Below are 40,970 nucleotides of genomic sequence, written 5' to 3' on the forward strand. Positions count from 1 at the left end.
GTCGGCGTCGAAGAGGACCTCGGTGCGGGCGTCGTTGAACCACTCGCCGCCGAGCTGGGTGTAGAAGGCGACGAAGAACCACCACTGGAAGTTCTGGTCGTTGGTCCACAGACCGATCGTCTGCAGGCCCTTCTTCTGGACCTGCTTGGCCTTCTTCAGGACGTCGAACCACTCGTCGGTGGACGTGACCGGGATCATCCGGCCGTCGTCGTCGAGCAGGTCCGCCTTCTTCAGTACGTCCTTGCGGTAGAAGCAGAGCTGGACGTGGATGTCGAGCGGGAGGGCGTAGAGCTTGCCGTCGATGACACCGCGGCTCCACAGCGCGGGGTTGAAGTCCTCCTGCCGCACGCCGTACTTGGCGAGCAGTGCGACATCCCAGGGGTCGAGGAGGCGGCCCGGCGAGAAGCCCGCCACCCGGCCCACATGCATGACGCCGAGCTCGGGGGCGCGATTGCCCGCGGCGGCCATCGCGAGCTTGGTGTAGAAGGGGTTGCCCCACTGGAGAGTGGAGTCCTTCACCGCGATGTCGGGGTACTCCTTACGGAAGGCGTCCAGCATCGCGATCATGTTGGAGCCGTCGCCGCCGCTGAAGAGGTTCCAGTAGCGCACGCGGGTGCGGGCGTTGGAGGCGAGTGCGTCCGCGCCGGTACCGAGTGCCGCGAAGCCGAAGCTGCCCGCGACCGCCAAGCCGCCGGCCGCGGCCAGAAGTTGCCTGCGGTTCAGGTCAGGTCGTCCCATGCCCTGCCCTAACTGTTCGAGATCATCTATTTCAAGGATGTTCGATATATCGAATTGCGCTCGTAACTTCGAACGGGACCGTAAAATCGAAGCTCCCGCACGTCAATGGGTCGGACAGAATTCAGCCGGGTGAGTAATCTTCGGACGAGCCGTTCGAACGGCGGTGAGAAGGGGGAACGATGGACATCGCGGGCGCGCGCGGGACGGCGGCCCGGATCGCCACGGCGCTGCGCGGCTCCCGGCGCGGCTCGGCGATGCGAAGCCTCGTGGCCGACCTCGCCACCGCCCTGCGCACCAGGCCCCGGCCGCCGGCCGACGTCCGCGAGCTGTGCGGGGCGTTGTGCGAGGAGATGAGCGTCCGCCGCGGCGGACGGCCCGTGGAACTGCGCTTCGAGCGGTTCCCCGACGAGATCGAAGTGACCGGCCTGTGGGTAGAGTTCCAGGACTTCGACCTCGTCATCGTCGAGGAGCGGGCCGAGACCGTGCAGCAACTGGTCATCCTCGGTCACGAGCTGTGGCACATGCACGCCGCGCACACCCACCACCATGTGGCGGGTACGGCGGCCGCGCACGCCCTGGCCCGCCGGCCCGGCTGGAAGGACGTGGCCCTCACCGTGGCGGCCCGCGACGGCTCCCGTGCACGTGACGAGGCCGAGGCCGACGACTTCGGCCACCGTCTCGCCGCCGTCTTCCGGCCCCTGATGTCCGGCGGGGGCACCGAGGCGCCCCTCGACCCGGTGCAGCGCACCCTGGGCTACCGCGGACGCGGAGGGAGAGCGCGGTGACCACCGCCTTCGCAGCGGAGGCCGGCTCCCTGCTCGCCCTGGAGGCGTCCCTCAGCGGGATGTACATCTCCTTCTGGCTGCCGACGGTGGTGCTGGCCGCCGCCCTGGCGATCAAACTGCCCAGCATCGTCAAGCTGTGGCGGGACCCGCTGCTGCGCGCCGTCGGCGGCCTGCTCGTGTTCGCCTGCGCGGTGTTCGTCTTCGCGGCCCCGGGGACCATCGCCTGGACCAACCGGGTCACCGGGGTGCCGAACATCTCGTCGCCCTGGGTGTACTCCCTGCTCTCCACGCTCTGCGCGTCCTGGCTGCTGTTGATCATCGCCTGGCGCAACGGCCTCACCGACCGCGCGGGCGACACACGCCGCGCCACCCGCTGGGTCGTCACCGTCTACGCGGGGGTGATCGTCGCCCTGTGGGTGCTCTTCGCGCTCGCGGACGCCCCCGTGGAGCGGCTGCGGGACCTGGACACGTACTACGCCAACACGCCTTTCATGCGCGAGGAGATCGTGCTCTACCTGACCGGGCACACGGTGGCCTCCACGGTCACGGCCCGGCTCGTCTGGAACTGGATCCGCACCGACGGCCTCGACGCCTGGCTGCGCTGGGGGCTCAGGCTCCTGGGGGCCGGCTTCACGACGAACCTGTTCTTCGCCGTGTTCAAGCTCACCGCCGTCGTCGCCCGCTGGACCGGCCACGACCTGGACTGGCTGTCCACCAACCTGGCGCCGTCGGCCGCCTGCATCGCCGCCACACTGGTCGCGATCGGCTTCATCGTCCCGCACGCCGGCCAGTACCTCCAGGAGCGCTGGCTGGTCCGCCGCCGTCACCGGAGCCTGCAGCCCCTGTCCCGGCTGATGCGGACCGTCACGGGCAGCCGCGAGCCCTTCGCGCTGCGCACCACCGCGGAGCTGCGCCTGATCCGCCGCGAGACGTTCATCCGCGACGGCCTCCTGCAACTGTCCCGGCACCTCGACGAGGACCTGCGCGGGCGGTCGTACGACGCGGCCCTGGCCCTCGGCTTCGAACGCGACCGGGCGCGGGCCGTCGCCGCCGCGGTGATGATCCTGGACGCGGCGGCGCGGGAGCGGTCACCGGAGGCCGATCGCGGGGACTCCGGGCCCGGCCCCGCCCCGTCCGGCGAGTCCGGCCCGTCCAAGCTTTCCGCCCCATCGGCCTCTTCGACCTCTTCTGCCCCTTCGGCCCCTTCCGCCCCGGACACCGCGTTTCTGCTGCGCGAGATCCAGGGCGTGTCCGAAGCCCTGCGCCGTCCCGACGACATCAAGGCGGTACGCGCCCGCGCGGCCGCCCCGGCAGAGAGCGTGTCCGTGCATGAGTGACAGTCCCACCTCCGCCAGAACCGCCGTGGTCCTGGGGGGATCCCATGCGGGCATGCTCGCGGCGCGCGCGCTGGCCGAGTTCGTCGACCGGGTCGTCGTGGTCGAGCGCGACGAGCTGCCCGACGGGCCGGAGCCCCGCAAGGGGCTGCCGCAGGCGCGGCACGCCCACATGCTGTGGTCGGGCGGCGTGCGGGCCATGGAGGAGCTGTTGCCGGGTGTCACCGGCGCGCTCCGGGACGCCGGGGCGCGGCGGCTGCCGGTGACGACGGACATGGTCGCCCTGGGAGCACGGGGCTGGTTCCGGCGGTGGCCCGAGTCCCACCACGTGATCCTGGCCGGGCGGGATCTGCTGGACGCGACGATCCGCGCGCGGGTCCTCGCGGACGAGCGGATCGAGTTGCTCGGGGGCACGGAGGCGGTGGGGCTGGAGGGCGACTCGACGGCCGTCACCGGGGTCCGCGTGCGCGGGCTGCTGGACGGCCGCGAACGGGTCGTCGAGGCGGGCATGGTCGTCGACGCCACCGGCCGCGGCTCCGGTGCGGCCCGGTGGCTGACGGCTCTTGGACTGCCCGAGGTGGAGCGCCGCGAGGTCGACTCCGGCCTGGCGTACGCGAGCCGGCTCTACCTCGCTCCCGAGCAGGCCCGGGACGGCTTCCCGGTCGTCAACGTGCAGCCGGATCCGCGGGACAAGGGGCCGGGCCGGGCGGGCTTCCTGCTGCCCATCGAGGACGGCCGGTGGATCGTCACCCTGAACGGCACCCGTGGCGGCGAACCCTCCGCGGCGAACGACGACTTCGTCCGGTACGCCCGCGAGGAGCTGCGGCATCCGCTCATCGGCGAGCTGCTCGAGTGCGCCGAGCCGCTGTCCGACGTGTCGTTCACCCGCACCACCGTCAACCGACGGCACTTCTACGAGCGGATGCCGGTGTGGCCCGAGAACTTCGCGGTCCTCGGCGACGCGCTCGCCGCGTTCAACCCGGTGTACGGGCACGGGCTGGCGGTCGGCGCGCAAAGTGCGGTGATCCTGCGGGATGTGATACGGAGTCAGGGGTGGGCCGCGCCGGGACTGTCCCGTCGTATCCAGAAGGCGGTGGCCCGGCCGGTCGGGGCGGCCTGGGACCTGGCCATCGGGCAGGACGTGTTCTATCCGGGGGCGACGGAGAACGGGCCGACGCTCAGGGACCGTCTGGTGGCCGCGTATGTCGGCCGCCTGATGTACACGGCCACCGGCAACGGCCGCATCGCCCGCCGCGTGACCGATGTGACGTCGCTGGAGCGGAGGGCGGAGGTGTTGTTGGCACCATCGGTTCTGCTGGCGGCGGCAGTGGGCCCGCTCAAACCGGCGCTTCGCCGACCGCCGCTGACAGCTGAGGAACTCAAGCGAGCGGGGTTGCAGAGCTGAGGGTGGTTGTTGCTCGGCGGGGGTGGGTCGCGCGGCCCGGCGCTGGCGGGGTGCCGCCCGCTGTGGGTCGGGAGCCGCCCCAGCGGCACGACTGCCCGCAGCCTGACGACGGGGCGGGGGCGGCCGCAGCCCGACGGCGGAGCGGGGGCGGGGGATCCGTGGGAAACCACTGCTCGCAATCCGCGGGCATTCGTGCCGCCCAGGGCGGCTCCCGACCCACAGAAGGGCGGCACCCCGTAACGCCGGGTTGCGCGAGCCACCCACCGCCCAGCACCAGCAAGCCTCAGCCAGCGAACGCCGGCTGCGGCAGCCCCTTCCCGACGCCCCGCACCACCAGCAACGACCCCGCCACCGGATGCGGCGCCGAAAGCCCCACCCGAGCAGTAGTGACGTACAGGTCGCTCAGGTCCGCACCGCCGAACGCACACGCCGTAACCCGAGGCACAGGCAGCTCGATCACCCGGTCCAGCTCGCCGCCCGGCGTATAGCGCCGCACCGCTCCCCCGTCCCACAGCGCCACCCACACGCACCCGTCCGCGTCGACGGTCAGCCCGTCGGGAAAGCCCGCGCCCTCCTCGATCTCCACCAGCGGCCGCCGGCCCCGCGCGCGCCCGTCCGCGAAGTCGAAGACGTCGATGCGACGCGTCGGCGAGTCGACGTAGTACATGAGCCGACCGTCGGGGCTCCACCCCGTGCCGTTGCTGACCGCCACGTCGTCGAGGACGACCTCGATCGAGCCGTCACCGGTGATCCGGGACAGCGTGCCGCCACCGGGCGCCTCGTCGTAGCGCATGGTGCCGGCCCACAGGGAGCCGTCGGGTGCGACGGCGGCGTCGTTGGCGCGGCGGCCGGGGACCGGCTCGTGGTGCAGCCAGCGGAAGGTGTCGTCGGGGTCGAGCAGGCCGACACCGTCGCGGAGGTTGAGGACCAGCCCGCCGCCCGCGCGCGGCTTGACCGCGCCGACGTGCTGCTCGGTCGTACGGGACGTACGACGGCCGGAGACGGGGTCGTAGGTGTGGATCCGGGAGCCCAGGATGTCGATCCAGATCAGATGCCCCGCCGCCGCGTCCCAGGTCGGGCCCTCGCCGAGCTCCGCCTCCGCGCGTACCGCCACCTCGTACGAGTACGTCGTCATGCCACGCTCCGGTGGCCGAGGCGCTCCGACAGCTCGGCGGCGCCCTTCGCGGCGAGCTGCTCCAGCTCGACGCGGCGCTCGTCGCTCCAGCGGATCATCGGCACGGAGATGGACAGCGCGGCGACGACCCGGCCGGTGCGGTCGTGGACCGGGGCGGCCACGCAGGAGACGTCCGGGTTGGACTCGCGGTTCTCCACGGCGATGCCGCGCTGCCGGATCTCGGTCAGGGCCTCGCGCAGGGCGCCCGGTTCGGTGATGCTGTTGGGCGTCATCGCGACCAGGTCGGCATCGTCGGGGATGCGCGAGCTGAGCTCGTGATCGGGGAGAGAGGCCAGCAGCATCTTCCCGACGGACGTGCAGTGGGCGGGCAGCCGCCGGCCGGCCGCCGACACCATGCGTACGGCGTGCGTGGAGTCGACCTTGGCGATGTAGATGACGTCGGTACCCTCGAGGATCGCCACGTGCACGGTCTCGTCGCAGGTCTCGGCGACCGAGCGGGCGACCTGCTGGCCCTCGGCGGCGAGGTCGAGCTGCTCGGCGTACCGGCTGCCCAGCTGGTACGGGCGCACCCCGAGCCGGTAGCGTCCCGGCTGGCCGGGCACCTGGACGATGTACGACCGGGCGGCGAGCGTGGTGACCAGCTCGTGCACGGTGGTGCGCGGAAGCTGCAGCTTGCGCACGATGTCGGGGGCGGAGAGCGTCCCGTCCCCGTCGAGGAAGAGCTCGAGAATGTCGAGAGCTCGGGTCACGGCAGGTACAAGGCGTCCCACGACCGGCCCCCTCCCTTTGTGTCTAAGGCGTCCGTGTTCGAAATTTCAACAGACGATCGGCATGACGAACACCAGGCTAGTCATAGAGGTTTGCCCGGGCAATGGGCAGGCGAGTCACTTCGGTTGCATCAGTACAACCTTTTCTCGACTCCATCGTCATTACTCGTGGAGGAAAGTGTGATGATCTTCGGTCATCACCTTCGCGGGCTCCTAGGGGGGAGCTTGTCCCGAGCGATGGAGTGGTTGATGAAGCGGGATTCACTTGAGCTGCGCCGTTTCCGCCTGAGACGCGGCGCGGCGGCGGTCGCTCTTGTGGCACTCGGGGCCGGGGGCGGCTGGGCCGCGGTGCCCGCTGCGGCGGCCGGCAGCGCGGTCGCGGGCAGCGTGTGCGAGCCGACGGCGGGCTTCACCGGCTGCCGGCAGTTCGACGCGACCGGGGCCAAGGAGAACTTTCAGGTCCCGACCGGCGTGACCTCGCTGGACGTGCGGGCCTGGGGAGGGGGCGGGCACGGCACCGCCCTGGCGTTCGGCGGCGCGGGCGGGTACACCGCCGGAACGCTGAAGGTCGCCCCCGGTGAGACGCTGTCCGTGGCAGTGGCCAGCCTCCGCAACTTCGGCGACGCGCTCGGCGGCGCCGGCGGCGGCCACAGCGGCGGCCGCGGCGGCGCCAGCAGCGCCATCCGCACGAGCGGCGGAGAGGCGCTGATCATCGCCGGCGGCGGTGGCGGCGGGGCGTACGACGACTCGTCCAGCAAGGCCTACGGCGGCGCGGCCGGCGGTGAGAAGGGCCAGGACGGATTCGAGGCGGCCGGCGGCAAGGGCGCGGACAAGGGCACCGGCGGCGCGGGCGGCGGCAACGGCGCCGCGGGCGCCGATCAGTCCGCGGGGGGCCGCGGCGGTGCCGGCGGGGCGGACGGCGGTGGTGGCGGCGGCGCCGGCTACGCGGGGGGCGGCGGTGGCGCCGGGGTGGCCGACCGCTTCGGGGACGGCAGCGGCGGTGGCGGCTCCAGCTACGCCGACCCGGACCGGGTGACCGACGTACGGCTGCTGGGCGGCGACAAGACGACGCCGGCCGCGAAGGACGACCCGTTCTGGTCGCCCCACTCCGACCCGGTGACCATGGGGATCGGCGAGGGCGGCATCACCACCACGCCCGGCGGTGACGGCCGCGTGGTGATCCAGTGGAAGGGCGCGGTCGCACCCGCGGAACTGAGCGCGGCCTCCGCCGTGGAGCAGTCCGTCGAGCTGGGCGGAGAGGTCCAGCCGTTCGCCGCGGTGGTCCGGGACAAGGACGGCAACCCGGTCCCGGGCGTCTCGGTGAAGTTCGCGATCGTCGACCCGGCGAAGCTGGGCCTGTACTTCGGCGACTTCGAGGCCGACAAGTCGGTCGTGGTGGAGACCGACGCCCAGGGCCGCGCGCAGACGCCGCCCATCTACACCAGCAGCAGCCAGAAGGGCGACTTCACCGTCCGCGCGACGGCGCCGGGCGGCCTCTCGACGGACTTCACCGTGCACCTGAAGAACCTCGCGAACGAGGTGACGGCGGTCGCGGGCGACAAGCAGCAGGCCGAGCCGGGGCAGCCCTTCGCCGAGGCGCTGCAGGCCGTGGTGACCGACTCGGGCAAGCCGGCCGTCGGCGCGAAGGTGGACTTCCGCGTCGAGGGCAGCGGCTCGGGAGGCCCCGAGTTCGAGGGCAAGTTCGTGGGCGTCCAGGAGACCGCCGACGCCGAGGGCAAGGTCACCGCGCCGGAGCTGGTCGCCGGTGAGGAACTCGGCACGTACACCGTCACCGCGACGGTCGGGGGTGGCGCCTCCGTCGCCTTCACCGTCGAGGTCGTGGCCGAGGACGAGACCGACCCGTCCGCGTCGCCCACCCCCAGCCCGACCGGCTCCGCCGACAACGGCACGGGCGGCACCGGGGACGACAACGGCTCCGGCACGGGCGGCACCGGCAACGACAACTCGGCGCAGCTCACCGATGGCGGCCTCGCCAGCACCGGCGCGGGCGGCATCGGCCTGATGCTGGGCGCGGCGGCTGCCCTCGCCGCGCTGGGTGTGGCAGCGGTCCGTTTCGCGCCCCGCCTGCGGGTGCGTTTCCAGAACCGCCGCTGATCTCCTGACGCCGGGTTGATCTCAGACCGGGGTGCGGGCTGCGATCGCGCCCCGCACCCCGGTCGTTTCGCGTAGGGCCTGTCCGGGGGTTCATGCTGCGGACGCGGGGTCTGGCACGCCCATGCCCGGGGGCACCGCCCCCTGCGAACTGATCCGCCGGACTACACCCTAGGGCCCTTCTGATGGATCTCCCCCAACGTCCCCCGCAACCTCTGCGCCCGCAGCACCAGCTCGAGCTCGAAGCGGCGGTCCGGGTCGTCGATCTCGTCGCCCCACAGCTCGCGGATCTGGCGGAGGCGGTAGCGGACCGTCTGGGGGTGGACGCCGAGGCGGGCCGCCACCTCCGGGGCCCCGCCGCGTGTCTCCAGCCACGCCAGCAGCGTCTCCGCGAGGCGCCGGCCGTGGGCGGGGCCGCAGTGGGTCAGCGGGGCCAGGCAGCGCAGGGCCAGGTCGTCGATCAGTTCCTCCGGCTGGAGCAGGACCAGCGCCTCCGTGTGCTCGGTGCAGTACAGGACCTCGCCCACCGGCAGCAGGTCCCGCTCCATCAGCCGTACCGCCGCCTCGGCCCAGCGCAGCGACTTCGCCGCGTCGGCGAGCGGGACCGGCGGGCCGATCGCCCCGGTCCAGCCCGTCAGGGCCCGGTGCAGCAGCTCGGGCCGGCCCGCGGCGTCCGGCTCGGGGACCACCATCCGCGGCTGCTCGTACTCCATGTCGAGCAGCACACCCTGACCCACCGCGGGCGCCACGGCCTCCCGCGCCGGGCGCAGCAGCACGCCCACCGCGACCTTCTCCGGCAGCGGCCAGCCGATCCGGGCGGCCCGTTCGGTCAGCGCGTCGGCCGGGTCGCCCCGGTGGTGTTCGGCGAGCAGCAGTTCCATCAGGCGGCGCTGGAGACGTAGGCGTTCCCCGGCCTGTCGTGCCGCCGCCTCGGCGTAGCCGCGTACCGACTGGTCGACCAGGCCGTCGAGGTACTCGTAGCCCGTGTCCACCAGCTCGTACATCGCCGGCGGCGGGATGTCGACGCGCTGGCCGATGTCGGCGAAACGGCGCCAGGCCAGCCGTACGCCCATCCGGTAGATCGCCTGCAGGGAATCCAGGCTGCGGCCGTTGAGGCCCTCGCCGCGGCCGAACTCCTGGAAGACGCCCGGCGGGACCGTCGGGCGGCCCTCCGCGGTCTCCAGGTGCTGGACGAAGACCTCGATGGCGCGGCGGATGCCGATCAGTGCCATGGGTTCGCCCGACTCGTCGAGGACGACGGGCAGATGCGGGTACTCGCGGCGGATCTCGCGCAGGATCTCCTCGGCGAGCGCGGGTGCCTCGGCCATCGCGATCGCCGCGAACTGACGCACCTGGAAGCGGGGTACGTCGTGCCAGGCCGAGCGGGTGACGGTTGCCGGACGGCTCGTCACTGGGTCAACTCCCCTGGCCTGCTTGCTCGTATGTGATCAAGGGGGTGTTCGGCTGGTCGGGCCGCGCCTCGAGCAGCGCGACGACGCCGAGCGCGGCGCCGACCGCGAGGACGGCGGCGAGCGCGACGGTGAGTGCGGCGGCAAGCAGTCTGGACATCGCAGGGTCAGCCTCTCTGTCCGGAATCCATCCGGAATCTACGGAATCCGTCCCGAATCGGTCCGGAATCCGTACGGAGTCGTCCGAGTCCGTACGGAGGTCGCCCCACCCGGGCGTCCCACCCTGTCTGTCGGCCCCAGTGTCGACAAGACATTGACACTCCGTCAAGGGGCGCCTACGGTTCCCGGCCCAAGGGCCCTGTCGTCACACTCCCGTCTGCCCCGCGACGCCTGGCACGCGCATCTGCGGCGTTGTCGTCAGCCGCCGACGCTCCGCGTCGCCCGCCGCGCCAGCGGCTGATGTCACAGTCTCCTCCGCCTTGCAGCTGCACGCACCAGACGCCGCGGGCCCGCCCTCCGGGCGGACGACGGGAGTGTGACGACAGGGCCCAGAACGGCCCGAACTCCGCAATCCCACGCCCCAGGAGTGCCCGGATGCGCCGTACAGCCTCACCCCTCTCCCTGATCCTGCTGGGTCTCGGCACGTTTCTGCTGGTCCTGGCGCCTTTGCTCGCCTGGTACGTGGCACCACGGGCCGCCGTGAACCCCATCGACATCGACACCACCGCCGTCTACCGCGGCACGGGCAGCGTCTTCGACACCGACCGGATCGAGACCGTGCCGGACCAGCGGATCACCATCACCCAGCGGGTGCGCGCCAACGTGGCCGACAGCGAACGCAGCGGCAACGCCGTCTGGGACGTGACGACCACGGTCGACACCGACAAGTCGCTGCCGGCCGCCGACCCGCACGACGCGCTGCTCTTCAACCCGCATCGCTGGGTGATGGACCGCAAGACCACCAAGCCTGTGCACTGCTGCGAGGAGACCCCGTACATCGAGGGCGAGGCCTATCTGAAGTTCCCCTTCGACGTGCGGAAACGCTCCTACCAGTGGTGGGACAACACCCTCGGCGGGACGGTCGTCCTGCGCTACCAGGGCACCAAGAAGATCCAGGGCTACACGGGTTACCGGTTCACCGGCACGGTCCCGCCGACGAAGGTCGGCTCCCGGCTGGTGCCCGGCAGCATCGTCGACGAGCCCGGCCGGCCGCAGGTGCTGGCCGAGGAGTGGTACTCCAACCACGGCGTCGAGCTGGTCGTAGACCAGGCCACCGGCCGGGTGATCTACGCGCAGGTGGGCCCGAAGCAGACGCTCAGGGCGCCGGGGGCGAAGAAGGACGCGGCGGTGCTGCTGGACAGCCGGAAGATCGCCTTCACCACTGAGACACAGAAGGAGGCCGTGCGGCAGGCGAAGCAGGACAGCCGTCAACTGCGCCTGGTGAGCGGGACCTTGCCGATCGGGGCGGCTGTGGCCGGATTCGTTCTGGCGGCAGTGGGGGGCGTTTTGGTGGTACGAGGGCGACAGCGCCCGGATTCGACCGATACGGACGATACATCAGAGTCTTCGCTCACGATGTGACGTGACGTCAGCTCTAATAAAGCCCGAAATTGTCACCTGCGTGAGTAGCCGTGGCGGACGGCTCAGCGAAAACTGTCCACCCCACCCGGGCACAGCCCATCCACACCCACCACGCAAAAAGCACTCGGATCCCCCACAGGAATGCAAACCCTCATCCCCCACGCTTCGTTCCGCACCCTGAGACGAGTTGGAGCACCCATGCCCCAGCACGTGCCTTCCCCGCTGCGCGCCGCGGCCCCACGCGCCGCGCAGCACCCCTCGGCGCTCCCCCCACCCCCGCGCCGCATCGTTTTCCTCGCCCATCGAGATCTGGACAACCCGGCTGCCGGCGGCTCCGAGCTGCTGGTCGACCGGCTCGCCGACGGACTGACCCGGCTCGGCCACCAGGTGACCCTGCTGTGCGGAGGGCCCGCCTCGTACCGGGACTACCGGGTCGTGTCGGCCGGCGGCGAGTTCGGCCACTACCTGCGCGCCCGTTCCGCCTTCGCCCGCCAGGTCGGCGACTGCGACCTGCTGGTCGAGGTCTGCAACGGCATGCCGTACCTGGCGCCCCTGTGGCACCACGGGCCCACCCTGTGCCTGGTCAACCACGTCCACACCGACCTGTGGAAGATGCGGTTCGGCGGGCCGCTGACCCCGGCCGCACGCCTGGGCCGAAGACTCGAGCACTGGGCACTGGCCGGTGCCACCCGGCACCGGAGTCTGCTGGTCGCCGTCTCCCCCTCCACGGCCCACGCCCTGCGCGCGATCGGCGTCGAACGCGACCGCATCCGCGTGGTGCACAACGGGGTGGAGGAGCCCGGCCCGCGCACCGAACGCTCCCCCGACCCGCTGTTCGTCGCGGTGGGCCGGCTCGTCGAGTACAAGCGGATCGATCTGCTGCTGCGGCTGTGGGAGCGGGTGCGGCCGGTCACCGGCGGCCGGCTGGTGATCGTCGGCGACGGGCCCGAGCGGGAGCGGCTGGAGCGACTCGCCGGTCCCGGTGTGGAGTTCACGGGTCATGTCTCCGAGGCCGAGAAACACCGTCTGCTGTGCGCGGCCTGGCTGCTGCTGCACCCCTCGGCGGTGGAGGGCTGGGGACTGGTGGTCACCGAGGCCGCCGCCCGCAAGACCCCGTCGATCGCCTTCGACGTGCCCGGCCTGCGCGATTCGGTCGTGGACGGCGAGACGGGCGTTCTGGCACACGGTGAGTCCTCCTTCGCGGCTGCCTGGTGCGTGCTTGCCCTGTCCGGGCATCGCCGCGAGCTGATGGGCAAGGCGGCGCGTGATCGGGCGGCTCGGTATCGCTGGGATCGGACGGTGCGGCAGTTCCGTGCGGTTGCCGCGGAGGCGGTGAGGAGCTGGCCGCCGTGACCGGTCTGAAGGACCCGTCGATACGACGGTCGGTGGCCCTCTTCCGCGCCTTCCTGCGTGAGCAGGAGGACCCGGACGCCTGTTACTCACTGCTCGCCCGGGACGCCGTCGACCAGGTCGAGGCCTACGACGGTCCCGTCGCCGGACGCACGGTCGTGGACGTCGGCGGCGGCAGCGGCCACTTCACCGAGGAGTTCCGCAGCCGCGGCGCGCACGCCTACCTCTTCGAACCGGACGTACGGGAGTTGGGCGAGAAGCCGCCCGACTCGGCCGTGATCGCCGACGGCTATCTGCTGCCGCTCTACGACGGGGTCGCGGACGTCACCTTCTCCTCCAACGTCCTCGAGCACGTGGCCGATCCGCAGACCTTCCTCAGCGAGCTGGTCCGGGTGACCCGGCCCGGCGGGCTGATCTACGTGTCGTTCACCAACTGGCTGTCCCCCTGGGGCGGTCACGAGTGGGCGCCCTGGCACTACCTGGGTGCCGAGCGGGCCCGCGCCCGCTACCGGCGCCGTACCGGAAGGGCCGCCAAGCACACCCTCGGCGAGAACCTGTTCGCCGTGCACATCGGCCCGACCCTGCGGCAGGTGCGCGCCCGGGACGACGTCACCATCGTCTCGGCGCGCTCCCGCTACTGGCCGTTCCTCGCCGAGACCGTGGTCAGAGCTCCCGGGATCCGCGAGGTGGCCACCTGGAACCTCCTCCTCATCCTCCGGCGGTGCCCACGATGACGACGTCCACGGTCCAGGCTGCCCCTCCGGCAGCCGTCCCCAGTACCGCGATCATGTCGGGGCCGCCGGAGGTCCCGCGCTCGCGGCGCTGGCTGCTGGGGTTCTGGGCCGTGGTGTTCGTGCTGTTCCTGGCGGTCCAACCGGGCCGGCAGACCTTCGACACCAAGCTCGGCGTCACCGTCGACCCGGGCCGGTTCCTCTCCGACCTCGGCCAGTTGTGGCACGACCAGGGCTCGTTCGGCGGGATCCAGAACCAGTACGTGGGCTATCTCTGGCCGATGCTGCCGTTCTACTGGCTGGGCCACGCCGTGCAGCTGCCGGTGTGGCTGGTGGAGCGGCTGTGGCTGTCCCTGGTCGTGTCGATCGCCTTCTGGGGCGCACTGCGGCTGGCCGAGCGGCTGCGCATCGGCAGCGGTACGTCCCGGCTGCTCGCCGCCGCAGCGTACGCGCTGTGGCCGGTGTTCACGATCGTCGTCGGCTCCACGTCGGCGGCCGCGCTCCCCGGCGCCTTCCTGCCCTGGGTGCTGCTCCCGCTGGCCGACGAACGCTACAGCGCCCGGATCGCCGCCCTGCGCTCGGCGCTGCTCGTGCCGTTCATGGGCGGCGTCAACGCGGCCTCGACACTCGCCGCCCTGCTCCCGGCGGGCCTGTACCTGCTCTCCCGCCCGCCCGGCCCCAGGCAGCGCAAGCTCATCGCCTGGTGGACGCCGGGCGTGATCCTGGCGACGGCCTGGTGGTGGATCCCGCTGCTGCTGCTCGGCACCTACGGCGAGAACTTCCTCCCGTACGTGGAGAGTTCACAGACCACGACCGAGACCATGTCGGCGACGGAGGCGCTGCGCGGCGCCGGGAACTGGGTCGCCTATCTGCACCTCGTTCAGGCGTGGCTGCCGGCCGGCTGGACGGTGGCGTCCGCTGTGGTCGTGATCGTCTGCTCGGCGCTCGCCGCCGGACTGGGCCTGGCGGGGCTGGCCCGGCGGGACATGCCGGAGCGCCGCTGGCTGGTGCTGACCGTACTGACGGCGTCGCTGGTCCTGCTCGCGGGGTACGGCGGCCCGTTCGGCGCCCCCTTCCACGGGGTGGTGCAGGACTGGCTGAACGGCGGTCTGGCCCCCTTCCGGAACATCTACAAGTTCCAGGTCGGCCTCGCCCTCGCGCTCGTGCTGGGCATCGCCCACCTGGTGGGCGTGGCCTCCGAGCGGCGCGGGGCCCGCCCGGTCCGCGGCCGTCGTTTCGCCCCGCTGATCGCGGCGGTCCTGATCCTCCCGGGCCTGCTGTGGCCGTACCTCAACGGCTCGATCCTCAACCCCGGTTCCTTCCAGGAGCTCCCCAAGTACTGGCAGTCCACGGCCGACTGGCTGGAGCGGTACTCCCCCGACTCACGCGCCCTGGTCGTCCCGGCGACCGCGCACGGCATCTACACCTGGGGCTCCCCCATCGACCAGCCCCTCGACGCGCTCGCCGACTCCCGTTGGGCACAGCGCGACTACGTCCCCTTCGGCACCCCCGGCAACCGGCGCGCGATGGACGCGGTCGAGCAGGCGCTGCTGACCGGCGGCGAAGTGCCGGGCCTGGCCGACTACTTGAGCCGCGCGGGCGTGTACTACGTCGTCGTCCGCAACGACCTCGACCCCGACCAGATCGGCTACACACCGACCTCGACGGTGAAGCGGACCCTGGAGCAGTCCGGCTACCAGCGGGTGACCGGCCTCGGCCCGGTCATGACCGGCGGCCGGATCGCATCCGACACCCCGCTCCAGGTCGAGGGCCTCTACCCGAGGCAGCGGGCGGTGGAGATCTACCGGCCGGCGAGCGAGGACGTGCCGCGGCCGGGGCAGGCCGGACTGGCGCCGGTCGCCGACACGGCGGTCGTGTCCGGCGGTCCTGAGGCGCTGCTGCCGCTGGCGTCGGAGCTGCGGGGCCGGGCGACGGTCCTGACCGGCGACAACCATCCCGGGCTCGGTACCCCCGCGCTCCAGGTGGTCGGCGATGGCCTGCGCCGCGCGGACACCCGCTTCGGCCTGGTCAACGCCAACACGTCGTACACGTACACCCAGAACGAGCGCAACGCGTCCGGCGCCGCGCAGGACGCCGGTGAGAAACCGCACCAGATCCTGCCCACCAAGGGCCAGGACCACCAGACGGTGGCCGAACTGCGCGGCGCCCGCTCGGTCACGGCGTCCTCGTACGGCAACTGGCTCTTCCACCTCCCGCAGTTCGACCCGGTCAACGCCTTCGACGGCAACCCGGACACGGCGTGGACGGAGGGCGTGGCGGGCTCGCCGAACGGCCAGTGGCTGCGGATCGCCTTCACCGACGACGAGTACGACATGCCGTCGTCCTTCAAGGTCACGCCGTTGCCGCAGGAGAGCGTGCGGTCGGCGGCGACGCGGGTGCGGGTGGAGACGGAGAAGGGATCGGTGAGCAGCTTCCTCCGCCCCGACGGCTCGACGCAGACCCTCAAGGCGCCTGCGGGCGCGACGAGTTGGATGAAGCTGACGATCACGGACTCGGTGGCCCGCCGGACCGGACTCGCGGGCGCGGGCTTCTCCGAGATCGGTCTGCCGGACGTCCAGGTCACGCGCATGCTCCGCCTTCCCACGGACGCCTCGAGCGCCGAGAACGCCAAGAACGCCAAGAACGCCGAGAACGCCGAGAACGCCGAGAACGCCGAGAACACGGCGGCGTCGGCCGAGGTCGTCTCCCTGCACCGCGCCGCCGACCCGGCCGGGTTCTCCCCGACGGGCACGGAGGCGGGCCTGCACCGCCGCTTCTCCACGGCGACCGCCGGGACGTACGAGGTGAAGGCGAGCGCGGTGCCGGTGTCCGGCGAGGCGCTCGACCGGATGCTCTACGAGGTCGCGCCCGACCAGCGCGACCGCATCACGGCGACCGCCGACACCACGGCGGCCCTCGGTGCGGGCCTGTCGGCGCGCAACCTCACCGACGGCGACCTGACCACGGCGTGGATCGCGGGCGACCGCCCCACGATCCATCTGAGCTGGACCGGAAAGCAGCCGATCGGCGAGATCGTCCTGGCCGCAGCGGGCGGCCTGTCCACCCGCCCCACCGAGGTGCACATCAGCTCCCCCGACGGCGCGACGATCGCCGGCGTGGACGAGAACGGCGCGGTCCGCTTCCCGTCGATCACCACCGACCGTCTGGACATCACCATCACCAAGACGGCGCCGCTGACCCTGCACAACCCGGTCGCCGGCGAGGACCTGCAACTGCCGGTGGGCCTCACGGAGGCGTACATCCCCGCCCTCGACGGCTACCGCACGCCGCAGCCGAAGCCCAGCCGGACGTTCTCCCTGCCGTGCGGGCAGGGCCCTGTGGTGGCGGTGGACGGGAAGCTGTACCAGACGAGTGCGCAGGGGAGGATACGGGATCTGACGGAGCGTCGGCCGGTCGATGTGACGCTCTGCCAGTCGGGCCGCGACGATGCGGAGCTGGAGCTCGAGGCGGGCTCGCACCGGGTCGAGGGCGGGGACGCGGGTCCGCTCGCGCTGACCGACGTGACCCTGACCCGCGGCACGGTCGCCGAGCCCACGCCGGTCGCGCGTGACCTGCGGATACGGGACTGGCTGGGCGACCAGCGGGCGGTGACGGTCAGCGCGGGAGCGGCCTCGTACCTGACGACGTACGAGAACTTCAACGACGGCTGGAAGGCAACGCTGGACGGCAAGGAGCTCACGCCGGTACGGCTGGACGGCTGGCAGCAGGGCTGGCGGATCCCGGCCGGGGCGGGCGGCCCGGTCGAGCTGTCGTACGAGCCCGCGACGACGTACGACGCGGCGCTGATCGGCAGCGGGGTGGCGCTGGCGGTGCTGGTGGGCCTGGTCCTGTGGCGGCGACGCGCAGCGAACCCCGACGAGCCGCAGCCGCTCCCGCCGGCGCCCGGCCTGTGGCTCGGCACGGTGGCGCTCACGCTGGTGGGCGCGGTGATCGCCGGGTGGTTCGCGCTGCTGGTGCCGGCGCTGGCGCTCCTCGCGTACCGGCGGCACGCGCTCCTCGTGCCGATCGCGTTCGTGGCCCTCGCGGGGGCGGGGATCGCGGCGGCGACGGGGGCGGGCGAGCCGGTGGGGGCCGAGGAGGGCGCGTTCGGGCCTGCGGCCCAACTGCTGGCGCTCATCGGGCTGTTCGCGGCGTTGGTGAGCGTACGGGAGCCGAAGCCTGCGGCATCGGAGGCGCCGACGCAGCAGTTGCCCCCGGTCGTGGAGGTCGATAAGGGGAGGGACGAGCCGATATGACCGTACCCACGCGCATTCCGTTCCCCGTGGTGGACGAGGTGGCCCGGCACTGTCTCCAGGAGGAGGAGCCGGAGACGGTCCACATCGAGGTGCATCTGCCGGGGCGGCTGGATCCGGTGCGTTTGCGGAAGGCGTTCACGGAGGCGCTGCATCGGCATCCGCGCATCCTGATGCGGGAGGCGCGGGGGCGGTGGTATCGACGCCGGTACGAGTGGGAGCTGACGGCTGAGCCGGATGTGGAGGTGGTGAGCGTTCTGCCTCCGGGGCGGGATGCGTTACGGGATGCGCGGACGCGGGCGTTGGTGGAGGCACCGCCGTTGTCCTTGTCGCCGCCGATTCGGTTGGAGGTGGTGGAGGGGGCGGGGCCTGTGGAGGGGAGCGAGGCCACTGATGTGGTCGGTGATGCTCGGGCGGGGAGTCGCGGCTCGGGGGTGGGGACGCTCGCCCGCGCTGGCGGGGTGCCGCTCTCTTCGGGACGGGTGCCGCCCCAGCGGCACGACTGCCCGCAGCTGGGTCACTCCCAGGGCACGGTGCTGTTCCTCACCATCAACCACACCGCCCTCGACGGCCCAGCCTGCCTCCGCGTACTCGCCACCGCAGCGGAGCTGTACGGCGGCAAGGACAACTCCCCCGCCCCAGCCCCTCTCCGCACCCCCGAAACCCCCCAAGCCCCCCAGGGCACCCCCTCCAACTGGTCCAAACCCGCCCGCGTAGCCAAGGGCACCCCCGAACCCTCCCCCGGCAACGGCCTCCTCGTCACCGAGCTCCCCCTCCCCCACCGCCCCAAGGGTTCCCCCTACACCGTGAACGACCAGCTCATGGTCACCACGGCCCTCACCATCGCCCACTGGAACAGGGAGCACGGCGCCCACCCCCGCCCCCTCCGCATCACCATGCCCGTGGACGACCGCCCCCGAGACACCACCATGCCCATGGGCAATGGCACCCGCCTCGTCGAAGTCCCCTTCAGCCCGGACGAGTTGACCGACGCCACGCCCGCCCACATGCCCACGCTCCTGCGCCGCACGGCAACCCGCACCCGCGCCCTCAAATCCCTCCCCCGCCCCCAACTCGGCCACGGAGCCACCCTCCTGACCGCCCCGGTCACCCCCGTCGCCTGGCGAGCCGCGCTCACCCGAGGTCTGCGCAGGGCCGCCGCGCCCTGGACCTCGACGACCCTCCTCAGCAACATCGGCCGCGTCCCGTACCCCCTGGACTTCGGCGAGGAGGCGGGTCGCGCGCACGCCGTCTGGTTCTCCGCGCCCGCCCGTATGCCGCGCGGCCTCACCGTCACCACCGCCTCCACGGCCGGCCGCCTCCACCTCGCCCTGCGCTGGTCCCGCGCCCTGCTCGGCCACGGCGACGGCGCCCACCTCCGGGACCTGTTCGAGCACTACCTGCACACGACGGAGGCCGGCACATGACCACCACCGCCCAACTCCCGAAGGATCTGCGCGACTTCTACGAGGACCCCACCGTCCCCGTCGCCTCCGGCACCCCCCGCTCCCTCCGCCAGGCCCGCATGCTCGCCACCGCCCTCGGCCCGGCCACCGGCACCCCCAGCACCATCCTCGACATCGGCTGCGGCGACGGCACCGCCGCCGCCACCGCCGCCCCCCTCCTCACCGGCCACCGCCTCATCGGCATCGACTGGTCGCAGGACGCCCTGAAACGCGCCCGCGCCCACCTGACGCACACGATCCGCGGCGAACTCAGCGGCGCCGGGCTGCCGTTCGGCACCGGGTCCGCGGACGCCGTGCTGTTCAGCGAGGTCATCGAGCACCTCGTCGACCCGGACGCGGCGCTCGACGAGATCCGTCGCGTCCTGCGCCCGGGTGGCCACCTCATGCTGTCCACCCCGAATCTGGCCGCCTGGTACAACCGCGCCCTGCTGCTGGCCGGCGTCCAACCCGTGTTCTCGGAGGTCAGCCTGCGTGCCATCCACGGCCGCCCCGGAAAGGAGGTCGTCGGCCACCTGCGGCTGTACACGGCCCGCGCCCTGCGGGAGTTCGTCACGGCCGCCGGCTTCGACGTCGTACGTCTCGAAGGCGCTCCCTTCCACGGCGTACCGCGTCCGCTGCGACCGCTGGACCGGCTGGCCTGCGCCAGACCCTCCCTCGCGTCGATCCTGCTGCTGCACGCGCGGAGGAGGACCTAGGCCATGTGGTGGGGAGTGGCCGCGGCCCTGTTGGCGAACGCCCTGTACAGCACCGGTTTCGTCCTGGAGAAACGCGCCCTGACCGCCCTGCCCGAGGTCAGCGTCCGGCAGCCGGCCCGGCTGCTGGGGCTGGTGCTGCGCAGTCCGCTGTGGATCGGCGGTTCGCTCTCGCTCGCCGCCGGTTTCGGCGCGCAGCTCGCCGTCTACCGCACGCTGCCGATCGCCGCCGCGCAGGGCATCTTCGTCTCCGGTCTGGTACTGCTCGTGCTGCTGTCCGCCCGGCTGCTCGGCGAGGAGACCACCGGCCGCGAGCGGTACGCGCTGGGCGCGATCCTCGCCGCGCTGCTCATGGTCGTGCTGTCGCTGAACGAGAACTCGGACACCGTCAGTCAGGCGGCCCCGTACCCGCTGGTCCTGCTGGTGTGCGTGCCGTCGCTGGCGGCGGGCGTGTGGCTGTACAACAACGCGGAGCGGCTCGCCCGCCACCGCCACCGGGCACCGACCACGGGCGTCGAGTACGGCGTGGCGGTGGGTCTCCTCTACGGCGTCAGCTCGCTCGCCATCAAGGGCGTGTCGGGCTACCTGACCACCAGCGGACTCGGCGGCGCACTGCTCGACCTGCTCCGCTCCCCGTATCCGTACCTGCTGCTGTTCACCGGCGCGTTCGGCCTGGTCATGTCGCAGGCGGCGCTGCAGCGCTGCCGGGCCTCGCTGATCGTGCCGGTGTGCACGACGGTGACGTGCCTGTTCACGGCGGTGCTCGGCACGCTCTCGTTCGGCGAGGCGCTGCCGCAGGACCCGCTGCGGCTGGCCCTGCGCCTCGCGGGTACCGTCCTCGCCGTCTCCGTCCTGCTGACCATGCCGAAACACGACCGCGCTCCCCAACCCCCCATCGGTACCAAGGAGTTGACTCCACCGTGAAACGTGACGATCCGCTGCTGAAGATCCTGGCGTGCCCGCTCGACAAGGGCCCGCTGCACCTCGTCGTCCCCGACGGGCCGGCGCAGACCGAGGCCCTGTACAACCCGCGCCTGCGCCGCCGTTACCCGATCGTCGACGGGATCCCGCAGCTGCTGCCGGCCTCCGGGGAGCAGGTCTCGGACGACGAACACGAGGAACTCCTCAAACGGACGGCCCCATGAGCACCGCACGCCGCACTCCCACGACTCCTACGACCTTGGCCGCCCGGCTCGCCCCCCTCCTGCCCACCCGCCTGGTCGCCGCGGCAGCCCGAGCCGTCTACCCGCGCTTCGAACCGGAGCTGGCCCGGCTCGGCGACCTGTGCCCGCCGGACTGCGGCACGGCCGTGGACGTCGGCGGCTGGTACGGCCCCTGGACGCGGCGCCTGTCCGCCCGGGCGCACCGGGTGGTGACCGTCGAACCGGTCCCCCATCTGGCCCGGCTGCTCACCTCGGCGGCCCCCGCGAACGTCCACGTGGTCCAGGCCGCCGCCGCGGACCAGCCGGGCACCGCCCGGCTCTGGCTGCCGCCGGACGACTCCGGCGACCGGGGTGTGTCGTCCCTGGTCCGCCGGGACATCCACGGCCACGCCCTGGACGTCCGCTGCGTCGCCCTGGACGACCTTGGACTGAAGGACGTCGGCTTCATCAAGGTCGACGTGGACGGCAGCGAACTGTCGGTGCTGCGCGGGGCGACGGGCCTGCTGGCCCGCGACCGGCCGGCCCTCTTCGTGGAGCTGGAGTCCCGTATCCAGCCGATCGCCCCGGTGGTGACGTACCTGTCCATGCTCGGCTACGACGGCTGGGTGCTGCCCGGCGACTCCTGGGTCCCGCTCACCGACTTCCCGCTGGAGGCCCACCAGGAGCGCGCCGCCTACGTCGTCACGCACGGCCTGCTGCGCCGCGTCCTGCCCTTCCGCAGCCGACCCCGGTACGTCAACTCGGTCCTCTTCCTCCCGGACGGCCGCCGCCCGGGCGACGAGGCAGTGCGGCACGATGGGTCCCATGCCCTCCGGAAAGCCCCCGGCCAGTAGTGGTTCCTTCCGTCCCTTCACCCCGCTCGACTTCCAGCTGGTCCTGCTGCGCCGCATGGCCGACCACAATCCGGACCTGGTGGAGAACGCCCGCCACGCCCTGGGCGTCTCGATCGCGGACATGCGCGAGGCCAACAAGCGGTGGCAGGCGATGGTCCGCTCCCCACGGTCCCGCTCCGCCGCCTCCCTCCCCCACTCTCGAATGAACTCGAGCGGGGGGACCCTCATCCGCTCGATCCTCGGCGCCCCCGAGTCCGTCCTCACCCGCACGATCGGCGACCTGGAGTGCGAGGCCCGCCTGTGGCCGCTCCCCCTCTGGCCCGACCTGCGCTTCGAGGTCCTCCTCGCGCCGAACGGCGCCGTCTGGAACGAATGGCTGATCCGCGCCCCGGGAGCCGAGGCTCCTTCGCTGACCACCCTCGACGACCTCACCCCCTGGTCCTGCACGGTCGACGAGGCGGCCCGGGCCTTCGCCCCCGCCCGGCCCCTCCAGGGCACGGCGCCGACCCGCTGGGGGCTCGCCTTCACGGCGCCGGACGGTCAGGGGGTGCGGCGGGAGTGTGTCGCGGAGTTTACGTGGGGGTTGTTGCAGCGGGTGGCGGTCAGCGGGTAGCCGCCGCCAGGACGGCCTCGACGACGGCCGGCACCGAGCCCGGATGCAGGAACAGGAAGAGATTCGGCTCGACCAGCTCCAGCTCCATCACGCGCGGTTCGCCGTCCTCCCCGTCCACGAGATCGACGCGGGCGTAGAGCAGCTCGTCCGCCTCCGGTGCGGCGGCCAGGGCGCGCTCGGCGACGGAGCGTTCGGCCGGGGTCGGGGTCCAGGGTTCCAGGTCGGGGTGGGCGACCTTGGCCGCGTCGAAGGCGGTCCCGGGAGCGAGCACGGCCCGCTTGCGGCTGGCGTGGAGGAGTCGGCCGCCGTAGAACTGCAGGGCCCGCTCACCCGCGGTGTCTATGGCCCGCACATACGGCTGGACCATCGCGGTGAGCCCTTCCTCGTGCATGCGCGCGAGGTGTCGTACGGCCGTCTCCCGCTGCTCGGGCGTGTAGCGCGCGGCGTACCGAGCGCCCGCGCCGGAGGTGGGCTTGACGACGTACTCGTGGTGGTCGGGGAGGTCGGCCGGGTCGCCGGGCGCGAGATAGCGGGTGGGGACGACGGGCACTCCGGCCTCCGCCAAGTCCCCGAGGTACCGCTTGTCGGTGTTCCATCGCACCACGGCCGCCGGATTCGCCAGCCGCGTCGCCTTGGCGCAGCGCTCCGCCCACGCCACGAACTCGGCGGACCGCCAGCTGTAGTCCCAGGTGGACCGTATGACGGCGAGGTCGTAGCCGGCCCAGTCGACGCCGGCGTCGTCCCAGAACACGGCGTCCGCCTCGGCCCCGGCCGCCCGCAGTGCCTCCAGCAGCACGGGCAGGTCGCGGTCCGCGCTGGTCCCCGGCCGGGGATCGTGGGTGACGAGGGCGACACGGGGCACGGCGGGTCCCTTCCTGTCCTGGATGTCTCGTGAGTCCGCAGGCTAACCGGGGCCGCCGCAACCGCGGCAGCCCATTTGACCTTCCCCTTTGGGGAAGCCCCAGCATCGGTGGCGGGAACGAGGGAGTCCGGAGGTGCGTATGGACCTGCTGACGATCGGCGCCTTCGCCAAGGCGTGCCGGCTGTCGCCCAAGGCGCTGCGGCTGTACGACGAGCTGGAGCTGCTGCGTCCGGCGCGGGTCGACCCGGAGACGGGCTACCGGTACTACGCGGTCGAGCAGTTGGAGCGGGCCCGGCTGGTGGCGTGGCTGCGGCGGCTGGGCATGCCGCTGGCGCGGATCCGTGAGGTGTGCGCCCTGCCGCCCGAGGCCGCGGCCAAGGAGATCCGCGCCTACTGGGCGCAGGTCGAGGCGGACACGGCCGTACGACGGGATCTCGCCGCGTTCCTCGTGAGCCAACTGACAGCGCAGCCGAGGAAGGACACCACCATGCTGGAACTGCGTTACTCCGCCCACTCGGACCGAGGCCGGGTCCGCCCCGACAACCAGGACACGGCGTACGCGGGCACCCGGCTGCTCGCGGTCGCGGACGGCTTCGGACCCGCGGGCGCGCCCGCGAGCAGCGCGGCCGTGGAGGCGCTGCGGTTCCTGGACACGGAGGAGGTGCCGGCCGGCGACGTCCTCAACCTCCTGGAGGACGCGGTGCGGGGCGCGACCGATGCGGTCCGGGACGTGGCGAACGGCGCCGGCGGCCCGGACGAGGCCGGCACGACCCTGACCGCCGTGCTGTGGACGGGCTCCCGCCTGGCCCTGGTCCACATCGGCGACTCCCGCGCGTACCTGCTGCGCGACGGCGCCCTCTTCCGCATCACCCACGACCACACGGTGGTCCAGTCCCTGATCGACGAGGGCCGGCTCACCCCCGAGGAGGCCACGGCCCACCCCCAGCGCGCCCTGCTTCTGAAGGCCCTGCCGGGCGAGCCCCCCGCGGCCCCGGACCTCCGTCTGCACGACGCCCACCCCGGCGACCGCTACCTCCTGTGCTCCGACGGCCTCTACGGCATCGTCCCCGACGCCCGCATCCGCACCCTCCTCACCGACGCCGACGCCCCCGACGAGGCGGTCCTCACACTGATCGCCGAGGCGAACGGCGCCGGGGGCCCGGACAACGTCAGCTGTGTGGTGGCGGACGTGGTGGAGAGCGCGGCCTGACCTCCGACGGCGGGGCACAATCACCGCCATGTCGCTCCCCGGAACAGCCGCGTACGACAGCGGGCCGCCTGCTGCACACGTTGGCGGGCGGCGCCCAGGGACGCATCGCGGAGACGGGCACGGGCTGCGGGGCCGGGCCGACATGGCCGGCCGCGGGGGCACGAGAAGGCGTGCGGATCGTCAGCACCGAGCGCGACCCGGACCGGACCCGCCCCGCCGCCGATCTGTTCGCCGACCGCCCCAAGGTACAGATCCTCCACAGCGACTGGCACCGCATCGAGGACCACGCCCCCTACGACCTCCTGGTCCTCGACGACGGCGGCACCGGCAAAACCTCCGACCACACCCCGGCCGACCCGACCCGGACGGGTATCCGGTCGGATACGCCTATTGCAATCGCATCGAGCACCGCGACCGGTACTGGCAGCGCACCACCCCGGCTCCGGCGGAGACGTATACCGGCCGCCCACCCGTAGCCCTGAAAGACATCGGTGTCCGTGACGCCCTCCTCGCCGCACGCGACGAACCGTGCGTGACACTCATGGTCAACCCGGCCGCCGGCGACGGGAAGGTGCACGCGCTCTACCGTTCGTGGGTATACGAGGACATCGGGCAAAGCCAGCCTTCACCGGCCCGCCGGTCCTCACAGTGATGATCCGCGCCATCCATTCAGACAGGACCTGCCGGAAGAGTGCGCGGTCAGCGGAGATAAGCCCTGAGGGCGTCAGTGCAAGCCGCTTGGCGAGCCGAACGGGCCGCGAGTATCGTTCCCCTTCCCGCACGCCAACGCCAGTAAGCCGCGGCGGCAGCGGCGGTGTACGCCTGCGGGGCGTCAGGGCCGAACGCTTGTTGGACATGCCGAGTCAAGTCGCTGAATGCGGTTGCGGCTCCGGCCCTGTCCCCTGCCTCTCCACGCCCGCATGCAAGGTTGTGGCGTAACACCAAGTGCTGCGGACCTGGCTCCAGGGTTCGCCGTAAGATTTCCATCAGCTTCGTGTACACGAGGGTGGCTGCATCGGTGTCGCCTGCCTCCATTTGCCACATGAAGGCCCCCCGCAACGCAGAGAGTGTGCGAGGACTCTCAGCACCCTCCACGCTCGTGAGGGTGGAGACCACCTCCATGAGGCCATGGGCAGCGCCTGCAGGATCCCCCGCATATCCCTTGTGGTTGGCACGACCAACCTTGACATCCAGGACGTGGGGGTCATTGGGCCCCAGATAGCGCACCACATTATCGACCAACTGGTCGTATGCAGCAAAGGCCGCGTCCTGGTCTCCTGCGACCAAGTTCCAATGGGCGCTGTAGACCAGGGTGAGGCGGATGTCGTCGTGGTCTTCGCCCAGGGTCCTCCTTTGGTGTTCCAGCAGTTCGGCGTACGCGGCAGCAGCCCCGGCAGGATCACCGGACCGGCCCCTCCAGACGGCATGGTTATACCGATCCTCCAAAGCCTTGGGATTCTCTACGCCGAATATCCTCGCCGCATTTTCTGCCACGGCAGCAAACCCGGCGGCAGCCCCGGCCGCATCCCCTGACCTCCCCTTCCAGAGAGCGAGGTTGCGTTCGCTGATAACCGTGTCCGGGTGGTCTTCACCCAGCACCCGCCTGCGGTGCGCCAGCAGTTGAGTGAGATCCCCAACAGCCCCGACGGCATCCCCCGCTTCTCCCCGGCAAAAGGCGTAGTTACCCCATGTGGCGAGAGTCATCGGGTGGTCTTCACCCAGGACCCTCCTGCGATGCCCCAGCAGTTCACCGAAGGCCTCGACAGCTCCGGCCGCATCCCCTGACTCCCCCAAGAAAAAGGCCAAGTTGTTCCAATTGGTGAGGGTGTCGGGATGGTCGGGCCCCAGGACCTCCCTTTGGATTTTCAGCAGTTCGACGGATGCTTCGACAGCTCCAGCCGCATCTCCCGATTTGCCGCGGAATGCCGCGAGGCTACCTCGGATCTTGAAGGTTTCGGGACTGTCTGCCCCCAGGACTCCGACCGCGTCCTCAAGGATGCCGGCAAGCTCAGCGGCAGCCTCCTTGGATTCCCCGGATCGCCCTCGCCACATGGCCCTGTTGGCGCGAATGATCAACGTGTCCCTGTCACTTGCACCCAACACTCGGACCGCGTGCTGAACGAGTTCAGCATAGGCAGCGGATGCCCCAGCGACGTCCCCCGCCTCTCCCTGGCAGTTCACGAACATCGCACGCGTCCCCAGGGTATCGACGTGGTCCGGGCCAAGTCGCGAATGGGCGGTTCCTGCCAGATGCCGCCAGTGCTCCCGAGCCGCAATCACCTGGCCTGCTTCCAGCAGGCTGTGTCCCATCAGGGACAGCACCTCGTGCTTTTCCGGTTCCCACAACGCATCGGCGAAGTGCTTATACAGAATGGCGGTGTTCGCACGCAACGAGCCGACAAGGTCCGTATCGCGTTCGATGTCGGGCCAAGCAGCGACGAGCACGTCGGCCGCAATCCGACCGCACTGGCGCTTGCCCTCAACAGGGAGTCGCTCATAAACGGCGCGCTGGACGAGCCGGTGAATACGAACGGCTCGGTGTGTGACCTGAGGGCTGTGGTCGATGAGACTGAACTGGTGCAGGTTCCACAACACGTCAGTGGCGTCATCGATGGTGGGCTCAGCATCGGGCGAGGACTGTTCGGTATTCGTGCCACCGCAAGCGAGGTATGCGCGAGCAGGGTGTGATAGGAGCGCTGCGGCCGGGATCCCGTTGGGGTCGAGTGCAGACAACAGGTGAAGCATGGGGCGGGCCAGGCCTCGTGGCGGAAGTTGATCAGCCAAGTCAATGGACATGTCCCAGGCTGCGGCCACCGTCAGGCTCTGTTCGTCAGGGAGGCCGGTTTGCGGGGGCAGCACGTCTCTCAGGGTTCTGGCATGGTCGGCCAGGCGCTTGCGATACGCAGCGCAGTCCAACTGCCGGTTGATCATATAGGGGATGGTCTGGGACAACGCGAGCGGCAGCCGACCGAGGTCTTCCGCCAACGCTTCGATCTGCGCCGGGTCGTCGCCTCGTTCATGAGTTCGCAGCTTTGCGGTCAGGTACGCGACGGCTTCCTCCCGGGAGAAACGGTCGACCTCCACGCGTCGGCGCCCCGGCCCCAGGAGGGCGGCGTCCCGGTTGCGAGTGGTGATCAGGGTCTGCCCGTGAGGCGTGTGAGGAGGCATCAGCCCCTGCACAGCCTCCGCATGCGGAATATCGTCGAGGACGATCAGCCAGCGTGCCCCGGAGGTCGGGGAGCCGGTCCGGTTTCCCGGGGCAAGCGCAAGCCAGTTCAGGAACGCGTAGGGGGCTTGAGGGTCGTCATCGCCGACTCCCAGTAGCTGAACGGCCGCACTGGTGTATGCGTCGATGACTGCCGCCCGCGATGCCGCTGTGACCCACAGCAGCACATCTACCCGTTTTCTCTCGAAGACCGAACGCGCGTAACGGGCGGCCAGTTGAGTCTTCCCGACTCCGCCCATACCGGTCACCAACTCGCAAGGCGCTGTGGCGCCGCCTGCCTCCGCGGCCTCCAACGTCCGGCGAGCATGTGGCCGTTCCTGATAGCACTCCGCTTCCGGCGGGACCGGCCCCAGTACCCTGCGCGCCGGTCGGGTCCAGACCCGACCGGCGCTCGTCCGCCTGTGCTTCCAAGCCGCCTTGCGCCGCGCTTCCCACCAAGTGGGCGCATACCGCTGGTGCTCCCCAGGGGCCATGTTCCCCAGGACGGTCACCAGAGAGCTAAGAGCCGGCCTGTGCTTGTCCGAGGGAATCGATACGCCGTTCACCCAGTCATGAAGGACGGACTTCACCACGCCAACTCGACGAGCCAGCGCCTCGTACTGCGGCGTGCCCGCAGCCACATAGAGGGCGTGCAGTTCCCCCCAGAAGACCTGCATCGGATCGTCCTCCGCCTCCGTCATGCCGGGACCGCCCCCGTCCGCCGTTCGGTGTTCTTCTGGTCCGAATGAACACCGGATAACTTCCGCACATGGACTGATCAGGGTAAATGGCCCTCCGCCTATGAGGGGCCGATCTACAGAACCGACATGGACTTGAGGACATGGGCAGAGACCAGCCCGTCCGGCCACCCGGCCGACTCACCGAAAGGCAGCGGCAATGCTCGCTACGGTTCATGTTGTTGGTGGCATTCTCATGCCCCTCGCGATCGCCAGTGCGATCTACGCCGGCACAATCGCGACCATGGCTCTGACAGCCGTACTGGCGCGCAGTTCCAGTAGGCGTCGAGACGCCCGTGAAGCACTGAAGGTTCTGCTTCACCGTCATGGCGACAGCCGCTGAGCCAGCGAGCAAGGGCCGCACCTGATGATTGCTTCGTGGATCGCGTGCCTGCTCCACGGGCCGGTCTGCCCGGTCGTCGGCGTCAGCCGTACGTTCTGTCGGCGACGACGAACCGAGTGCCGGCCACCGTGGTGGCGGACTCCTGGAGTGCGCGGCGGGCCGCCTCCTCGTCGACGCCGGGCATGAGCACGGGCAACCGCCCAGCCTCGTCCCGGCCGAGCCGGTCGCCACAGCCACCGCGAGGACACCGTCACGGCGTCCGGACCGGCACAGCTTCCGGTCGAGTTCGGCGCGGAAGTGGAGTGCGGAGTACAGGCCGGTGCGCGGGTCGAGGTGCAGCCGATCGACGGGGACCGGGACGCGGTGGAGCTTGGCGGCGATGCGGGCCGTGGCTGCCCGGGGTCGGTCTACTGAACCGGGGCACCGAGCACAGGAGGGATTCCATGGCCGTTGTGCTGAACTTGCGGTGGGCGGACGTGTCGCCCCAGCAGTACGAAGCGGTGAAGCAGATCGTGCGCTGGGAGGAGGATCCGCCGGACGGTCTCGTCCTTCACATCGCCTGGTTCGAAGAGGGCGCGATGCAGGTGGTCGACGTGTGGAACGCCGAGAGCGACTTCGAGCGGTTCTTCGGCGATCGGATCGCCCCGGCCGTCAAGGAGGCCGGCTTCCCGGGTGAGCCCGAGTCCCGGGTCGCACCGCTCTATCGGTACTTCGTACCTCCCGGTGCCAGCGCGTCCGGCTGACGGACGGCTTGGGACGGCTTGCATCCTGCGGTGACGCGCCTGCGGTTGCGTCACCGCTCGTCATCCGGCTCCCAGTCCAGCAGCCGTACCTTCGCCACGGTGCGCACATGGCGGCGCATCGCCGCGGCCGCCCGCCTCGGCTGCCGGTCGGCGATCGCGTCGAGGATGGCCTGGTGCTGGGCCAGGGAGCGGCTGGGGCGGCCGGGCTGGCGGAGGGACTCGGTGCGGCTCTCGGCGATCTGCTCGGCGATGGAGCGCATGAACTCCGCGAGAAGGCTGCTGTGGGCGGCCGCCGTCACCGCCGCGTGGAAGAGGCGGTCGCCCTCGACGCCGGGGTCGCCCTCCTCGATCTCCCTGGTCATATGGGCGAGCGCCGACCGCATCGCGGCCAGGTCGTCCTCCGTGCGGCGCTCCGCGGCCAGTTCGGCGAGTTTCGTCTCCAGGGCTTCACGGGCCTCCAGCACGTCGGGGAGGCGCCGGCGGCGCTCGACCATCCTCTCGACCGGCTCGACGTCGAGGCTGTCGCGCACCAGGTACGTGCCGCCGCCGTGCCGTGCCTCCACAAGACCCTGGACCTCCAGGACCACGATCGCCTGCTTCACGGAGGCCCGGCTGACGCCGAGGCGCTGCGCGAGGTCGCGTTCGGGCGGCAGGCGGTCCCCCGCGCGCAGGCCGCCCTCGGCGACGTACTGGCGCAGCCGGTCGAGCACCTGCTCGTAGAGGCGCTGTTTCGTCATGGGGCGCAGGGCGTCGGTCACGGGATCCCCCTCTCGTCGGGAGCGTAGCACCGGGCTCCGTGGTGGCCGAGTGGCTGAGCCAATTTCTGCGCGACCCCTTGACGCCGCCGCGTGCCGCGCCCACGCTAACCAGCCAACCGACCGTAAGTGGCTCAGCCACTCGTCCACTCCCCCGGATACCCACCCCGCCGCTCGGGACCCAAAGACGGGAGCCCGTATGTCCCCCGAACTCATCTCGATCCTCGTCCTCGTCGTGGTGTTCGTCATCGCCACCACCCGTTCCGTCAACATGGGCGCGCTCGCCTTCGCCGCCGCCTTCGCAGTTGGTGAGCTCGTCGCCGACCTCGACGCGGACGGCATCTTCGCCGGCTTCCCCGGCGACCTGTTCGTCGTGCTCGTCGGCGTCACGTACCTCTTCGCGATCGCCCGCGCCAACGGCACCACCGACTGGCTGGTGCACGCCTCCATCCGGCTCGTGCGAGGACGCGTGGCGCTGATCCCCTGGGTGATGTTCGCCATCACCGGCGCGCTCACGGCGATCGGCGCGGTCAGCCCGGCCGCGGTCGCGATCGTCGCGCCGATCGCGCTGAGCTTCGCCGCCCGCTACGGCATCAGCCCGCTGCTGATGGGCGCGATGGTGGTGCACGGCGCCCAGGCCGGCGGCTTCTCGCCGATCAGCATCTACGGCTCGATCGTCAACGGCATCGTCGAGCGCGAGAAGCTGCCGGGCAACGAGATCGCCCTCTTCCTGGCCTCCCTGTTCGCCAACCTGGCCATCGCGGGTGTGGTCTTCGTGCTCTTCGGCGGGCTGAAGCTGTGGGCGCGGGGGGCGGTGACGCCGGACGAGGCCTCCACGGACGCCCCCAAGGACGCCTCCGGCAAGGGCGGCCTTCCGGAGGGCGGTTCCGGCCCGCAGCCCGCTGGTGGCGCCGGCGGTACCAACACCGCGGTAGCCACCCGTCCCGACGCACCCGCCACCCCCGACACCACCCGCCTCAGCCCGGCCCGGATCGCCACCCTCACCTCCCTCGTCGCCCTCGTCGTCGCCGTCCTCGCCTTCGACCTGGACGCCGGGCTGACCGCGATCACCCTCGCGGTCGTGCTGAGCACCGCCTGGCCGGAGGACAGCCGCAAGGCGGTCGGTCAGATCGCCTGGTCGACGGTCCTGCTGATCTGCGGTGTCCTCACGTATGTCGGTGTCCTGGACGAGATGGGCACCATCACCTGGGCCGGTGAGGGCGTCGGCGGCATCGGCGTCCCGCTGCTGGCCGCGGTCCTGCTCTGCTACATCGGCGCGCTCGTGTCGGCGTTCGCCTCGTCCGTCGGGATCATGGGCGCCCTGATCCCCCTCGCCGTGCCCTTCCTCGCACAGGGCGAGATCGGGGCGGTCGGCATGGTGGCGGCGCTCGCCGTGTCGGCGACGGTGGTGGACGTGAGCCCGTTCTCGACGAACGGCGCGCTGGTGCTGGCCGCGGCGCCGGACGTCGACCGCGAGCGTTTCTTCAGGCAGCTGATGGTGTACGGAGGGATCGTGGTGGCGGTGGTACCCGCGGTGGCGTGGCTGGTGATGGTCGTGCCGGGCTTCGGGTAGGACCGACAGGCGGCGACAGGCAGTGCCCGTTGATCAGTTAAGGAGTTACGACGCGTGTCCTCTCTCTTCCCGGCCCTGACCGACGGCCGAGCCGGCGGCCGGCCCGACGCCCGGACCGACCGGCCCGCCCTGCGGTTCGGCGACCGGTCCCTGACATACGCGGAGCTCGCCGCCGCGGCGGGCGCGCCGGCGGGCCGGATCACCGGCCACGCCCGGGTGGCCGTCTGGGCGACCCCGGCGCTGGAGACCGCCGTAGCGGTGGTGGCGGCGCTGGAGGCCGGCGTCGCCGCCGTACCGCTCAACCCGAAGTCCGGGGAGAAGGAACTCGGGCACATCCTGACCGACAGCGCACCCGCGCTGGTGCTGGCCGCACCCGGTGACGAACTTCCGCCTCCGGTCGCGGACTTGGAGCGGTTGGACATCGACGTGCACGCCACCGGACAGCCCCCCGCCCCGCGCGTCTCCGACGAGGACCCCGCCCTCGTCGTCTACACCTCCGGCACCACCGGCCCGCCCAAGGGCGCCGTCATCCCCCGCCGGGCCGTCGCCGCCACCCTGGACGCGCTCGCCGACGCCTGGCAGTGGACCGGCGACGACGTACTCGTGCACGGGCTGCCGCTGTTCCACGTGCACGGACTGGTGCTGGGCATCCTGGGCCCGCTGCGGCGCGGCGGATCCGTGCGCCACCTGGGCAGGTTCACCACCGAGGGCGTGGCGCGCGAGCTGAACGCCGGCGCGACCATGCTCTTCGGCGTCCCCACGATGTACCACCGCATCGCCCAGGCCCTGTCCGACGACCCCGAGCTGGCCAAGGCCCTCGGCCGGGCCCGGCTGCTGATCTCCGGCTCCGCCGCCCTACCCGTGCACGACCACGAGCGCATCACGGCCGCGACCGGGCGACGGGTGATCGAGCGGTACGGCATGACGGAGACGCTGATGAACACGAGCGTGCGGGCGGACGGCGAACCACGCGCCGGAACCGTCGGCGTACCGCTGCCGGGCGTGGAGCTGCGGCTGGTGGAGGAGGACGGGGCGCCCATCACGTCGTACGACGGCGAGACCGTGGGCGAGATCCAGGTGCGCGGCCCGAACCTGTTCACCGGCTACCTCAACCGGCCCGACGCCACGACCGCCGCCTTCACCGCCGACGGCTGGTTCCGCACCGGGGACATGGCGGTGCGCGACCCCGACGGCTATGTCCGCATCGTCGGTCGCAAGGCCACCGATCTGATCAAGAGCGGGGGTTACAAGATCGGGGCGGGTGAGATCGAGAACGCGCTGCTGGAGCATCCGGGGGTGCGGGAGGCAGCGGTCACCGGGGAGCCGGACGCCGACCTGGGCGAGCGCATCGTGGCCTGGATCGTTCCGGCGGACCCCCAAGCGCCCCCGTCCACCGATGAGTTGGCCGACCACGTGGCCGCCCGCCTCGCCCCGCACAAGCGGCCCCGCGTCGTCCACCACCTGGACGCTCTCCCCCGCAACGACATGGGGAAGATCATGAAGCGTGCGCTGAGCCATGACTGACCGCCCGACCGCACGCGAGACGATCGCCCTCGTCACCGACGACTTCACCGAACTCCCCTACCCGCCACGGAACTCCGCCCCTGACGGCCCCCTCGCCTGGCAGGGCTACGACGCCTCGCGCGCCCGCGCCGCCGAACGCACCGGCGAGCAGGAGTCAGTCGCCTGCGGCACCGCGCACGTCGAGGGGACGCGGGCGGTGCTGATCGCCTTCGAGTTCGGCTTCCTCGGCGGCTCGCTCGGCGAGCGCACCGGCGACCGGTTGGAGGCGGCGTACACGTACGCCCGTGAACACCGCCTGCCGGTCGTGCCGTTGGTGGCCACCGGCGGCAGCCGCATGCAGGAGGGCATGCTCGCCCTCACCCAACTTCAGCGCGTGGCACGGCAGTCCGCGCTCACCCGCGAGGCGGGCCTGCCGCAGACAGCCGTGCTGCGCGACCCGACCACCGGGGGCGGCTGGGCCACCCTCGGCGCGGGCGCCGACGTGATCCTGGCCCTGCCCGGCGCCCAGGTCGGCTTCGCGGGCTCCCGGGTCCGACCGCCGGACGCGGACCCGACGGCGTACACGGCCGAGGCGCAGGTGGCGGCGGGCGCGGCCGACGCGATCGTACCGCCCGAGGAGCTGCGGGAAACGCTGGGCCTGTGGCTACGGCTGCTGTCGGCGCCGTCGGACGCACCGGCCCCCGTGCCCTCGCCCCTCGGCGCGACGGACCTGCCGGCCACCGGCTGGGCCGCGGTCCGCCGCGCCCGTGACCCCCAACGCCCCCGTGCCGAGGCCTACTTGGACGTCTACTTCGCTCACCGGGTGACGATCAGCGGCGACCGCTGCGGCGGTACCGACCCGGCCGGCATGCTCTGCGGCTTCGGCGAGCACGAGGGCCGTACGATCGCGTACGCCGCCCAGACCGGATCGGCGACCCGCCCCGCCGGCTACCGCACCGCGACCCGCCTGATCCGCCTCGCGGAGCGCCTCGGCATCCCGGTACTGACCCTGGTGGACACCCCCGGCGCGGCCAACGACGCGGAGGCCGAACGGCAGGGCGCGGGCGCGGCGATCGCGGACCTGTTCCTCACGGTGGCGTCCGCCCGCACACCGATCACCACGCTGGTCATAGGCGAGGGCGGCTCGGGCGGCGCACTGGCCCTGGCCGCACCCGGCAGCACGTGGGCCACGCCGGACAGTTACTTCTCGGTCATCGCCCCGGAGCCGGCGGCGGCGATCCTGAAACGGCCGGCGGAGGAGGTGGAGGCGACGGCCGACCAATTGCGGATCCGGCCGCAGGACTTGGTGGAGCTGGGGGTGATTCGGGAGCACGGTTCGTAACGGGGGAGTTCCGCGAGTCACACATCACGGGGGAGCCGACGGCGCCATGGACGGGATCGAGCCGGGGCCCAGCGGTGCGGGCCGGGGCCTGGTCCGCGTCGAGGTGTCTGCCCACGGCGGCAAACGCCGTCACCCGGTCGCCTCGGACACGGTTCCGGCCTGGCTTTCATCGGCTACGCGCCCACCCCGGCCACGGACCGCCTCCTGCGCGACGCCGGCCGCGAAGTGACCGTAACCTCCCTCGAACCCCTCCTCGAAGCCGCCCGCTCCCTCTGACCACCGAATCACACATGCGCGGCAAACCCCCCATTCAGCCGCACCCCACCCGGCCCACCCCAACACGCGCCCCCTCCCCCACCCCCGCACGATGCCAGTAGGGCCGGCCACCCGGCGGCCCCACAGTCCGTGCTCTCGGGAGGCCTCCATGACCGCCAGTCTGGAGCAGCTGCGCCGCTGCCACTTCGCCGTCGATCTGGGGGCGGCGAGGACGCGGGTGTACGTGAAGGGGGCCGGGCTCGTCGTCGACCAGCCGTCCGCCGCCGCCGTCAACACCCGTACCGGCGCGCTGATCGCGGTCGGTGAGCTCGCCGAGAAGATGACGGGACGTACGCCCCACTACATCCGTGTCGTCCGGCCCGTCTCCGGTGGGACGGTCGTCGACATCGAGATGGCGCAGCGCATGCTGCGGCACCTGCTCGGCGACAAGATGCGCCGCACCCTGCGCCGCAAGCCCCGATTGCGCGCCGCCGCCTGCACCCCGCACGACGCCGACCCGTTGGCTCAGCGGGCGGCCATCGAGACGCTGGTCGGGCTCGGGGCGCGGCGGGTGGAGCTGGTCGACACGCTGATCGCCGCCGCCGTGGGGTGCGGGCTGCCCGTCGAGCGGCCCGAGGCCACCATGATCATGGTGTGCGGGGCCGCCGCGACCCAGGTCGCCGTGCTCTCCCTCGGGTCCATCGTCACCGCCGAGCGCATCCCGGTCGGCGGCGAGGCGGTGGACCACGCGATCGTGCAGCACCTGCGCCACGAGCACGAGCTGATGCTGCCCAGCCAGTCCGTACGGCCCCTGCAACTCGCCCTGTCCGGCAACGGGCTCACGCCCCACGGCCCGGCCTCCACCGAGATCCACGGACGGGACGTGGCCACCGGTCTCGCCCGTTCCGTCCAGGTCGACACCGCCGCCGTACGGGACGCGATCGAGACCCCGCTGACCGCCGTACTGGACGGCATCGGCAGGGTGCTGCGGGTCTGTCCGCCCGACCTGGTGGCCGACCTCATCGACCGCGGGATCATGATGGTCGGCGGGAGCGCCCTGCTCCCCGGGCTCGACCAGATGGTGCGACAGGCCACCGGCATGCCGGTGCGCATCGCCGAACGGCCCGACGTGTGCGCCGTACAGGGACTGGGCTACATGCTGGAGGGCAAGATCGAGCCGCTGTCGCTGGACCCGCTGGCCACCTGAGCGCACCACCGAGCCCTCAGCGACGCATGTAACACCGTACGGTCGTCCCCTCGTCCCCCGTGTACACGCGCACCAGATCAGCGACGAGGTTCACCAACAGCAGTCCCCGCCCGCCCCGTTGCTCCCGCGGAGCCGGCCGGCGCCCCGCCAGGAGGTCCCAGATCCGTCCCTTGTCCCGGACCTCGCACACCACGAACTCACCCTCGGCCCACACCCGCAGCACGCCCTCGCCGCCGCCGTGCACCACGCTGTTGGTGGTCAGTTCGGCGGTGGCGAGGGCCACGTCCTGCAGCCGGGTGCCGTCGAGGCCGAGCCGTCCGGCCACGTCGGTGGCCATGTGCCGGGCCTGCGAGAGCGACTCCGCCTCGAAGGGGAAGAAGGAGACCTGCGGCCCGTCGGGGGCGGGCGGCAACGGCGCGTTGCAGCGGGCGACGACGTCCTCGGGGGCGTAGGAGCCGCTGTCCCGCAGCGGTTCGCCGCCGGCGTGGACGACGGTGGGGTGGGTGGCGTACGCGTCGGCGATGACGTGCGGCGCCAGGCGTCGGGTGTCGTACGGACACAGGATGCTCGCCGTGCGGCCCTGGAAGGCCGCGTTGATCAGCGCCTCGTGCTGGACGCAGGCGGGGTACTCGGCCTCCGTACGGCCCGCCCAGATCGGCTCGCCGATGATCCGCACCCGCCGGCCGGGCGGCTGGGCGTCGGCGAAGGCGCGCAGTACGCCGGGGATGATCCGGCCGGGGTTGCGTCCGGCCTCCCGCATGTCGAGGAGCCGTACGGCGTCGGCGTCCGCGCCGAGCCCGTCCCGGATCAGGTCGAGGTTCTCCCCGGGCACGGCCACGGCCACCGGGTCGCCGGCCTCCAGTCCGGCGCGTACGAAGGGCATCGTGCCCGCGAGGTACTCACGCTCGTCGCCGTAGAACAGGGCGGGGTGGACGAAGGGTTCGAAGGGTTCGGCCGCGGTACTCATGACTTCGACACCTCGATCGCCGGCAGGCGGGGCCAGAACAACTCCAGCACCCGCCGCAGGGCGGGCGGCGGCCGGTGCAGCACGATCCGCCGGCCGTCCCGAAGCCGCTGGGCGGCGGCGGCGAGCACGTCGGCGCCCGCGACGTCGACGAAGGTCACGGAGGACAACTCCAGGTAGTACACGTCCACGTCACCGCCCACGGCCTGCTCCAGCGCCCGTTCCCAGGCCGCGTGCGTGGCCAGGCCGACCTCGCCCGCCACCCGCAGCCCGCTCCGCTCGGGCAGCGGGAGAAACGTCAGCTCCGGCACCGCGCCGACGGCGCCGGAAGGCGTCTGATACCGGATGCCCACACCGTCTCCCCACTCGTCCCGGACGAGACCGCTTCTACCCGCGAAGACACCTGACATTCCTGGGGCGGGTGTGTAGTGGGCCGTACGGCGGGCAGGCGCACTGTCAGCACAGCCGGGCCCCACAGGGCCCGCCCGGTGGAGACGGGGCACGCACTGTCATGCAGAAGGCAGAAAGTCGAGGACCGAACCAACAAGGCGGGGACATGATCTCAGCGGCACACACATCTCTCGCGGGGCGACTGGACGCCCTGGTGATCGAGAGCCACGTGGACGCGGGCGGGCGAGCGGTGCTCGCACCGCGCGGAGAGCTCGTCCACGGCAGCGCGAACGTCCTGGCCAAGACGCTGGCCGGACTTCCGGCCAGTACCTCTCGGCTGGAGCTGGACATGACCGGGGTCATCTTCATGGACACGGCGGGACTGCAGTTCCTGGAGACCCTCGGCACCTACGGCCGCCGGCAGGAGATGCCGGTCACGACGGTGAACTGGCAGGGCCAGCCGCGCCGGATCCTGGAACTGGTCGGTCTGGACACCACGGACCCCCTGCGCTCCACGGCCCACGGCTCCACCCCCGTCCCGCGCCCGCCCGCTTCCTCCGCGGTGGCCCTGGAACGCGCGGAACAACTCCGGCTCCTCCAGGAGGAGGTGGACCAGCTCCGTCAGGCGATCACCTCCCGCCCCGTGATCGACCAGGCACGCGGCATCCTCATGGCCACCCACGCCATCACCTCCGACGAGGCCTGGACCGTCCTCCGCGAGGCCTCCCAGCTCTCCAACACCAAGCTGCGCACGGTGGCCGCGTCCCTCACCGCCAGCACCGGGAGCGACGGCCCACAGCCCCCGGCGGAGGTGCGCACGGCCCTGCGTACGGCGATAGCGCGACGCGACTCGTAACCATCGCCACCGTCGCCCCCGACCGTCCCGGACCGCCCCGGGGCGGTCACGGCCGGCGCAGCCAACCGCTCACGGCGGCCGCCGTGGTGGCGGCGTGCTCGTTCATCATCGTCTGGTGGTTGCCGGGGGCGTCGATCGTGTCGTAGTCGAACTCCCACTCCTTGCTCCACCCGTGGGACTCGGCCACCTCTTCGTTCGCCGCCTGCGGCATCCGCTCACCGGCCCGCACGAGCACGACCGGCGCGGTGACGGCCTGCGGCCGCCAGCCGTCGAACAGGTCCAAGTACGCGCCCTGGGCGGTGACCTGGGCCTCCGTCATCAACGCGAAGGCCCGGTCGTCGACCGCGATGCCCTGCAGCTGGCTGCGGATCTGCTCCTCGGGGATGCCGTCCTTCGGGAACCACGTGTCGAGCAGGACGACCCCGCGCGGCGCGAGTCCGCGGGCCTCCAGGCGGGCGGCGACGGCATGGGCGAGCCAGCCGCCGGAGGAGTATCCGGCCAGCGCGACCGGGGTGTCGCCCAGGTCGCGGGCGACCGCGTCGGCGTGCAGGTCCACGACGAGGTCACTGCTCGCGGGCAGCGGGTCGTCGTCGCCGAAGCCCGGAAGCGGCAGTGCGTACACGTCGTGCAGCCCGTGCAGGTGCAGGGCGAGACGGGCGAAGTTGTGCGGGCCCGAGGGGGCCACCATGGACGGCAGGCACACCAGCGCGGGCCGCTCGGGGCCGGAGGCGAGCCGTACGAGTTCCTGCTCGCGCCCGAACTCCGCCGCGCTGCCGAACACCGGCCGCAGCTTGGCGGCGGCCTGAAGGACCCCGATCCCCTCGGTGAACTTGCCGATCTCGCACGCCCGCCGGTACAGGTCGCGCACCCCGGACCCGCCGCCGTCCCGCCGCGGAGCGGCCTCGTCCGGCCGCTGTGCCGCCGCCGACTCGGCGATGTGGCGGGCGAGTTCGGCGGGGGTCGGGTGCTCGAAGACCACCGGGGTGGCCAGGGCCAGGCCGGTCGCGGCGACGAGCCGCTTGCGCAGCTCCACCGAGGCGAGCGAGTCGAAACCGAGTTCCAGGAAGCGCCGTGCCGGATCGATCTCGTCCGGTGACGCGTAACCGAGGACCGCGGCGGCCTCCGTACGGACCACATGGAGCGGGTCCGCCGGCCGGGGTGCCCGCGGTGCCTCCTCGGCCGTGGGGTCGACGACGGACGGCGGCCTGATCTCGTCGAAGAACCGGCTGGTCCGCGTCGCGGTGAACGGCGGCAGGAAGCGGTCCCAGTCGACGTCGGCGACCGTCAGCGCGGTCTCCCCGGCGGCGACGGCCCGCCACAGCTCGGTGGTGGCGTCGGTGGGATTCATCGGCGGCAGGCCCCGCCGGGCGAGGAAGTCCCGCATGCCGGCCTCGGCGCCCATGCCCGCCTCGGCCCACGGGCCCCAGGCCACCGAGGTGGCGGCCAGGCCCCGGGCGCGGCGGTGCTGGGCGAGGGCGTCCAGGAAGGCGTTGCCCGCGCCGTAGGCCGTCTGGCCGGTGCTGCCCCAGGTGGCGGAGATGGACGAGAAGAGGACGAACGCGTCCAGTTCGGCATCGCCCAGAACCGCGTCCAGGTGGACGGCTCCCGCGGCCTTCGCCGCCACGACGTCCGCGAACTCGGCGAGGTCCATGTCCGTCAGCGGCGCGAACCGGCCGCTGACTCCGGCCGCGTGCACCACGGCCGTCAGCTCGCCGGCCGGGATCGACGCGAGCAGCCGCTCGACCTGCTCCCGGTCGGCCATGTCGCAGGCCTCGACGGAGACGTGCACGCCCAACCCGGACAGCTCGCCGACCAGTTGCGGCGCACCCGGCGCGTCCAGGCCCCGACGGCTGGTCAGCACCAGCCGCTTCGCGCCCGCGGCGGCCAGCCACCGGGCGGCCTGAGCGCCGAGCGCGCCGGTACCGCCGGTGACCAGCACGGTGCCGTGCGGCCGCCAGGCACCGTCCGCGCCGCCGTCGCCGTCCTGCGCCCGCACCAGCCGACGGGCGAACAGTCCGGAACCGCGTACCGCCAGCTGATCCTCGCCCTCCGGGCCGGTCAGGGCCGCACCGAGCCACAGCACCGCCTCGTCGTCCAGCTCGGCCGGCAGGTCGATCAGGCCGCCCCAGCCGCGCGGCCGCTCCAGGGCGAGGGTGCGGCCCAGGCCCCACACCATGGCCTGGCCGGGTTCGGTGACCGGCTCGTCGTCGGTGGTGGCGACGGCGGCACGGGTGGCACACCACAGCGGCGTCTCAAGCGCCAGGTCGGCCAGCGCCTGGGCGAGCGCACAGGTCAGGGCCAGACCGTCGGACACGGCGGGGTGCGGGGCGGTGTGCGGGGTGGGGTCGGAAGTGGTGGCCGCGGTGGATCCCTGGGCCGTATGCCCGGTGGAGTCGAGGACCGTAGCCGCGGTCGAGTCCAGCACCGTATACGCGGTGGAGTCGAGGACCGTAGCCCCGACCGAGTCCAACCCCGCATGCCCGGCGGCGTCATGCGCCGTAACCCCGGACGAACCCAACCCCGCATGCCCAGCGGCATCCAGCACCGTAGCCCCGACCGAGCCCAACCCCGCATGCCCAGCGGCATCCAGCACCGTAGCCCCGACCGAGCCCAACCCCGCATGCCCAGCGGCATCCAGCACCGTAGCCCCGACCGAGC

33 protein-coding genes and 1 pseudogene (1 of these 34 cut by a window edge) are annotated in these 40,970 nt (G+C 72.0%); 23 read left to right on the forward strand and 11 right to left on the reverse strand.

Translation table 11 applies throughout. The annotated features are described in order from the left end of the window. Positions 1-738, reverse strand: the 5' portion of a protein-coding gene (locus ABT063_RS01505; protein WP_351055014.1) for an extracellular solute-binding protein. Its footprint begins 612 nt before the window's first position; the window shows 738 of its 1,350 coding nt (coding positions 1-738); it begins with the start codon at positions 736-738; its stop codon lies off the left edge, out of view. 179 nt (positions 739-917) lie between these two features. On the opposite strand from ABT063_RS01505, the gene ABT063_RS01510 reads away from it, so the two are divergent. Genes ABT063_RS01510 through ABT063_RS01520 form a run of 3 tightly spaced genes read left to right on the forward strand, consistent with a single transcriptional unit; the run spans position 918 to position 4,262 of the window. Next, positions 918-1,523: a toxin-antitoxin system, toxin component family protein gene (locus tag ABT063_RS01510; RefSeq protein WP_351055015.1), complete on the forward strand. Its 606-nt coding sequence runs from the start codon at positions 918-920 to the stop codon at positions 1,521-1,523. Between the two features lie 59 nt (positions 1,524-1,582). Continuing rightward, on the forward strand, positions 1,583-2,860 hold the full coding sequence (locus ABT063_RS01515) for an MAB_1171c family putative transporter (RefSeq protein ID WP_351055233.1): 1,278 nt from the start codon (positions 1,583-1,585) through the stop codon (positions 2,858-2,860). After that, on the forward strand, positions 2,853-4,262 hold the full coding sequence (locus ABT063_RS01520) for an NAD(P)/FAD-dependent oxidoreductase (protein ID WP_351055016.1): 1,410 nt from the start codon (positions 2,853-2,855) through the stop codon (positions 4,260-4,262). The genes ABT063_RS01515 and ABT063_RS01520 overlap by 8 nt, the downstream gene beginning before the upstream one ends. 283 nt (positions 4,263-4,545) lie before the next feature. Here the strand turns inward: ABT063_RS01520 and ABT063_RS01525 are convergent, their stop codons facing one another. Further along, entirely contained in the window at positions 4,546-5,397 is an 852-nt protein-coding gene (locus ABT063_RS01525; protein ID WP_351055017.1) for an SMP-30/gluconolactonase/LRE family protein, read from the reverse strand. Next, entirely contained in the window at positions 5,394-6,167 is a 774-nt protein-coding gene (locus ABT063_RS01530) for an IclR family transcriptional regulator (RefSeq protein ID WP_351055018.1), read from the reverse strand. The genes ABT063_RS01525 and ABT063_RS01530 overlap by 4 nt, the downstream gene beginning before the upstream one ends. Positions 6,168-6,413: 246 nt before the next feature. Here ABT063_RS01530 and ABT063_RS01535 point away from each other — a divergent pair, with 246 nt between their 5' ends. After that, a complete protein-coding gene (locus ABT063_RS01535; protein WP_351055019.1) occupies positions 6,414-8,279 on the forward strand; it encodes a hypothetical protein in 1,866 nt (621 codons plus the stop codon). A gap of 161 nt (positions 8,280-8,440) precedes the next feature. Here the strand turns inward: ABT063_RS01535 and ABT063_RS01540 are convergent, their stop codons facing one another. Both ABT063_RS01540 and ABT063_RS01545 read right to left on the reverse strand, forming a co-directional pair. Then, the gene (locus tag ABT063_RS01540; RefSeq protein WP_351055020.1) at positions 8,441-9,688 is read right to left on the reverse strand and encodes a PucR family transcriptional regulator; all 1,248 of its coding nucleotides are present in this window, start codon (positions 9,686-9,688) and stop codon (positions 8,441-8,443) included. A 4-nt stretch (positions 9,689-9,692) separates the two neighbouring features. Continuing rightward, positions 9,693-9,845 (reverse strand): hypothetical protein, encoded by a 153-nt coding sequence (locus ABT063_RS01545; protein ID WP_257849255.1) that lies wholly within the window; start codon positions 9,843-9,845, stop codon positions 9,693-9,695. Positions 9,846-10,279: 434 nt separating this feature from the next. Here ABT063_RS01545 and pgfA point away from each other — a divergent pair, with 434 nt between their 5' ends. The 10 genes from pgfA (at position 10,280) to ABT063_RS01595 (ending at position 22,367) form a co-directional block, all read left to right on the forward strand. Next, positions 10,280-11,266 (forward strand): cell envelope lipid trafficking protein PgfA, encoded by a 987-nt coding sequence (gene pgfA, locus ABT063_RS01550; RefSeq protein WP_351055021.1) that lies wholly within the window; start codon positions 10,280-10,282, stop codon positions 11,264-11,266. Between the two features lie 198 nt (positions 11,267-11,464). Further along, positions 11,465-12,619, forward strand: coding sequence for a glycosyltransferase family 4 protein (locus ABT063_RS01555; protein WP_351055022.1), 1,155 nt, complete (start codon positions 11,465-11,467; stop codon positions 12,617-12,619). Then, the gene (locus tag ABT063_RS01560; protein WP_502990730.1) at positions 12,616-13,350 is read left to right on the forward strand and encodes a class I SAM-dependent methyltransferase; all 735 of its coding nucleotides are present in this window, start codon (positions 12,616-12,618) and stop codon (positions 13,348-13,350) included. Before ABT063_RS01555 ends, ABT063_RS01560 begins: the two co-directional genes overlap by 4 nt. Next, the gene (locus ABT063_RS01565) at positions 13,347-17,603 is read left to right on the forward strand and encodes a DUF3367 domain-containing protein (RefSeq protein WP_351055235.1); all 4,257 of its coding nucleotides are present in this window, start codon (positions 13,347-13,349) and stop codon (positions 17,601-17,603) included. Before ABT063_RS01560 ends, ABT063_RS01565 begins: the two co-directional genes overlap by 4 nt. Next, positions 17,600-19,027, forward strand: a complete 1,428-nt coding sequence (locus ABT063_RS01570; RefSeq protein ID WP_351055023.1) for a condensation protein — start codon at positions 17,600-17,602, stop codon at positions 19,025-19,027. Before ABT063_RS01565 ends, ABT063_RS01570 begins: the two co-directional genes overlap by 4 nt. After that, positions 19,024-19,761, forward strand: coding sequence for a class I SAM-dependent methyltransferase (locus tag ABT063_RS01575; protein WP_351055024.1), 738 nt, complete (start codon positions 19,024-19,026; stop codon positions 19,759-19,761). The genes ABT063_RS01570 and ABT063_RS01575 overlap by 4 nt, the downstream gene beginning before the upstream one ends. 15 nt (positions 19,762-19,776) lie before the next feature. Then, a complete protein-coding gene (locus ABT063_RS01580; RefSeq protein ID WP_351055236.1) occupies positions 19,777-20,682 on the forward strand; it encodes a hypothetical protein in 906 nt (301 codons plus the stop codon). Beyond that, on the forward strand, positions 20,679-20,903 hold the full coding sequence (locus tag ABT063_RS01585; protein WP_351055025.1) for a Trm112 family protein: 225 nt from the start codon (positions 20,679-20,681) through the stop codon (positions 20,901-20,903). The genes ABT063_RS01580 and ABT063_RS01585 overlap by 4 nt, the downstream gene beginning before the upstream one ends. Next, a complete protein-coding gene (locus tag ABT063_RS01590) occupies positions 20,900-21,754 on the forward strand; it encodes an FkbM family methyltransferase (RefSeq protein ID WP_351055026.1) in 855 nt (284 codons plus the stop codon). The genes ABT063_RS01585 and ABT063_RS01590 overlap by 4 nt, the downstream gene beginning before the upstream one ends. Next, complete coding sequence (locus ABT063_RS01595; RefSeq protein ID WP_351055027.1) at positions 21,717-22,367, forward strand: hypothetical protein; 651 nt, start codon at positions 21,717-21,719, stop codon at positions 22,365-22,367. The genes ABT063_RS01590 and ABT063_RS01595 overlap by 38 nt, the downstream gene beginning before the upstream one ends. Here the strand turns inward: ABT063_RS01595 and ABT063_RS01600 are convergent. Further along, positions 22,357-23,229 (reverse strand): ATP-grasp domain-containing protein, encoded by an 873-nt coding sequence (locus ABT063_RS01600; protein WP_351055028.1) that lies wholly within the window; start codon positions 23,227-23,229, stop codon positions 22,357-22,359. The two genes, ABT063_RS01595 and ABT063_RS01600, sit on opposite strands and share 11 nt — an antisense overlap. A gap of 139 nt (positions 23,230-23,368) precedes the next feature. On the opposite strand from ABT063_RS01600, the gene ABT063_RS01605 reads away from it, so the two are divergent. The 3 genes and pseudogenes from ABT063_RS01605 to ABT063_RS01615 form a co-directional block, all read left to right on the forward strand. Continuing rightward, on the forward strand, positions 23,369-24,439 hold the full coding sequence (locus ABT063_RS01605) for a MerR family transcriptional regulator (RefSeq protein WP_351055237.1): 1,071 nt from the start codon (positions 23,369-23,371) through the stop codon (positions 24,437-24,439). Positions 24,440-24,609: 170 nt separating this feature from the next. Then, positions 24,610-24,915, forward strand: a complete 306-nt coding sequence (locus ABT063_RS01610; RefSeq protein WP_351055029.1) for a hypothetical protein — start codon at positions 24,610-24,612, stop codon at positions 24,913-24,915. Next, positions 24,804-25,102: pseudogene (locus tag ABT063_RS01615) on the forward strand (GNAT family N-acetyltransferase); the annotation flags it as partial. The gene ABT063_RS01610 and the pseudogene ABT063_RS01615, both read left to right, overlap by 112 nt. A 36-nt stretch (positions 25,103-25,138) precedes the next feature. On the opposite strand, the gene ABT063_RS01620 reads toward ABT063_RS01615, so the two are convergent. Then, complete coding sequence (locus ABT063_RS01620) at positions 25,139-28,345, reverse strand: tetratricopeptide repeat protein (protein ID WP_351055030.1); 3,207 nt, start codon at positions 28,343-28,345, stop codon at positions 25,139-25,141. A gap of 822 nt (positions 28,346-29,167) precedes the next feature. Here ABT063_RS01620 and ABT063_RS01625 point away from each other — a divergent pair. Then, the gene (locus tag ABT063_RS01625; RefSeq protein ID WP_351055031.1) at positions 29,168-29,467 is read left to right on the forward strand and encodes a hypothetical protein; all 300 of its coding nucleotides are present in this window, start codon (positions 29,168-29,170) and stop codon (positions 29,465-29,467) included. A gap of 50 nt (positions 29,468-29,517) precedes the next feature. On the opposite strand, the gene ABT063_RS01630 is transcribed toward ABT063_RS01625, so the two are convergent. Then, positions 29,518-30,225, reverse strand: coding sequence for a FadR/GntR family transcriptional regulator (locus ABT063_RS01630; RefSeq protein ID WP_351055032.1), 708 nt, complete (start codon positions 30,223-30,225; stop codon positions 29,518-29,520). 196 nt (positions 30,226-30,421) lie between these two features. Between ABT063_RS01630 and ABT063_RS01635 the strand changes: the two genes are divergently transcribed. The 4 genes from ABT063_RS01635 to ABT063_RS01650 all read left to right on the forward strand — a co-directional run bounded on the left by ABT063_RS01635 (position 30,422) and on the right by ABT063_RS01650 (position 36,102). Continuing rightward, positions 30,422-31,795, forward strand: coding sequence for an SLC13 family permease (locus ABT063_RS01635; RefSeq protein WP_351055033.1), 1,374 nt, complete (start codon positions 30,422-30,424; stop codon positions 31,793-31,795). A 54-nt stretch (positions 31,796-31,849) separates the two neighbouring features. Next, entirely contained in the window at positions 31,850-33,319 is a 1,470-nt protein-coding gene (locus ABT063_RS01640) for an acyl-CoA synthetase (RefSeq protein ID WP_502990731.1), read from the forward strand. Further along, the gene (locus ABT063_RS01645) at positions 33,312-34,640 is read left to right on the forward strand and encodes a carboxyl transferase domain-containing protein (protein ID WP_351055034.1); all 1,329 of its coding nucleotides are present in this window, start codon (positions 33,312-33,314) and stop codon (positions 34,638-34,640) included. The genes ABT063_RS01640 and ABT063_RS01645 overlap by 8 nt, the downstream gene beginning before the upstream one ends. Before the next feature lie 424 nt (positions 34,641-35,064). Then, positions 35,065-36,102, forward strand: coding sequence for a rod shape-determining protein (locus ABT063_RS01650; RefSeq protein ID WP_351055035.1), 1,038 nt, complete (start codon positions 35,065-35,067; stop codon positions 36,100-36,102). Positions 36,103-36,118: 16 nt separating this feature from the next. On the opposite strand, the gene ABT063_RS01655 is transcribed toward ABT063_RS01650, so the two are convergent. Continuing rightward, entirely contained in the window at positions 36,119-37,069 is a 951-nt protein-coding gene (locus ABT063_RS01655; RefSeq protein WP_351055036.1) for an anti-sigma factor RsbA family regulatory protein, read from the reverse strand. Then, entirely contained in the window at positions 37,066-37,419 is a 354-nt protein-coding gene (locus ABT063_RS01660; RefSeq protein WP_351055037.1) for an STAS domain-containing protein, read from the reverse strand. The genes ABT063_RS01655 and ABT063_RS01660 overlap by 4 nt, the downstream gene beginning before the upstream one ends. Positions 37,420-37,622: 203 nt before the next feature. Between ABT063_RS01660 and ABT063_RS01665 the strand changes: the two genes are divergently transcribed. Beyond that, positions 37,623-38,312 carry an ANTAR domain-containing protein gene (locus ABT063_RS01665; protein ID WP_351055038.1) on the forward strand — a complete coding sequence of 230 codons (690 nt, stop codon included), beginning with the start codon at positions 37,623-37,625 and terminating at the stop codon, positions 38,310-38,312. A gap of 46 nt (positions 38,313-38,358) precedes the next feature. On the opposite strand, the gene ABT063_RS01670 is transcribed toward ABT063_RS01665, so the two are convergent. Further along, positions 38,359-40,737 (reverse strand): type I polyketide synthase, encoded by a 2,379-nt coding sequence (locus tag ABT063_RS01670; protein WP_351055039.1) that lies wholly within the window; start codon positions 40,735-40,737, stop codon positions 38,359-38,361. Positions 40,738-40,970: the final 233 nt, after the last annotated feature.

The organism is Streptomyces sp. NPDC002838 (assembly GCF_040295365.1).
Lineage (GTDB): Bacteria > Actinomycetota > Actinomycetes > Streptomycetales > Streptomycetaceae > Streptomyces.

Excerpts from the sequence above, each read along its gene's own strand:
- ABT063_RS01510 (WP_351055015.1), top strand. The coding sequence starts at position 918 with ATGGACATCGCGGGCGCGCGCGGGACGGCGGCCCGGATCGCCACGGCG.
- ABT063_RS01515 (WP_351055233.1), top strand. The coding sequence starts at position 1,583 with ATGTACATCTCCTTCTGGCTGCCGACGGTGGTGCTGGCCGCCGCCCTG.
- ABT063_RS01520 (WP_351055016.1), top strand. The coding sequence starts at position 2,853 with ATGAGTGACAGTCCCACCTCCGCCAGAACCGCCGTGGTCCTGGGGGGA.
- ABT063_RS01525 (WP_351055017.1), bottom strand. The coding sequence starts at position 5,397 with ATGACGACGTACTCGTACGAGGTGGCGGTACGCGCGGAGGCGGAGCTC.
- ABT063_RS01535 (WP_351055019.1), top strand. The coding sequence starts at position 6,414 with ATGAAGCGGGATTCACTTGAGCTGCGCCGTTTCCGCCTGAGACGCGGC.
- ABT063_RS01545 (WP_257849255.1), bottom strand. The coding sequence starts at position 9,845 with ATGTCCAGACTGCTTGCCGCCGCACTCACCGTCGCGCTCGCCGCCGTC.
- pgfA (WP_351055021.1), top strand. The coding sequence starts at position 10,280 with ATGCGCCGTACAGCCTCACCCCTCTCCCTGATCCTGCTGGGTCTCGGC.
- ABT063_RS01555 (WP_351055022.1), top strand. The coding sequence starts at position 11,465 with ATGCCCCAGCACGTGCCTTCCCCGCTGCGCGCCGCGGCCCCACGCGCC.
- ABT063_RS01565 (WP_351055235.1), top strand. The coding sequence starts at position 13,347 with ATGACGACGTCCACGGTCCAGGCTGCCCCTCCGGCAGCCGTCCCCAGT.
- ABT063_RS01570 (WP_351055023.1), top strand. The coding sequence starts at position 17,600 with ATGACCGTACCCACGCGCATTCCGTTCCCCGTGGTGGACGAGGTGGCC.
- ABT063_RS01575 (WP_351055024.1), top strand. The coding sequence starts at position 19,024 with ATGACCACCACCGCCCAACTCCCGAAGGATCTGCGCGACTTCTACGAG.
- ABT063_RS01590 (WP_351055026.1), top strand. The coding sequence starts at position 20,900 with ATGAGCACCGCACGCCGCACTCCCACGACTCCTACGACCTTGGCCGCC.
- ABT063_RS01595 (WP_351055027.1), top strand. The coding sequence starts at position 21,717 with ATGGGTCCCATGCCCTCCGGAAAGCCCCCGGCCAGTAGTGGTTCCTTC.
- ABT063_RS01605 (WP_351055237.1), top strand. The coding sequence starts at position 23,369 with ATGGACCTGCTGACGATCGGCGCCTTCGCCAAGGCGTGCCGGCTGTCG.
- ABT063_RS01620 (WP_351055030.1), bottom strand. The coding sequence starts at position 28,345 with ATGACGGAGGCGGAGGACGATCCGATGCAGGTCTTCTGGGGGGAACTG.
- ABT063_RS01625 (WP_351055031.1), top strand. The coding sequence starts at position 29,168 with ATGGCCGTTGTGCTGAACTTGCGGTGGGCGGACGTGTCGCCCCAGCAG.
- ABT063_RS01635 (WP_351055033.1), top strand. The coding sequence starts at position 30,422 with ATGTCCCCCGAACTCATCTCGATCCTCGTCCTCGTCGTGGTGTTCGTC.
- ABT063_RS01645 (WP_351055034.1), top strand. The coding sequence starts at position 33,312 with ATGACTGACCGCCCGACCGCACGCGAGACGATCGCCCTCGTCACCGAC.
- ABT063_RS01650 (WP_351055035.1), top strand. The coding sequence starts at position 35,065 with ATGACCGCCAGTCTGGAGCAGCTGCGCCGCTGCCACTTCGCCGTCGAT.
- ABT063_RS01655 (WP_351055036.1), bottom strand. The coding sequence starts at position 37,069 with ATGAGTACCGCGGCCGAACCCTTCGAACCCTTCGTCCACCCCGCCCTG.
- ABT063_RS01665 (WP_351055038.1), top strand. The coding sequence starts at position 37,623 with ATGATCTCAGCGGCACACACATCTCTCGCGGGGCGACTGGACGCCCTG.